The 47,575-nt window shown below is 32.1% G+C and carries 49 protein-coding genes (1 of these 49 running past the window's edge); 47 read left to right on the top strand and 2 right to left on the bottom strand.

The annotated features are described in order from the left end of the window. Positions 1 to 616 precede the first annotated feature (616 nt). Positions 617 to 766, top strand: coding sequence for an SAS049 family protein (locus tag ACZ267_RS09255; RefSeq protein WP_002451815.1), 150 nt, complete (start codon positions 617 to 619; stop codon positions 764 to 766). 109 nt (positions 767 to 875) lie between these two features. Here the strand turns inward: ACZ267_RS09255 and ACZ267_RS09250 are convergent, their stop codons facing one another. Beyond that, positions 876 to 1,874: an LLM class flavin-dependent oxidoreductase gene (locus ACZ267_RS09250; protein ID WP_015364940.1), complete on the bottom strand. Its 999-nt coding sequence runs from the start codon at positions 1,872 to 1,874 to the stop codon at positions 876 to 878. 278 nt (positions 1,875 to 2,152) lie between these two features. Here ACZ267_RS09250 and ACZ267_RS09245 point away from each other — a divergent pair, with 278 nt between their 5' ends. From ACZ267_RS09245 to holA, 32 genes are all read left to right on the top strand, one after another. Then, the gene (locus ACZ267_RS09245; protein WP_015364941.1) at positions 2,153 to 3,292 is read left to right on the top strand and encodes a cysteine desulfurase family protein; all 1,140 of its coding nucleotides are present in this window, start codon (positions 2,153 to 2,155) and stop codon (positions 3,290 to 3,292) included. Between the two features lie 2 nt (positions 3,293 to 3,294). Next, complete coding sequence (gene mnmA, locus ACZ267_RS09240) at positions 3,295 to 4,413, top strand: tRNA 2-thiouridine(34) synthase MnmA (protein ID WP_015364942.1); 1,119 nt, start codon at positions 3,295 to 3,297, stop codon at positions 4,411 to 4,413. 216 nt (positions 4,414 to 4,629) lie between these two features. Next, positions 4,630 to 5,298 carry a tetratricopeptide repeat protein gene (locus ACZ267_RS09235; protein WP_019235936.1) on the top strand — a complete coding sequence of 223 codons (669 nt, stop codon included), beginning with the start codon at positions 4,630 to 4,632 and terminating at the stop codon, positions 5,296 to 5,298. A 4-nt stretch (positions 5,299 to 5,302) separates the two neighbouring features. Next, complete coding sequence (recD2, locus tag ACZ267_RS09230; RefSeq protein WP_002466734.1) at positions 5,303 to 7,774, top strand: SF1B family DNA helicase RecD2; 2,472 nt, start codon at positions 5,303 to 5,305, stop codon at positions 7,772 to 7,774. A gap of 374 nt (positions 7,775 to 8,148) precedes the next feature. Next, on the top strand, positions 8,149 to 10,779 hold the full coding sequence (alaS, locus tag ACZ267_RS09225; RefSeq protein WP_002466736.1) for an alanine--tRNA ligase: 2,631 nt from the start codon (positions 8,149 to 8,151) through the stop codon (positions 10,777 to 10,779). 61 nt (positions 10,780 to 10,840) lie between these two features. Further along, on the top strand, positions 10,841 to 11,101 hold the full coding sequence (locus ACZ267_RS09220; RefSeq protein WP_002451822.1) for an IreB family regulatory phosphoprotein: 261 nt from the start codon (positions 10,841 to 10,843) through the stop codon (positions 11,099 to 11,101). 6 nt (positions 11,102 to 11,107) lie between these two features. After that, positions 11,108 to 11,536, top strand: coding sequence for a Holliday junction resolvase RuvX (gene ruvX, locus ACZ267_RS09215; RefSeq protein WP_002466731.1), 429 nt, complete (start codon positions 11,108 to 11,110; stop codon positions 11,534 to 11,536). A 12-nt stretch (positions 11,537 to 11,548) separates the two neighbouring features. After that, positions 11,549 to 11,857 (top strand): DUF1292 domain-containing protein, encoded by a 309-nt coding sequence (locus ACZ267_RS09210; protein ID WP_002466733.1) that lies wholly within the window; start codon positions 11,549 to 11,551, stop codon positions 11,855 to 11,857. 328 nt (positions 11,858 to 12,185) lie between these two features. Then, entirely contained in the window at positions 12,186 to 12,821 is a 636-nt protein-coding gene (locus tag ACZ267_RS09205; RefSeq protein WP_015364944.1) for an O-methyltransferase, read from the top strand. Positions 12,822 to 12,823: 2 nt separating this feature from the next. Further along, positions 12,824 to 13,747: a peptidase U32 family protein gene (locus tag ACZ267_RS09200; RefSeq protein WP_019235934.1), complete on the top strand. Its 924-nt coding sequence runs from the start codon at positions 12,824 to 12,826 to the stop codon at positions 13,745 to 13,747. Between the two features lie 11 nt (positions 13,748 to 13,758). Continuing rightward, positions 13,759 to 15,027 (top strand): peptidase U32 family protein, encoded by a 1,269-nt coding sequence (locus ACZ267_RS09195; RefSeq protein WP_079449027.1) that lies wholly within the window; start codon positions 13,759 to 13,761, stop codon positions 15,025 to 15,027. Next, positions 15,027 to 15,650 (top strand): uridine kinase, encoded by a 624-nt coding sequence (udk, locus tag ACZ267_RS09190; protein ID WP_079449026.1) that lies wholly within the window; start codon positions 15,027 to 15,029, stop codon positions 15,648 to 15,650. The genes ACZ267_RS09195 and udk overlap by 1 nt, the downstream gene beginning before the upstream one ends. A gap of 26 nt (positions 15,651 to 15,676) precedes the next feature. After that, positions 15,677 to 16,153, top strand: a complete 477-nt coding sequence (gene greA, locus ACZ267_RS09185) for a transcription elongation factor GreA (RefSeq protein WP_002451829.1) — start codon at positions 15,677 to 15,679, stop codon at positions 16,151 to 16,153. Positions 16,154 to 16,480: 327 nt separating this feature from the next. Then, the gene (pxpB, locus tag ACZ267_RS09180; protein WP_002466221.1) at positions 16,481 to 17,212 is read left to right on the top strand and encodes a 5-oxoprolinase subunit PxpB; all 732 of its coding nucleotides are present in this window, start codon (positions 16,481 to 16,483) and stop codon (positions 17,210 to 17,212) included. Continuing rightward, positions 17,202 to 18,206, top strand: a complete 1,005-nt coding sequence (locus tag ACZ267_RS09175; RefSeq protein ID WP_015364947.1) for a 5-oxoprolinase subunit C family protein — start codon at positions 17,202 to 17,204, stop codon at positions 18,204 to 18,206. The genes pxpB and ACZ267_RS09175 overlap by 11 nt, the downstream gene beginning before the upstream one ends. 3 nt (positions 18,207 to 18,209) lie before the next feature. After that, positions 18,210 to 18,656 carry an acetyl-CoA carboxylase biotin carboxyl carrier protein gene (locus tag ACZ267_RS09170; protein WP_015364948.1) on the top strand — a complete coding sequence of 149 codons (447 nt, stop codon included), beginning with the start codon at positions 18,210 to 18,212 and terminating at the stop codon, positions 18,654 to 18,656. A 13-nt stretch (positions 18,657 to 18,669) separates the two neighbouring features. After that, entirely contained in the window at positions 18,670 to 20,031 is a 1,362-nt protein-coding gene (locus tag ACZ267_RS09165) for an acetyl-CoA carboxylase biotin carboxylase subunit (RefSeq protein ID WP_026088916.1), read from the top strand. Continuing rightward, positions 20,031 to 20,783 (top strand): 5-oxoprolinase subunit PxpA, encoded by a 753-nt coding sequence (gene pxpA / locus ACZ267_RS09160; RefSeq protein ID WP_002466216.1) that lies wholly within the window; start codon positions 20,031 to 20,033, stop codon positions 20,781 to 20,783. The genes ACZ267_RS09165 and pxpA overlap by 1 nt, the downstream gene beginning before the upstream one ends. A gap of 11 nt (positions 20,784 to 20,794) precedes the next feature. Beyond that, positions 20,795 to 22,030: an NRAMP family divalent metal transporter gene (locus ACZ267_RS09155; RefSeq protein ID WP_002466218.1), complete on the top strand. Its 1,236-nt coding sequence runs from the start codon at positions 20,795 to 20,797 to the stop codon at positions 22,028 to 22,030. A 324-nt stretch (positions 22,031 to 22,354) separates the two neighbouring features. After that, entirely contained in the window at positions 22,355 to 23,041 is a 687-nt protein-coding gene (gene mtnN, locus ACZ267_RS09150) for a 5'-methylthioadenosine/S-adenosylhomocysteine nucleosidase (RefSeq protein ID WP_002466220.1), read from the top strand. 24 nt (positions 23,042 to 23,065) lie between these two features. Continuing rightward, on the top strand, positions 23,066 to 23,593 hold the full coding sequence (locus tag ACZ267_RS09145; RefSeq protein ID WP_002466212.1) for a YqeG family HAD IIIA-type phosphatase: 528 nt from the start codon (positions 23,066 to 23,068) through the stop codon (positions 23,591 to 23,593). After that, positions 23,594 to 24,694 (top strand): ribosome biogenesis GTPase YqeH, encoded by a 1,101-nt coding sequence (gene yqeH / locus ACZ267_RS09140; RefSeq protein ID WP_002466210.1) that lies wholly within the window; start codon positions 23,594 to 23,596, stop codon positions 24,692 to 24,694. A gap of 11 nt (positions 24,695 to 24,705) precedes the next feature. Then, positions 24,706 to 25,515 carry a shikimate dehydrogenase gene (gene aroE, locus ACZ267_RS09135; RefSeq protein WP_015364950.1) on the top strand — a complete coding sequence of 270 codons (810 nt, stop codon included), beginning with the start codon at positions 24,706 to 24,708 and terminating at the stop codon, positions 25,513 to 25,515. Continuing rightward, positions 25,515 to 25,805, top strand: coding sequence for a ribosome assembly RNA-binding protein YhbY (yhbY, locus tag ACZ267_RS09130; protein WP_015364951.1), 291 nt, complete (start codon positions 25,515 to 25,517; stop codon positions 25,803 to 25,805). The genes aroE and yhbY overlap by 1 nt, the downstream gene beginning before the upstream one ends. Then, positions 25,802 to 26,377, top strand: coding sequence for a nicotinate-nucleotide adenylyltransferase (locus tag ACZ267_RS09125; RefSeq protein ID WP_171991400.1), 576 nt, complete (start codon positions 25,802 to 25,804; stop codon positions 26,375 to 26,377). The genes yhbY and ACZ267_RS09125 overlap by 4 nt, the downstream gene beginning before the upstream one ends. Beyond that, on the top strand, positions 26,367 to 26,951 hold the full coding sequence (yqeK, locus tag ACZ267_RS09120; protein ID WP_002465675.1) for a bis(5'-nucleosyl)-tetraphosphatase (symmetrical) YqeK: 585 nt from the start codon (positions 26,367 to 26,369) through the stop codon (positions 26,949 to 26,951). The genes ACZ267_RS09125 and yqeK overlap by 11 nt, the downstream gene beginning before the upstream one ends. Further along, the gene (gene rsfS / locus ACZ267_RS09115; RefSeq protein WP_002465663.1) at positions 26,952 to 27,305 is read left to right on the top strand and encodes a ribosome silencing factor; all 354 of its coding nucleotides are present in this window, start codon (positions 26,952 to 26,954) and stop codon (positions 27,303 to 27,305) included. It abuts the gene before it with no gap. Between the two features lie 2 nt (positions 27,306 to 27,307). Next, positions 27,308 to 28,024: a class I SAM-dependent DNA methyltransferase gene (locus ACZ267_RS09110; RefSeq protein ID WP_002465681.1), complete on the top strand. Its 717-nt coding sequence runs from the start codon at positions 27,308 to 27,310 to the stop codon at positions 28,022 to 28,024. Positions 28,025 to 28,081: 57 nt separating this feature from the next. Further along, positions 28,082 to 28,753, top strand: a complete 672-nt coding sequence (locus ACZ267_RS09105) for a helix-hairpin-helix domain-containing protein (RefSeq protein ID WP_002465682.1) — start codon at positions 28,082 to 28,084, stop codon at positions 28,751 to 28,753. An 84-nt stretch (positions 28,754 to 28,837) separates the two neighbouring features. Beyond that, positions 28,838 to 29,299 carry a ComE operon protein 2 gene (locus tag ACZ267_RS09100; protein ID WP_002465657.1) on the top strand — a complete coding sequence of 154 codons (462 nt, stop codon included), beginning with the start codon at positions 28,838 to 28,840 and terminating at the stop codon, positions 29,297 to 29,299. Between the two features lie 4 nt (positions 29,300 to 29,303). Next, on the top strand, positions 29,304 to 31,490 hold the full coding sequence (locus ACZ267_RS09095; protein WP_002465673.1) for a DNA internalization-related competence protein ComEC/Rec2: 2,187 nt from the start codon (positions 29,304 to 29,306) through the stop codon (positions 31,488 to 31,490). 70 nt (positions 31,491 to 31,560) lie between these two features. Then, a complete protein-coding gene (holA, locus tag ACZ267_RS09090) occupies positions 31,561 to 32,535 on the top strand; it encodes a DNA polymerase III subunit delta (RefSeq protein WP_002465668.1) in 975 nt (324 codons plus the stop codon). A gap of 72 nt (positions 32,536 to 32,607) precedes the next feature. Here the strand turns inward: holA and rpsT are convergent, their stop codons facing one another. Continuing rightward, the gene (rpsT, locus tag ACZ267_RS09085) at positions 32,608 to 32,859 is read right to left on the bottom strand and encodes a 30S ribosomal protein S20 (RefSeq protein ID WP_002451849.1); all 252 of its coding nucleotides are present in this window, start codon (positions 32,857 to 32,859) and stop codon (positions 32,608 to 32,610) included. A gap of 332 nt (positions 32,860 to 33,191) precedes the next feature. On the opposite strand from rpsT, the gene lepA reads away from it, so the two are divergent. The 14 genes from lepA to ACZ267_RS09015 all read left to right on the top strand — a co-directional run. Beyond that, positions 33,192 to 35,015: a translation elongation factor 4 gene (lepA, locus tag ACZ267_RS09080; protein ID WP_079449023.1), complete on the top strand. Its 1,824-nt coding sequence runs from the start codon at positions 33,192 to 33,194 to the stop codon at positions 35,013 to 35,015. A 151-nt stretch (positions 35,016 to 35,166) separates the two neighbouring features. After that, the gene (hemW, locus tag ACZ267_RS09075) at positions 35,167 to 36,300 is read left to right on the top strand and encodes a radical SAM family heme chaperone HemW (RefSeq protein ID WP_002465684.1); all 1,134 of its coding nucleotides are present in this window, start codon (positions 35,167 to 35,169) and stop codon (positions 36,298 to 36,300) included. Positions 36,301 to 36,401: 101 nt separating this feature from the next. Beyond that, positions 36,402 to 37,379, top strand: coding sequence for a heat-inducible transcriptional repressor HrcA (gene hrcA / locus ACZ267_RS09070; protein WP_002465661.1), 978 nt, complete (start codon positions 36,402 to 36,404; stop codon positions 37,377 to 37,379). 30 nt (positions 37,380 to 37,409) lie between these two features. Further along, a complete protein-coding gene (gene grpE / locus ACZ267_RS09065) occupies positions 37,410 to 38,051 on the top strand; it encodes a nucleotide exchange factor GrpE (protein ID WP_015364954.1) in 642 nt (213 codons plus the stop codon). A gap of 55 nt (positions 38,052 to 38,106) precedes the next feature. Further along, positions 38,107 to 39,942, top strand: a complete 1,836-nt coding sequence (gene dnaK, locus ACZ267_RS09060; protein WP_079449022.1) for a molecular chaperone DnaK — start codon at positions 38,107 to 38,109, stop codon at positions 39,940 to 39,942. Positions 39,943 to 40,082: 140 nt separating this feature from the next. Next, complete coding sequence (gene dnaJ / locus ACZ267_RS09055) at positions 40,083 to 41,219, top strand: molecular chaperone DnaJ (RefSeq protein ID WP_079449021.1); 1,137 nt, start codon at positions 40,083 to 40,085, stop codon at positions 41,217 to 41,219. 5 nt (positions 41,220 to 41,224) lie between these two features. Next, entirely contained in the window at positions 41,225 to 42,163 is a 939-nt protein-coding gene (prmA, locus tag ACZ267_RS09050; RefSeq protein ID WP_047210847.1) for a 50S ribosomal protein L11 methyltransferase, read from the top strand. Between the two features lies 1 nt (position 42,164). Next, positions 42,165 to 42,917 carry a 16S rRNA (uracil(1498)-N(3))-methyltransferase gene (locus ACZ267_RS09045; protein WP_002465678.1) on the top strand — a complete coding sequence of 251 codons (753 nt, stop codon included), beginning with the start codon at positions 42,165 to 42,167 and terminating at the stop codon, positions 42,915 to 42,917. A 5-nt stretch (positions 42,918 to 42,922) separates the two neighbouring features. Beyond that, on the top strand, positions 42,923 to 44,269 hold the full coding sequence (mtaB, locus tag ACZ267_RS09040) for a tRNA (N(6)-L-threonylcarbamoyladenosine(37)-C(2))-methylthiotransferase MtaB (RefSeq protein WP_002465658.1): 1,347 nt from the start codon (positions 42,923 to 42,925) through the stop codon (positions 44,267 to 44,269). 129 nt (positions 44,270 to 44,398) lie between these two features. Continuing rightward, positions 44,399 to 44,575: a 30S ribosomal protein S21 gene (rpsU, locus tag ACZ267_RS09035; protein ID WP_000048060.1), complete on the top strand. Its 177-nt coding sequence runs from the start codon at positions 44,399 to 44,401 to the stop codon at positions 44,573 to 44,575. Between the two features lie 233 nt (positions 44,576 to 44,808). Further along, positions 44,809 to 45,516, top strand: coding sequence for an NfeD family protein (locus ACZ267_RS09030; RefSeq protein WP_002465671.1), 708 nt, complete (start codon positions 44,809 to 44,811; stop codon positions 45,514 to 45,516). 18 nt (positions 45,517 to 45,534) lie between these two features. Continuing rightward, the gene (gene floA / locus ACZ267_RS09025; protein WP_002465685.1) at positions 45,535 to 46,524 is read left to right on the top strand and encodes a flotillin-like protein FloA; all 990 of its coding nucleotides are present in this window, start codon (positions 45,535 to 45,537) and stop codon (positions 46,522 to 46,524) included. Positions 46,525 to 46,539: 15 nt separating this feature from the next. Further along, positions 46,540 to 47,235: a hypothetical protein gene (locus ACZ267_RS09020; RefSeq protein WP_002465664.1), complete on the top strand. Its 696-nt coding sequence runs from the start codon at positions 46,540 to 46,542 to the stop codon at positions 47,233 to 47,235. A gap of 279 nt (positions 47,236 to 47,514) precedes the next feature. Continuing rightward, positions 47,515 to 47,575 carry the start of a PhoH family protein gene (locus tag ACZ267_RS09015; protein WP_015364957.1) on the top strand. Its footprint extends 887 nt past the window's final position, so 61 of the gene's 948 nt are visible here — the first part of the coding sequence; the start codon lies at positions 47,515 to 47,517; the stop codon falls past the right edge of the window.

Genomic DNA, 47,575 nt, shown 5'->3' with positions numbered 1-47,575 from the left:
AGAGAAATTGGGAATCCAATTTCAACAAGCAATGCAAGTTGGGCAAGGGCCCCAACATTGAAAAATTGGTTCCCCAATTTTTACGGACCATGCAAGTTGGGCGGCCCCTTCATAGAGGTTTTCGAAAAGAAAACCTACAAACAATGTAGGAAGGGCAAGGGACCCAGCAAAGAGAAATTGGGAATCCAATTTCAACAAGCAATGCAAGTTGGGCAAGGGCCCCAACATTGAAAAATTGGTTCCCCAACTTTTACGGACCATGCAAGTTGGGCGGCCCCTTTATAGAGGTTTTATACAAAAGGATTATAAATTTATGAAAAAGTATGGATTAATTTCCATATTTTTTTAATTTAATAGATTGATTAGTTTACCTACTCAAATCCTACAATCAAGCGTTTGATACGTGCGATACGTAAATTCTAAATTGCTTTTAGTACAAAGTTTCTAAATTTTATTTGATACATATGTTTAGTTCCTTGACCAAGTGGTATGAATAGAATATACATCATAACAATTGTTGAATTAATCTTATTCATAAAGTGATTGATGTAATAAAGTTAAAATTAAAGTTTTAACAAATACAAATTAGTTTTAAATCTGAAAGGAGCTTATATTTATGGGATTCATGGATAAAGCAAAAGACGCAGCAGAAAAATTCAAAAACAGTGATAATGAGCAAGTAAACAAAGCTAAAGATACAATTAACGAGTATACTGATACTGGTAAAGGCGACAAAGATAAAAAAGAAGATAAAGACGATAAATAATCGTTTTCTTATAAGTAAAGGGGTAGTGCAATAGCGCTACCTCTTTTTTTTATATATTAAAAATACTGAAACGCCAATATCACGTTTCAGTATAATTGAATTAAATAAATTATAGTGTATCGATAATATGTTTGAATTTTTGATATGACTCATGTTGCTTTTGTTGATCAAAAATATAGCTTACACCCATGATTTCATCGATATCTCCATAATAATCAATAAAATCTTTAATTTTTTGTTTAACTGTACTTTCAGAACCAATCATTGATGAGTTGATTCGTTGCTTCGCCATCTCCAATTCCCTAGGCGTTAACACTTGATCTAATTTATCTGTTGGTGGTTGTACTGGTTGCATTTTGCCTCTTGTAATACTTACCATTACTTGAGCCATTGAACTAGCTAAATATTCTGCTTCTTCATCAGTGTCTGCAACGATAACATTTAAGCCTATAATAACATAAGGTTCACTTAATACCTCTGAAGGTTCAAATAACTCTTTATATATTTGTATGGCTTCTTTCATTTGTTGTGGTGCAAAATGTCCAGCAAAAACATATGGTAAACCTCTTCTAGCAGCCACATGTGCCGAATCAGTTGAAGAACCTAATATATATAACGGAACTTGTTTATTCACAGCTGGATAGGCACGTACATAACTTTGTTGATTTGCAGGTCCAAAATATTGTTGTAATTGATCTACTTCATCTGGAAATTGATAAACACCATTATGTTGGTCTCTACGCAATGCACTTGCAGTCATCATATCTGTACCTGGTGCTCTTCCTAAACCTAAATCTACTCGATTAGGAAATAAAGTAGCCATTGTACCAAATTGTTCTGCTACTATAAGAGGTGCGTGATTTGGCAACATTATTCCACCAGAACCAACTTTAATCGTTTTTGTATGTTCTAGAGTATGTTGAACTAATAATGCAGTCGCAGAACTTACTAAATTAGGTGCATTATGGTGCTCGGCAATCCAATATCTTTCATAACCTACTTGTTCTAAATGTTGTGCTAAATCAATCATGTCATTTAAAGCGTCGCTATCATCTTGTCCTTCTCTAATAGGTACTAAATTTAATGCTGATACTTTAAGTTTATTCATAGCAAAATTTCCTCCATAGTAAAAATAGTATATGAAGTATAACAATGATTACTACAATAAAATATTAAATTGCTCATTACACATAACAAAACTACTATTCAATTTATGACAAAATGCTAGTTAAGTATATAATTCAAGATTTAGACTAATACATATTATCAACTATAGCAATAAAATGTTAAAATTATACTAACTATATTTGTCAAACAGATAGGTAGAAAAATACGTTTCTAGGTGCTATTATAGGAACATTGATAATTTTGTGAGGAGTGTCAAACATGGAAGTTTATGCAGATTATGCTGCAACAACACCAGTTAAATCTGAAGTTGTAGAGGTGATGATGGATATATACCAATCACATTATGGTAACCCATCTTCAATACATTCAATTGGAAGAGACGCACGTAAATATTTAGATGAATCTCGTAGAACTGTGGCTAAATGTTTAGGAGCTAAACCATCAGAAGTCATCTTTACTAGTGGTGCTACTGAATCTAACAATACAGCGATAAAAGGTTTAGTTAAAGCTAATGAACATATTGGAAATCATTTAATCACTACTAAAATAGAACATCATTCTGTATTGCATGTGTTTGAGCAATTAGAACGTGAAGGTTATGATGTAACATACCTAGATGTAGATGATACGGGTGCTATTGATTTAGATCAATTAGAAGAAGTTATTACAGATAAAACGATTCTTGTTTCTATCATGTTTGTGAACAATGAGGTCGGAACGGTTCAACAAATGTATGATATTGAAGATATTGTTACCTCAACGAATGCATTATTCCATGTTGATGCAGTGCAAGCCATTGGTCATTTAGATATAGATTTTGATGATTTTAAATTTGACACAATGAGCGTCACTGGTCATAAATTTGGCGGTCCTAAGGGCGTTGGTGCCTTACTGGTAAGAGAAAATACACCAATCCAATTTACTCAACTTGGTGGTGAACAAGAAACAAAACGTCGTGCAGGAACAGAAAACTTAGCCCAGATTGTTGGCTTTGCTAAGGCGATTGAATTAGCTCAACAACATAGGGATGAAAATAATATACATTTAATGAATTTAAAAGAATTATTTTTAGTGAGTTTGCAAGAACGTGCTATTCCATTTGAGCTTAATGGTTCAATGGTCGATACAACAGGTCATATCATTAATTTATATTTTCCATTTATTGATGTGGAAACAATGTTAACACTGCTCGATTTAAGTCAAATCTATGTATCTTCTGGTTCTGCTTGTACAGCGGGATCAACGACACCTTCACATGTGTTAGCAGCTATGTATGAAGATGAAGAAAGAGCTAAACATTCAGTGAGATTTAGTTTTAATGAAATGACTACAGAACAAGAAGTTAAATATATAGTTGCAGAAATTCATAAAATATATCATAAATTTAAGGAGGAATAGTCGTGACAAATCAAGATACGCGTGTAGTCGTAGGTATGTCAGGTGGTGTCGATAGTTCAGTAACAGCCCATCTATTAAAAGAGCAAGGCTATGATGTGATTGGCATTTTTATGAAAAATTGGGATGATACTGATGAAAACGGCGTTTGTACAGCTACAGAAGATTATAATGATGTTATAGCTGTTTGTAACCAAATTGGTATTCCATATTACGCAGTTAACTTCGAACAAGAATATTGGGATAAGGTATTTACTTACTTTCTAGACGAATATAAAAAAGGTCGTACACCAAATCCAGACGTCATGTGTAATAAAGAAATTAAATTTAAAGCATTTTTAGAACATGCTTTAAAATTAGGTGCTGATTACGTAGCAACAGGACATTATGCACGTATCAGAAGACATGAAGACGGTCATGTTGAAATGTTGAGAGGCATTGATAACAATAAAGACCAAACGTATTTTTTAAATCAACTTTCACAACAGCAACTTTCTAAAGTCATGTTCCCAATTGGTGATATTGACAAAAAACGTGTTCGTCAAATTGCTGAAGAACAGGATCTAGCTACAGCTAAGAAAAAAGATTCAACAGGTATTTGCTTTATTGGAGAAAGAAACTTTAAGACGTTTTTATCACAATATCTCCCAGCACAATCAGGTGATATGGTCACACTTGATGGTAAAAAAATGGGTGTGCATAGTGGCTTAATGTATTACACAATCGGCCAAAGACATGGTTTAGGTATTGGTGGAGATGGAGATCCATGGTTTGTAGTAGGTAAAAATTTAGAAGATAATGTGTTATATGTTGAACAAGGATTCCATCATGACGCATTATATAGTGACTATTTAATTGCCTCAGATGTATCATTTGTAAATGAACAAGATGTTGATTTAGAGAAAGGCTTTTATTGTACTGCTAAATTTAGATATCGCCAAAAAGATACTAAAGTTTTTGTTCAAAGAGAGAATAATGAAGCAATCAGAGTCACATTTGATGAACCAGTTAGAGCGATTACACCTGGTCAAGCAGTTGTGTTTTATAATGATGAGGTATGTCTTGGAGGCGCAACTATTGATGACGTTTATAAAAATTCTGGTCAATTAAGCTATGTAGTATAAAGTTTTGCCGTTAATTCATGGACGTGGTTTTAGGATTAACGGCAATTTTTTTAATTATATATACAAATAGTATGTACGTTACTTAGTATACTTTTAAAAATTCATACATATCATGATAAAATATATTTAAACTAATTTTGAACGGTAATTATCAGTTTTAACTAAGAAAGAACCAATAGTTATTTAACGATGATATAAGGAGTTGTCTCATTAAATATGATTGATCAAAAAACGATATATCAATTTATCAAAGAGGGTCAGTTAGAAGAAGCGTTAAAGGCTTTATTTGATAATATTGAAGAAGACCCAACAGTCACAGAAAATTATATTAATGCTGGAATAGTATTAGCAGATGCAGGCGAAATTGAAAAATCTGAACGCTTTTTCCAAAAAGCGATAACAATTGACCCTGAAAATGGCGCCATTTATTATAATTTAGGAAATGTCTATTATAATCAAGATCGATTTAAAGAAGCGATTAAATTATATCAACAAGCCATGAAGTACAATATAGAACCAGTTGATTGCAATTACATGATAGGAATGTCTTTTAACCAATTAAATGCGCATAAAGAAGCATTACCATTTTTAATGACTGCAGCAGAAAAAGATCACCAACAAGATACAGAAGTACAGTTTCAATATGGGTTGGTATTATGTCAATTAGAAATGTTTGATCAAGCTATTAAACAATTAAAAAAAGTACTATCAATCGATTCAAATCATGTTGACGCAATATATAACTTAGGACTTGCTACATATATGAAAAATGAGGACGTAGATGAAGCAATCGAATATTTCAACCAAGCGATTAAGATTGATTCTGGTCACTTATTGAGTCAACACGCATTAAAAACGTTTACAGCAATTAAAGAAGAGGAGTAATACAATGACTGACCCTACACTATTTGATTATTCAATGATTAAAGGTACTGTCGAAACTATTTTATTTCAAAATAGTGATAATTTTTATACTGTTTTAAAAGTGGATACAATTGAGACTAATGAATCATTTGATACGATGCCAACAGTAGTAGGGTTTCTTCCCAATGTTGTCGAAGGGGACGTTTATACGTTTAAGGGTCAAACAGTAGAACATCCTCGTTATGGGAAACAACTAAAAGCAGAAACATTTGAAAAAGAATTACCACAGACTAAAGATGCGATCATCAGTTATTTATCCAGTGATTTATTCAAAGGTATCGGTAAAAAAACTGCGCAAAATATAGTGAATACTTTAGGAGAAAATGCAATAAACGATATTTTGAATGATGCAAGTGTGCTTGAAAAAGTTCCAAGTTTACCTAAGAAGAAACAAAAACAAATTGCTGAACAAATCGCTTCTAATCAAGAATCAGAGAAAGTAATGATTCGATTACATGATTTAGGTTTCGGCCCTAAATTAGCAAGTTCAATTTATCAATATTATGGTGCAGAAACATTAAATGTTCTAGATAAAAACCCTTACCAACTTGTGTATGACATCAAGGGAATTGGCTTTAGTAAAGCAGACCAACTAGCACAAAAAATAGGTATTCAATTTGATGCACCTGAACGAATAAAGGCAGGTTTGTTATTTACATTAGAAGAAGAATGTATTAAACAAGGTCATACATATATGCCTCATGATCAAATCATTGAAGCAACATACAACGTCTTAACGCAAAATAGTAATCATGATGATAATCAAATAAAACAAGAACACATTCATCGAATGTTATTAGAGCTAAATGAAGAGAAAAGAATCATAGTTGATAATGAAAAAGTATCTATACCAAGTTTATATTATTCAGAATTGAAAAGTGTTCAAAATTTATACCGAATCAAAACGCATACTAGCAAGTTGAAAGAGATAGAACAATCTGATTTACAAATTCATATTGGTGAAATAGAAACGAGCAATGAAGTAAGCTATGCAGAATCACAAAAGGAAGCTTTACAGACAGCTATCAATTCTAAAGTAATGTTATTGACAGGTGGTCCTGGTACAGGTAAAACTACTGTGATCAAAGGGATTGTTGAATTGTATGCAGAAGTTCATGGAATTTCTTTAGATTATGATGATTATCAGGAAGACGATTATCCTGTAGTTTTAGCAGCACCAACCGGTCGTGCATCGAAAAGATTACAAGAGTCAACTGGATTAGAGGCTATGACGATACATCGATTGATTGGTTGGAATCAAGACACACAACCAGAAGATATACTGGATAATGAAATTAATGCACGTCTCATCATTATTGATGAGATGTCTATGGTAGATACTTGGCTATTTCACCAATTTCTGAGTGCCGTACCTTTAGATGCTCAAATTATTCTAGTGGGTGATGAAGATCAATTACCTTCTGTAGGCCCTGGTCAGGTGTTTAAAGATTTAATTGATTCTAAAACCATACCAAGAGTCAATTTAACAGAAGTTTATCGCCAACAAGATGGATCTAGTATTATTGAACTAGCTCATCGAATGAAACTGGGACAACCTATTGATATTACACAACGATTTCATGATCGAAGTTTTATCAATTGTGGTACAGATCAAATTCCAACAGTTGTCGAGAAAGTAGTTAATAGTGCTGTTAATAAAGGCTATGATATGAGCGATATCCAAGTGCTTGCCCCAATGTATAAAGGGAATGCAGGTATTAAACGATTAAACCAAATATTACAAACCATCTTAAATCCAAAAGAAAAAGATACTAGAGAAATTGAGTTTGGTGATGTCGTATTTAGAAAAGGCGATAAAGTATTACAATTAGTTAACCGTCCGAATGATAATATATTTAACGGCGATATTGGTGTGATTGTCGGTATATTTTGGGCTAAGGAAAATGCTTTAAATAAAGATGTCTTAGTCGTTGATTTTGAAGGAAATGAAATAACATTTACGCGCCAAGATTTACTCGAATTAACACATGCATATTGTACTTCTATTCATAAATCACAAGGTTCAGAGTTTCCGATTGTGATTATGCCTATAGTTAAACAATATTTTAGAATGTTGCAGCGTCCAATATTATATACAGGATTAACACGTGCGAAACAATCTTTAGTTCTATTAGGTGATCCACAGGCATTTGATATTGGTTTAAATACAAATGGACAGAAAAGATTAACACAATTATACGATATACTGAGCCAATACTTTAAAGAAAGTAAAATAGAAGACCATGAGAATGCAAATCTTCAAGACCAACATCAAGATATTCAAGTTGTAAACTTTGAGGATAAGCAAAGTAATGTAAAAGATCAAACTACATCCGATACATCAATGAGTATTGAATTATCTGAAGACACAATTTATCAAATTGATCCTATGATAAATATGGGAGAAATGTCCCCATATGACTTTGCTAAACGTTGACAATTGAAACCAATAAAATTAAAATAAACTTAAGTTCGCATAAAGATGAGTAGACAATTTTTAATATTAAGAGATGTACTGGTTGGTGAAAAGTACAATTAAAATTGTTGAACGCTACTTTGTGTCAATTTAATCATGAGACTAAAGTGATAAGAAACGGTTAGCATAATATAATCCTTTATTCTGGATTATCAAATTGCTATTTTCTATAAATGCAGTATTGATACTAACCCAACATCTTATAACTAGGGTGGTACCGCGACAACGTTCGTCCCTTTTTGAGGATGAGCGTTTTTTGTTTACATTTAAACAATAGAAACAGTTATACATTATTTGCTATTAGCTCATAAATTAAATTCAGGGAGTGTAAGTGGATGAAAAATTTAAAAGCAAGTGAAATTAGACAAAAGTATTTAGATTTCTTCGTTGAAAAAGGGCATATGGTTGAACCATCAGCACCATTAGTACCTATCGATGATGATAGTTTACTATGGATAAACTCAGGTGTTGCTACGTTAAAAAAATATTTTGATGGTAGAGAAACACCAAAAAAACCAAGAATTGTTAACTCACAAAAAGCGATTCGTACAAATGATATCGAAAATGTTGGTTTTACAGCAAGACACCATACTTTCTTTGAAATGTTAGGTAATTTCTCAATTGGTGACTATTTTAAAAACGAAGCGATAGAATTTGCATGGGAATTCTTAACTAGTGAAAAATGGATGGGTATGGAACCAGAAAAGTTATATGTAACGATTCATCCAGAAGATGTAGAAGCATATAAAATTTGGAATGAGAAAATTGGCTTAGAAGAAAGTCGTATTATAAGAATAGAAGGTAACTTCTGGGATATCGGTGAAGGACCTTCAGGACCCAATACTGAAATATTCTATGATCGTGGTGCAGACTTCGGTAAAGATGATCCAGAGGAAGAAATGTATCCTGGCGGTGAGAATGAACGTTACTTAGAAGTTTGGAATTTAGTATTCAGTGAATTTAATCATAATAAAGACCACTCATATACACCATTACCTAATAAAAATATTGATACTGGCATGGGATTAGAACGTATGACGTCTATCTCACAAAATGTACGTACTAACTATGAAACAGATTTATTTATGCCAATTATTAATGAGGTTGAACAAGTTTCTGGTAAAACATATCTGCAAAATATTGATCAAGATGTAGCGTTTAAAGTTATTGCTGATCACATTAGAACAATTTCATTTGCGATAGCGGATGGCGCATTACCTGCAAATGAAGGACGCGGATATGTATTACGTCGATTATTAAGAAGAGCTGTTCGTTTCAGTCAAACATTGGGAATTAATGAACCATTTATGTATAAATTAGTTGATATTGTTGCTGAAATTATGGAACCATATTATCCAAATGTGAAAGAGAAAAGTGAATTCATTAAACGTGTAATCAAATCTGAAGAGGAAAGATTCCATGAAACACTTGAAGAAGGTTTAGCAATTTTAAATGGCTTCATTAGTCAAGCTAAAGAAGGAAATCAAGAAATCAATGGTAAAGATGCGTTTAAACTTTATGATACTTATGGTTTCCCAATCGAACTTACTGAAGAATTAGCAACTCAAGAAGGTTTAACAGTTGATATGACAACTTTTGAAGCGGAGATGCAACAACAACGAGATAGAGCACGTCAAGCACGTCAAAATTCACAATCAATGCAAGTTCAAAGTGAAGTATTAAAGAACATTACTACTGAAAGTCATTTTGTTGGTTATAATACAACAGATTATCAAACAGAATTGATTCATTTAATTCAAAATGGTGAAGAAGTTGATAAAGCGGATACTGGAGAAACGATTTACTTTATGCTAAAAGATACACCATTTTATGCAGTAAGTGGTGGACAAGTTGCTGATAAAGGTACCGTAAGCAATGATCATTTTGAAATTGCTGTAACTGAGGTAACTAAAGCACCAAATGGTCAAAACTTGCACAAAGGTACAATACAATTTGGACAAGTTACTAAAGGAGCTGAAGTAGATGCTAGTGTCAATAAAGACGAGCGTCGTTCTATTCAAAAAAATCATAGCGCGACACATTTATTACATGCAGCATTAAAAGAAGTTTTAGGCGATCATGTTAATCAAGCAGGCTCATTAGTCGAACCTAATCGTTTGAGATTTGACTTCTCACATTTTGGTCAAATGACTCAAGATGAAATCAACCAAGTTGAAAGACGTGTTAATGAAGAGATTTGGAGAGGTATTGACGTTCGAATTCAAGAAATGAATATTGATGAAGCAAAAGCAATGGGTGCGATGGCTTTATTCGGTGAAAAATACGGCGATGTTGTAAGAGTAGTAAATATGGCTCCATTTTCTATTGAATTATGTGGTGGTATTCACGTAGAGAATACAGCGGAAATAGGATTATTCAAAATAGTAAGTGAATCTGGTACTGGTGCTGGAGTAAGACGTATAGAAGCCTTAACTGGTAAAGCAGCATTCTTATACCTAGAACATATTCAAGAACAATTTAACTTAGTTAAAGATTTAGTTAAAGTCAAAACTGATGATCAAGTTGTAGATAAGATCACACAAATTCAAGATGAAGAAAAATCATTAATTAAACAATTAGAGCAAAGAGATAAAGAAATTACATCACTTAAAATGGGCAATATTGAAGAACAAGTTGAAACAATTAATGGGTTAAAAGTATTAGCAACAGAAGTAGATGTGCCAAATGCTAAGGCAATTCGCTCAACAATGGATGACTTTAAGTCTAAATTACAAGATACTGTGATTATTCTTGCAAGTAACGTAGATGGTAAAGTATCTATCATTGCTACTGTGCCGAAAGACCAAACTGACAAAATTAAAGCTGGTGACATTATTAAAAATATGGCACCAATTGTAGGTGGTAAAGGTGGTGGCCGTCCAGATATGGCACAAGGTGGCGGAACACAACCAGAGAACATCACAGAATCATTACGCTTTATTAAAGATTACATTAAAAATATATAATTTAATCATAACTTCGTGTAGAATAAAATAGAATCAATTTATGAATTGAAGGAGTGACGATATGGAAAACTTTGATAAAACAATGAAATTCAAATATGAAGATATTCCAGAAGAAGATGTCAAATCAGTATTAGAAAATGTCCACCGAACTTTAGAAGAAAGAGGCTATAATGCCGTCAATCAAATCGTAGGATATCTACTATCAGGCGATCCGGCCTATATTCCACGTCAAAATGAAGCTAGAAATCAAATACGTCACATTGACAGAGATGTGATTATGGAAGAACTTGTTTCAAATTATTTATCTGAGTCTAAAGAATAACTATATATGTTAAAACATAAAATACTCGGATTAGACGTAGGTAGCAAAACTGTAGGTATAGCGATTAGTGATTTAATGGGTTGGACTGCTCAAGGTTTAGACACACTCCGTATCGATGAAAATAATAATGAATTAGGTATCGATCAACTCGTAGACATCATTAAGAAACATGGCGTTGGTACAGTAGTTATCGGATTACCTAAAAACATGAACAATTCTATTGGATTTCGTGGAGAAGCTTCGTTACAATACAAAGAGAAACTACAAGAAGCGTTACCATCTATAGAAATTATTATGTGGGACGAGCGATTAAGTACAATGGCTGCTGAAAAGTCATTACTTGAAGCAGATGTTTCAAGGCAAAAAAGAAAAAAAGTAATAGATAAAATGGCCGCAGTATTTATATTACAAGGCTATTTAGATTCTATTTCATAAAGGAGAAATAAAATGACTGAACATAATCACGATACAGAATTAAATATTAATAATGAAGAGGAACTTTTAACATTATATGATGAAGAAGGAAATGAAGTACTTTATCGTAAAATGTTAGAATTCTATCACCCTGAATTTAAAAAAGAATATGTTGTGTTAGCCGAAGAAGGTGCACAAACAGATGAAGATGATATGATTGAACTAGTACCAATGATTAATGAACCTGATGAATCAGGTGATGGTGGTAAATTAGTTCCAATCGAAACAGACGAAGAATGGGACATGATTGAAGAAGTAGTTAATACTGAAATTGATGAATAAGTACTAGAATAATAAAGTTAAAATACGCCTTATGTGAAGACATCAACATGTCAAAGCATAAGGCGTTTTTATCATTAATAAACTTATTCTAAAATTTTAACTTTGAGTCGTACCATTAAGATTTATACTTATAATCACGCTGAAATTATGGTAAAATATTTAGAGTTAAATATTATATGCATCGTTTTAATATACAACGGTTATATATTTGTGCGTTGTTGTAATCAGTCAAATTCATTGATTTATACTTTAAATCAATACATAGGCTGATTTATTTTTATTGCCTTATAAATTTGTAGTTATTTTACACAAAGGAAGTCGTTTTATAATGAATACAAATCATTCATATATTCTTAATCTGCATAAAATTAATGACAATCATATAGAAGCCTTAAGAGAATATGCAGTTAATCATCAAGTACCTATCGTCGATCGAAATACATTAGAAATGATTAAACAAATCATTCGTATAAATCATACAACTCGTATTCTTGAAATTGGTACAGCAATTGGATATAGCGCCATGCAATTCGCTTCAGTATCGGACGATATTCAAGTAACTACAATCGAAAGAAATTCAGAAATGATACATCAAGCTAAATCAAATATTTCAAATAATCATTATTCTCATCGAATACGTCTTATTGAGGGAGATGCTTTAGAGCAATTCGATAAAATTAAAGATCAAACATTCGATATGTTATTTATCGATGCAGCAAAAGCACAATCAAAGAAATTTTTTGAGTTATACACTCCCTTACTTAGAGAAGGTGGCATTGTCATTACTGATAATGTACTTTACCATGGCTTTGTTTCAGACATAGATATTGTAAGATCAAGAAACGTACGACAAATGGTAAAAAAAGTTCAACAATTTAATGAGTGGTTAATGCAACAAGATGGCTATACAACAAACTTTTTAAATATGGATGATGGATTAGCAATTTCAATAAAAGGAGAATGACTATGCCAGAATTACTAGTTACTCCTAAGTCACTAACACATATGGAAACACTAATAGACATAGGTGCGGATGCATTTGTTATTGGTGAACAAAAATTTGGTTTACGACTTCCAGGAGAATTTAATCGTGAAGATATGACAAAAGCTGTAACAATAGCACACAACAATAATAAAAAAGTGTACGCCGCAGTTAATGGTTTATTCCATAATTATCATTTAGCTGCATTAGAAGATTATATTCAATTTTTACATGAAATACGGGTGGATAGAATTATTTTTGGTGATCCAGCAGTTGTGATGTATGTAAAACAACAGTCCAATCCAATTCCATTACATTGGGATGCTGAGACATTAGTCACTAATTATTTCCAATGTAATTATTGGGGGAAAAAGGGAGCAACTAGAGCCGTCTTAGCAAGAGAATTAAGTCTTGAAGAAATTCTCAATATAAAAGCGCATGCCGACGTTGAAATCGAAGTCCAAGTGCACGGTATGACTTGCATGTTCCAATCAAAAAGAATGTTATTAGGTAATTATTACACATTCCAAGACAGACAAATGAAAATTCAACGTAGTGATAATCAAAATGATTTATTACTATATGATGAAGAACGTGAAAATAAATACCCGGTATTTGAAGATTACAATGGCACGCATATTATGTCTCCAAATGATATATGCCTTATAGAGGAATTAGAACCATTTTTTGAAGCAGGCATTGATGCATTTAAAATAGATGGTATTTTACAAACTGAAGAATATATAAACGTTGTCACACAACAATATCGTGAAGCAATTGATCTTTATAATGAAGACCCTGAGACATATGAAGATGAAAAATTTATGCTTGTAGACCCAATCGAAGAGATTCAACCAGAACATCGTCCATTTGATGAAGGTTTCTTATTTAAGCATACAGTATATTAGGAGGCTGAATCATGAAAACATTAGAAGACATTAAAGGTGATTCAAAAACTAAAATGAAGATGCCAGAATTACTTGCTCCAGCTGGTAACTTAGAAAAATTAAAAATTGCAGTACATTACGGTGCAGATGCAGTATTTTTAGGCGGACAAGAATATGGCTTAAGATCAAATGCTGATAATTTTACTATGGATGAAATCGCTGAAGGCGTAGAATTTGCAAATCGATATGGCGCAAAAATATATGTTACAACGAATATTATTGCACATGATGATAATATGGAAGGCTTAGATGACTATTTAATGAACCTTGAAGCTACAGGAGCTACAGGGATAATTGTTGCTGATCCACTAATTATTGAAACATGCAAAAAAGTAGCGCCAAAGTTAGAAATACACTTATCTACTCAACAATCATTATCTAATTACAAAGCAGTTGAATTTTGGAAAGAAGAAGGTCTTGACCGAGTTGTTTTAGCACGTGAGACTGGTGCGATGGAAATGAAAGAGATGAAAGAGAAAGTTGATATTGAAATTGAAGCCTTTATTCATGGAGCGATGTGTATTGCGTATTCAGGAAGATGTACATTAAGTAATCATATGACTGCACGTGATTCTAACAGAGGTGGTTGTTGTCAAAGTTGCCGTTGGGACTATGATTTATTACAAGTAGACGATGATGGAGAATTAGATCTATTTTATGAAGATGGTGAAGTAGTTCCATTTGCAATGAGTCCTAAAGATTTAAAATTAATCGAATCTATTCCACAAATGATGGATTTAGGTGTCGATTCATTAAAAATAGAAGGACGAATGAAATCAATTCATTATATAGCAACTGTTGTCTCTGTTTATCGTAAAGTCATTGATGCTTATGCTGAAGACCCAGAACATTTCACAATTAATCCAGAATGGTTAATCGAATTAGATAAATGTGCTAATAGAGATACAGCACCTGCCTTTTTTGAAGGTACACCAGGTTATGAAGAGCAAATGTTTGGAGAACAACAATCTAAAAAATCACCATATGATTTTTGTGGCTTAGTATTAGACTACGATGAAGCAACGCAAATCGCTACTATCCAACAAAGAAATAACTTTAAACCAGGACAAGAAATTGAATTCTTTGGGCCTGAAATAGAAAGCTTTAAACAAATTGTAGATACAATTTATGATGAAGAAGGCAATCAACTTGATGCTGCACGTCATCCATTGCAAATTGTACAAATTAAAGTCGATCGTCCAATCTTTGCGAACAACATGATGAGAAAGGAAATCGGGTAATGACACAAACGACGATTATAGGGATTGCTGGAGGCTCTGGTTCTGGTAAAACAACTGTCACAAATGAAATTATGAAAAATCTAGAAGGTCATAGTATTGCATTATTAGCGCAAGACTATTATTATAAAGACCAATCACATTTAACTTTTGAAGAGCGTTTGGAGACAAACTATGATCATCCATTTGCATTTGATAACGATTTGTTAATTCAAAATCTTAAAGATTTAAGAAATGGTAAAGCTGTTGAAGTACCAACTTATGATTATGCAAGTCATACTAGAAGCGAACAAATAATTGCATTTGAACCTAAAGATGTTATCATCGTAGAAGGTATCTTCGCTTTAGAAAACAAGACGTTACGTGATATGATGGATGTTAAAATATATGTCGATACGGATGCAGATTTAAGAATATTACGTCGCCTAAAAAGAGACACTCATGAGCGTGGACGATCTATGGATTCAGTTATCAATCAATACTTAAATGTGGTGCGCCCTATGCACGAACAATTTATTGAACCAACTAAGAAACATGCTGACATCATTATTCCAGAAGGTGGCAGTAACAAGGTAGCCATTGATATCATGACTACTAAGATTCAATCTTTAGTTAGTAAACAATAGTATTAAAAGTAAAGGAAGATGACATAATGGAAAATCAAAAACAGTATCCAATGACACAAGAAGGATTTGAAAAGCTAGAACAAGAATTAGAAGAATTAAAAACGGTTAAAAGACCAGAAGTAGTAGAAAAAATTAAAGTTGCACGTTCATTTGGTGACTTATCTGAGAACTCCGAATATGATGCAGCAAAAGATGAACAAGGTTTTATTGAACAAGATATTCAACGTATTGAACATATGATTAGAAATGCTTTAATCATCGAAGATACTGGCGACAATAATACTGTTCAAATTGGTAAAACTGTGACTTTTGTTGAATTACCAGGTGATGAAGAAGAAAGTTACCAGATTGTGGGTTCTGCCGAAGCAGATGCTTTCAAAGGTAAAATTTCAAATGAATCTCCAATGGCATCAGCATTAATCGGTAAATCATTAGATGATGAAGTCCGCGTACCATTACCAAATGGTGGAGAAATGAACGTTAAAATTGTTGATATTAAATAATTAAAATAGCTATAAACATTGCAAGCATTGTTATTTTACAATGCTTGCTTTTTTATGTGGAAAAATACTTAATCTATACTTCGATTTTAGTTTGAGCAATAGAAAATGACATAATTAATAGCGACAAAAACAAAAGATTATGATTAAATAGAATATAGAAAATTTTGTATAATTAGTTTTATTGTTGAAATGAGCAATTTTTTGTTTATAGGGACAAATTGGTTATTAACAATAATTCGAATTACTTATTAAACATATATACAATGAAAATGATACAATAGAATGGTACAACAACTAAGTCCTATATAAAGGGGAGGAATTGGTAAGTTGGAAACAAGATTGATTAATGAACAATCACTAATGATTTATTTCGAAAATGAAATTAGTGAAAATACATATGAAAAAGTAAATAAGACAGTACAATATATTCAGAATCAAAAGCACAAGGATATTATTGATATTGTCCCATCTTACAGAGCTATTTTAATTACATTCGATAATATGAGTATCGATGGCACTAAATTGATTGAAAATTTAGAACTTAGTCAAATTTCGGACACAAATCTAAATAATCAGAATCAACGCAAGATTATTACCGTACCCGTTGTATATGGTGGAGAATTTGGTCCAGATTTAGATGAGGTTGCGTCTTATAATAATTTGACAAATGAAGAAGTGATAGATATACACACACAACAAGCTTATTTGATCTATATGCTAGGCTTTATGCCAGGGTTCCCATATTTAGGTGGATTAGATAAGCGCATTCATACACCACGTCGTTCTGAACCAAGAGTTAAGATTGACGCTGGTTCAGTAGGTATTGCAAATAACCAAACGGGGTTATATCCACTAGATTCACCGGGAGGTTGGCAAATTATTGGACGTACACCATTAAAAGTTTTTGATTTAAATAGAGATCCAATGACGATTTATGAGGCTGGCGATTATATTCAATTTAAGGCCATTACACAAAGTGAATACGACCAAATTGTATCAGATATTAATGATGAACATTTTGAAATAGATAAGTGGGTGACGTACGAAAATGAGTATTAAAATTTTGAAACCAGGTTTATTTACTACTGTTCAAGATATTGGTCGTAAAGGTTATATGAACGTTGGGTTTTCAGAAGCAGGTGCACTTGATCAGCATCATTATCAAATTGCATCTCATCTCATTGGCAATAATGGCCCAGCATTGGAGTTTACAATTATTGGTCCAACGATACAGTTTTTACAAGAGAATTCATTTACAATAGCAGGTGGTCGCTTCAATGCAACGCTCAATGGTGACGCAATCGAATCTCAGATTATATATGGTGTGAAACCAGGTGATATATTAGAGATTGGTAATGCGATCACAGGTGCTAGAGGGTATATTACGTTTGGACAACCACTTGATATACCACTAATTGCTGACAGTTATTCGACACACACAAGAAGTAAGATGGGTGGATACAAAGGACGATCTTTAAAGAAAGACGATGTTATTCAAACAATTGAGCACCCTTCTTATAAGAAAAATATTGGACGTGCTTCTCAAATTAATCTTGCAAATAAAGATAATGTAATACACATCATTGAAGGACCACAAATTGCATCATTTTCTGAGGAAGCAAAATCAAAATTAACTGAAAATGAATATGTAATTTCAGAGATGTCAGATCGTATGGGTTTCCGTCTTAAAGGAGAAAATATTGCACCTGAAGAAAGTGCCGATATTATTTCTGAGCCTGTAGCATTAGGTAGTATTCAAGTGCCTAATGATGGTAATCCTATCATTTTACTTAATGATAAACAGACTGTTGGTGGTTATACAAAAATTGCTACAGTTACACAATTAGGGTTAAATCTATTAGTTCAATTTCAACCAGGTGAGTCGATTCGCTTTAAATGGATATCAGTAGAAGAGGCTATAAATGAAACAAATCAATTTAATAAACAGTTTAAAGAAGAATTAATGAAAATAAATAGTCAGCCGCTATACGACATGAAAAGTATGAGAAGAACATCTAGAAAATTAGCGAATCTGATGAAAGGAGAATTTTAACAAATGAATACCAAAAAAATAGAAGAGATTATTAAATTAGTAAAAGCAAATGATGTTAAAAAATTTAAATATAAGGATTTTGAAAATGAAATAGAGTTAGATTTCACAGAAGGTCAAGTTATATCTCAAGCGCCTTCCGTTTCACAAGGCCCAAGCAGTAATTCAAATCAAAATGCTCAACAAGATACACAAAGTACAGATATTCAAACTGAAGAAAATGCTATTAAATCACCTATGGTCGGAACATTCTTTTTACAAGATAGTAAAGAATTAACTGAACCACAAATTAAAGTTGGAGACAAAATTGAAAAAGGTGACGTGATAGGTTTTATAGAGGCCATGAAAGTAATGAATGAAGTGACGAGTGATATTGCTGGAGAAGTGGCTAATATTGCTGTAGAACATGGTACAAATGTTGAATATGACCAAATATTAGTGACTTTGAAGTAAGGAGGCTTACATGATGTATCGATGTTTAATTGCAAACAGAGGGGAAATTGCTGTAAGGATTATTCGTGCCTGTAGAGAAATGGGTATCGAAACCGTAGCAATTTATGCTAAAGGAGATGAAGATAGTCTTCATGTAGGGTTAGCAGATCAAGCTATATGTATTGGTGAAGCAAACCCTCTTGATAGCTATTTAAATATTCCAAGAATAATTGGAGCCGCTGAGGTAAGTGGTGCAAATGCAATACACCCAGGTTATGGCTTTTTATCAGAATCAACTTCATTTGCTGAAGCAGTTGAAGATAATAATATTCATTTTATAGGACCCAATAAAACTACTATGGAAATGATGGGAGATAAGATAACCGCTAGACAAACAGTAGATGGCGCTGGCGTACCAGTGATACCTGGATCTACTGACGAAGTAAAATCAGTAGAAGAAATTGAAGAACTTGCTAAAGATATTGGTTATCCTGTTGTTTTAAAAGCTGCTAGTGGCGGTGGTGGTAAAGGTATACGAATTGTTAAAGAACGTGAACAATTAGCTAAGGCATTCAAAGAAGCCAAAAGTGAAGGGGAAAAATATTTCAACGATAATCGTGTATATGTCGAAGCATTTATACCAGTTGCTAAACATGTTGAAGTACAAATTATTGGTGATGGTAAAGATAACTTTGTGCATTTAGGTGAACGTGACTGCTCAGTACAAAGAAAAAATCAAAAATTAATAGAAGAATCTCCATGTGCTGCACTTACAGAAGAAAGACGAGAACGAATTTGTGAAGATGCGGTTAAAGTAGCAAAAGCATCAAAATATAGAAGTGCAGGAACAATTGAATTCTTAGTTACTGAAGATGCACATTATTTCATTGAAATGAATGCGAGAATTCAAGTAGAACATACAGTAACTGAAATGCGTGCGGATAGAGATTTATTAGTCGCACAACTTTATTTATTACAACATGATGAGTTACCGTTTAAACAAGAAGATATCAGATTTAACGGTCACGTCATTGAAGCTAGAATAAATGCTGAAAATCCGGAAAAACAATTCCAACCTACACCGGGTAAAGTTAATGCTTTGCATTTACCACAAGGTTTTAACGTCAGAGTAGACTCTCTGCTTTATCCAGGTTACAAGGTTTCTCCTTACTATGATTCATTAGTAGCCAAAGTAATTGTTAAAGGTGCGGATAGAAGTAGTGCAATCCAAAAATTAAAAGTGACGTTAGATGAAATGGTCATTGACGGCTTTACAACGACTGCTGATTTCTTATATGCAGTACTCAATTATCCTGCATATGCAGATGGTGATGCTAGGAATGTAGATATAAAATTCCTAGAAAAACATCAAATTATTAAAGGGGTGACTTTATAATGCAAATAGACTTAAATTGTGACTTAGGAGAAGCATTTGGTAACTATTCTTTTGGTGGAGATAAAGACATACTTCCACTAATCACTTCAGCCAATATCGCGTGTGGATTCCATGCTGGAGATGCCAATGTGATGAATGAAACGATTCAATTAGCAAAAAGACATAACATTGGCATTGGAGCACATCCAGGTTTACCTGATTTACAAGGCTTTGGTCGTCGTAAATTAGATATGTCACCTGAAGAAGTATATAACATTGTAGTTTATCAACTAGGGGCGCTAAATGGCTTTTGTCAGATTCATGATGTGAAAATGAATCATGTAAAACCACATGGTGCATTGTACCAAATGGGTGCTAAAGATAAGTCAATTGCAAGTGCGATTGCACAAGCAGTGTATGACTTTGATAAAACGTTGGTATTTGTTGGTTTGGCTAATACATTACTCATATCAGAGGCTAAAAAATTAGGCTTAAAAACTGCATCTGAGGTTTTTGCAGACCGTCGTTATGAAGATGACGGCCAACTTGTTAGTCGTAAAGAACCTGATGCTGTGATATCTGACTCTGACGAAGCATTAAATCAAGTCGTTAAAATGGTAACAGAAAATAAAGTTATATCTAAAAATAATAAAGAAATCACACTTCAAGCAGATACGATATGCGTTCACGGCGATGGTGCGCATGCTTTAGAATTTGTAACTAAAATTAGGGAAAAATTAACGAAAGAAGGCATTGATATTCAGTCCTTATAGGGGGTTCTAATATGGGAGAAAAATTATCATCAAACAATAATGGGAAAGCAACATTCACTAGAAATCATAAAAGATTATTGCTAGGATCAGTTTTCTTAATGGCAACGTCAGCTATTGGACCTGCCTTTTTAACTCAAACGGCAGTATTTACAGCACAATTTTATGCTAGTTTCGCGTTTGCGATTTTAATTTCTATATTAATAGATATAGGTGCACAAATTAATATCTGGCGAGTTCTTGTTGTTACTGGCTTAAGAGGACAAGAGGTATCCAATAAAATTGTTCCTGGTCTTGGAACAGTTATCTCTGTTTTAATTGCATTCGGTGGATTAGCCTTTAATATTGGTAATATCGCCGGTGCAGGTCTAGGACTAAACGCTATGTTTGGTATAGATGTAAAATGGGGTGCAGCGATTACTGCTATCTTTTCAATTTTGATTTTTGTTAGTAAAAGTGGTCAAAAAATTATGGATGTCGTATCTATGATTTTAGGTGTCGTTATGATATTAATCGTAGCATATGTCATGGTTGTATCTAATCCACCATATGGAGATGCCTTGGTACATACTTTCGCACCTGAACATCCAATCAAATTAATTTTACCTATAATTACATTAGTGGGTGGAACAGTAGGTGGTTATATTACATTTGCTGGAGCACACAGAATTTTGGACTCTGGTATCAAAGGTAAAGAATTTTTACCATTTGTTAACCATTCAGCTATTGCAGGTATTTTAACTACGGGTGTGATGCGTACATTATTATTCCTAGCAGTATTAGGTGTTGTTGTAACTGGTGTTACTCTTAGTTCTGAAAACCCACCAGCGTCAGTGTTTGAACATGCTATAGGACCTATTGGGAAAAATATATTTGGTGTTGTTATTTTTGCAGCAGCAATGTCTTCAGTAATCGGTTCAGCTTATACTAGTGCTACGTTCTTAAAAACAATGCACAAATCACTTTTCAACAAGAATAATTTAATTGTTATTACATTTATAGTTATTTCAACAATCATTTTCTTATTCATTGGTAAACCTGTAAGTTTACTTATAATCGCAGGTGTGATTAACGGTTGGATTTTACCAATTACACTATCTGTCATTTTAATTGCAAGTAGAAAGAAATCGATTGTTGGCGATTATAAACACCCTACATGGATGTTAGTATTCGGTATTGTAGCTGTTATCGTTACAATTTTAACTGGTATCTTTTCATTACAAGATTTAGCAAGTTTATGGAAAGGTTAAATAATAGTTTTTGTTTAATAACTAAATAATTAATGGGCGTTAATACAATGAGGTCCTGATAAAAGTAAATAGGATTATAGATGATTAAAAAGTCAAATGTTAAAACTTTGACTTGGTATAGTTAACCTATTAAACAATCCTATTTTCGGAGAACTGTTTTGTCTCAGTTCGAGCGATGAATTACTTTGTCATGTCTCCTCATAGTATTAGCGCTTTATTTTTGTAATATATAGGTAGCGTTTTTAATGCGAGTAGTATCGTTGAAATTATGAAAATGTGATAGAATAACAAATGCTAGTATAATATAAGTAAGGTGGGACAATAATGATTGGTATTATTGGTGCAATGGAAGAAGAAGTTGCCATTTTAAAAGATAAATTAGTGAATTTAAGTGAAATTACAGTTGCACATGTTAAATTTTATACAGGTGAACTTAATCATAAAGAAGTTGTCATTACTCAAAGTGGTATAGGTAAAGTCAATGCTGCAATTTCAACAACACTACTCATCGAAAAATTTAATCCTAAATACATTATCAACACTGGTTCTGCCGGTGCATTAGATGAAAGTCTAGAAATTGGTGATGTATTGATCAGCAATGATGTGACGTATCATGATGCTGACGCTACTGCATTTGGATATGCATTAGGACAAATTCCGCAAATGCCTGAAAAATATGAAGCTAATGAACAATTATTAAGTGAAACTGTTGAAGTGGTTCAACAACAACATTTAAATGCTAAAACAGGTTTGATAGTGAGTGGCGACAGTTTTATAGGTAGTGCAGAACAACGTAAATTAATAAAATCACGATTTACAGACGCTATGGCAGTTGAAATGGAAGCAACAGCAATTGCACAAGTATGTTATCAATTTAAAGTTCCTTTTATAATCACAAGAGCAGTATCTGATTTAGCAAATGGTGAAGCGGATATGACGTTTGAGGAATTTTTAGGTAAGGCTGCAGTTTCTTCAAGTGAAATGGTAGAATTATTAGTAAAAAAATTATAATAAATGAGTAAAGGTGACAGATTAATGGGTATTATTAAAAATTATTTTATGCCTAATGCATATGTTAAATCAGTATTCGAAATAAATATAGATAAATTAGCAGACACAGGTGTAAAAGGTATTATTACAGATTTAGATAACACGTTAGTAGGTTGGGATGTTGTGGCACCTACTGAACAAATAAAGCAATGGTTCAAAGAAGCAAGAGAAAAAGGGATTCAAATTACAATCGTTTCAAATAATAATGAACAACGTGTAGGCGAATTTTCAAAAGATTTAAATGTGGATTTTATTTGTAAAGCCAGAAAACCGATGGGAAAAGCATTTAAAAAAGCAATTAGTCAAATGAATATAAAACCTAATGAAACAGTTGTCATTGGCGATCAAATGTTAACCGACGTTTTTGGTGGTAATCGTAATGGTTTATATACAATTATGGTAGTACCTGTTAAAAGAACAGATGGATTTATCACTAAATTTAATCGACTCATTGAAAGAAGATTATTAAATCACTTTAGAAAAAAAGGTTATATCAAGTGGGAGGAAAATTGATTGAGTGAAGAATTAAAATGTATAGGTTGTGGAGCACCTTTGCAATCAGAGGATAAGAATGCTCCTGGTTATGTTCCAGAACACAATTTATTTAGAGAAGATGTTATTTGTAAAAGATGTTTTCGTCTAAAAAACTATAATGAAGTTCAAGATGTGGGCATGGACAGCGATGATTTCCTTAATTTACTAACAGGTTTATCTGATAAAAAGGGTATTGTAGTAAATGTTGTAGACGTTTTTGATTTTGAAGGTTCATTTATCAATGCGATTAAGCGAATTGTAGGTAATAAAAAAATTATCTTAGTCGCTAATAAAATGGATTTACTTCCAAAACAAATTAATCATCGTCGCGTAAAAGAATGGTTGAAACGTGCCGCTAAAAAATATGGACTTGAAGCCGAAGATGTTGTACTTATTTCTGCCGAAAAAGGGCAAGGCATCGAAGACTTATTATATTCAATCAATAAGTATCGTGACCAAGAGGATGTTTATATTGTCGGTACGACTAATGTAGGCAAATCAACATTAATTAATAAACTTATCGAATTAAGTGTAGGTGAAAAAGATGTTGTTACAACATCAAGATTCCCAGGTACAACTTTGGATATGATTGATATACCATTAGATGAAAAGTCCTTTATGTTTGATACGCCAGGAATAATACAATCTCACCAAATGACTCATTTTGTAACTGAAAAAGAATTAAAATTAATTATGCCTAAAAAAGAAATAAAACAACGTGTATATCAATTAAATGAAGGCCAAACACTGTTTTTTGGTGGTTTAGCGCGAATTGATTATGTTTCAGGCGGTAAAAGACCTTTAATATGCTTCTTCTCTAATGAGCTAAACATACACCGAACAAAAACTGAAAAAGCAAATGAATTATGGAAGAATCATATTGGCGATTTATTAACACCCCCTCATGATCCTAGCCAATTTAATATGAGTGAAATGAAAGCAGTTCGTTTAGAAACTGGTAAAGAGAAAAGAGATGTAATGATTTCTGGTTTAGGCTTTATAACGATTGATGCTGGTGCAAAAGTGATTGTTAGAGTCCCTAAAAATGTAGATGTCATCTTAAGAAATTCAATTTTATAGGAGGGATAAACGTGAAATTTGCAGTAATTGGAGATCCAATTTCACATTCCTTATCACCACTAATGCATAACAAAAATTTTGAGTCGTTAGATTTAAAATTTACTTATGAAGCTGTTAATGTTCCAATTGAAAATTTTAAACATATCAGAGAGATTATTGAAGAAAAACATTTAGATGGTTTCAATATCACTATTCCACATAAAGAAAGAATTATACCTTATTTAGATGAAATTGATGCGCAGTCATCTTCTGTTGGTGCAGTTAATACTGTATTAATTCGTGACGGAAAATGGATAGGTTATAATACAGACGGGATAGGTTATGTTACAGGCTTAAAACAAGTATATAATGATTTAGAAAATGCTTATATTTTAATATTAGGTGCTGGCGGTGCTAGTAAGGGAATAGCGAATGAACTCATTAAGTTTGTTAATACCAAATTAACCGTTGCTAACCGTACGATGAAACGCTTTGAGACATGGGATTTAGAGGTCAATCAAATTTCACTCGAACAAGCGGAATCACATTTAGATGAATTTGATATTATCATCAATACTACACCTGCAGGTATGGATGATAATCAAGATATACCTATTGATTTAAAATACTTAAACCCAGAGACATTAGTAAGTGATATTGTATATATACCATATAAAACGCCTATTTTAATAGCAGCAGAGAACAAAGGTAACCCAATATATAATGGTTTAGATATGTTTGTATATCAAGGAGCTGAAAGTTTTAAAATTTGGACTGGATTACAAGCAGATATAAAGACAATGAAAAAATCAGTTTTAAACAAACTAAAAGGAGTTAAATAATGTTAACAGGAAAACAAAAAAGATATTTACGTAGTTTAGCACACAATACTGATCCCACTTTCCAAATTGGTAAAGGTGGTATTAATGAAAATATGGTAAATCAAATTGATGAAACACTAGAAAAACGTGAGCTAATTAAAATCCATGTTTTACAAAATAATTTTGATGATAAAAATGAACTTGCAACTACATTAAGTGAAGCTACTAATTGTGAAATTGTTCAAGTAATCGGGTCTATGATTGTCTTGTATAGAGAATCCCAAGAAAATAAAGAAATCACTTTACCATAATGCCCAAAAAAGTAATTCTGTATGGTGGACAATTCAACCCGATTCATACTGCACATATGATGGTAGCAAGTGAAGTATTTCATAAAATTCAACCGGATGAATTTTATTTTTTACTTAGTTATATGGCACCTTTAAAAGATCACAAAGATTTCTTGGACGCACCCCAACGAATTAAAATGATTGAATTAGCCATTGATACACTAGGATTTGGTAAAATTAGCTATGAAGAGATAGAAAGAAAAGGACAAAGTTATACGTATGACACGCTTTTATCTCTAATACATTCACAACCCAATTCAGATTTTTATTTCATAATAGGAACCGACCAATATAATCAATTGGATCGGTGGTATAACATCGACGAATTAAAACAATTGATTACCTTTATTGTTGTTAATAGAGAAAAAGAAGTACAACAGGTTGAGGATAATATGATATCTATTACAATTCCACGTATGGATATTAGTTCCTCTATGATACGAGAACGTATTAAAGCTAAACAATCTATTCAAATATTAGTTCCTCAAAGTGTTGAACATTATATTCGAGAGGAAGGATTATATGAAAATTGAAAATGCTAAAGAATTAGTAAAAGCAAAATTACCTGAAAAACGATATAAACATTCATTAAGAGTAGCAGAGACAGCAGTAAAATTAGCAGAGATTTATGATGGAGATAAAGATAAGGCTGAGTTAGCTGGTGTCTTACATGACTACTGTAAATACGATGATTTAAGTACAATGTATCAAGTGGTTAGACAATATGAATTAGAATCTGATTTATTAAGCTATGGTGGCGAAATACTACACGGACCTGTTTGTTCTGCAATAATGGAAAATGATTTTGATGTTAAAGATGAAGAAGTTCTTTTAGCAATCAAATATCATACAACTGGTCGTCAACAAATGACTAAAACTGAGAAATTAGTGTTTATAGCCGACTATATAGAACCTGGTAGAAAGACCCCAGGAGTTGAAGAAATAAGAGATATGGCATACAATCAAGGTAGCTTAGATAAAACAATTTATGAAATTTCTAAGCGTACAGTGTTGTTTTTAATTCAAAAAGATATTACGGTTTATGGCGCTACGATTGCTTGTTTAAATTATTATAATTATAGTGATGAAAGAATAAAGGATGATTAAATGAACTCAGACAAATTGTTAAATATTGCTGTAGATGCAGCAGAAAACAAAAAAGCAGAAGATATTATTTCTCTTAATATGCAAGGAATTAGTGATATGACAGATTACTTTGTAGTTTGTCACGGAAATAATGAACGTCAAGTACAATCCATTGCTAGGGCTGTAAAAGAAGCAGTTCATGAACAAGATATTGATGTGAAACGTATGGAAGGCTATCAAGATGCAAGATGGATACTTATTGACTTAGCCAATGTGGTTGTTCATATTTTCCATAAAGATGAAAGACCTTATTATAATATCGAGAAATTATATCAAGATGCACCAATTGAATCATATGGACAGGTTGTTCACTAATTATGTCTCAATATGAAGAAATGAGCTTGGTATATGATCAGCTTACTCGAGATCAACCTTACCATTTATGGTTCGATATAGTTCAATATTATGCACACAATCATCCCGATATACTTGATATTGGATGTGGGACGGGTACACTTACATGCATGCTAAATGAATTAGGTAACATTCACGGTATGGATATTAGTTCTGATATGTTGGCAATTGCTTCTCAAAAGTCTAATCAAATAAATTGGTTAGAAGGCGATATGACACGCTTTGAGTTAGATCATCAATTTGATATCATAACTATATTTTGCGACTCATTAAACTATTTGCCTACTTTTGAAGATGTAGAAAACACATTTATACATGTCTATTCCCATTTAAAAGAGGGAGGATTATTAATCTTTGATGTTCATACTGTAGAAAAAATGAACACGCTATTTAATAATCAAAGTTATATCGATGAAACTGATGATTTGTATTTAGGTTGGGATGCAATTAGAGGTGAAGAACCTTTAAGCGTATATCATCAAATGTCCTTCTTTATTGAACATGAGAACGGTTTATATCAACGATTTGATGAAGAACACTACCAAAGAACATTTGAAAAATCGGTTTATTTAAAATTATTGGACCAATGTGGTTTCAAAATTATTAAAACATTTACCGATTTTGATATGAATTCTGATAATGAACAAGCAGATCGCTTATTTTTTATAGCCCAAAAATAAATTTAAATAAAGTAAAATCACTCTGGCATGCGTTAGTTAGTATGAAAGGGTGATTTTTTGTTATCTAAATTAAATCAATTTAAAACTTACATAGGCAACAACAAAATGTATATTATTATTGGTGCACTGATAATATTTTTGTTGTTACTTTATATTATGAATTCAAATCAATCGGACGATAAATCAGCTTATATAGAATCTACAACTCACAGTTATGTCGATAAAGACAAGCAAAATTTAAAAAAATCAAATATGGCAAAATCGACTAATAAAGAGGAAGGAAAGAAAGATAATCAAGTTATATATGTAGATATTAAAGGTGCAGTGAGGCATCCTAATGTATATAAAATGAATAGTTCGGATAGAATGATTGATATTTTGAATAAAGCTCAATTATTAAAAAATGCCGATACTAAGCAACTCAATTTTTCAGAAAAACTTATAGATCAAAAGTTAATATACGTACCTGAAAAAGGGGAAACAATTGCTAAACAAGTGCAAAGTCAAACTCAACAGACAAGTGGAGATGGAGCTAAGACACCTATTAATTTAAATTCAGCCACAGAAGAACAATTAATGAAAGTACCAGGTATTGGCCCATCTAAAGCAAAAGAAATCATTGAATTTAAAAATCAAAAAGGATCATTTAATAGTATAGATGACTTGAAAAACATCAAAGGTTTTGGTCCAAAAACATTCGAAAAACTCAAAGAATATTTTACTGTTTAATCATAATTGCATTTGCAATATCGTTTTAAAATGATTAAGCTATAATTATTATTTTAATTATGTACGATGGAGGCACAGAACATCATGGAGAGAATCAAATGGGAAGAATACTTTATGGCACAAAGCCACTTGTTAGCATTAAGATCAACTTGTCAAAGATTATCAGTAGGTGCCACGATTGTGAAAGATAATCGTATTATCGCGGGTGGTTACAATGGTTCAGTTGCTGGTGAAGTTCATTGTATAGATGAAGGGTGTTTAATTGAGGATGGACATTGTATTCGCACTATTCATGCTGAAATGAATGCATTGTTACAATGTGCAAAACAAGGTGTTTCTACAGAAGGTGCAACAATTTATGTTACACATTTCCCTTGTTTGAATTGCACTAAATCTATTATTCAAGCTGGTATTAAAACTATATACTATGCTGAAGATTATCATAATCATGAATATGCTATGCAGTTATTAGATCAGTCTGGTATAGAGTACAAAAAAATACCTTTCTCACCTGAATATGTAGCTCAATATTTAACACAAGGCTAAGTCATTGTTTTATATTGCATTATCTTTTTTAGTAGGGATTCTATGGTTATCTAACCGTGTATTCTCTACTTTTATATTATGTTGTCTTTTATTTATACTAATGCGTAAGAAATTATTGAAAAGATATGTTTTAGCCGTATTTATCTTCATTTTAATAAGTTTGGTCACATTAAACACTTCTAATGATAAAAAGTATCAAGAAGAACAATATCTATATAAAAATAGAATCATAATCGATAATGTGTCTATTATTAAGTGGAATAAAAAATTGGTGTCATATAGGGGGATTCTTAGCTGGAAGGGAAACAAATATAAGTATATATATAAAACCAAAGATATAAATAAACCCATAAATATCGAAAATCAAACCTGTTTGATAAAAGGTGAATTCTCTTTAAACAATACTTCTCAACCATTTATATTTATTAGCCAAGTCGATTTAAGCAGTTGTCAATCCAACAAGACTCTTTCTTTTATAACTAATTATCAAAGTTATATTCATAATCAAATGCAAAAGTCTCATAATATTTATTATGATCGAATATTAGCCTTAATATCCGGAGATACTAGTGTATTAAATCCAATGTTTATAGAAGATGTAAAAGAAATAGGTATTTATCATTTACTTGCAGTAAGTGGTTCACATGTAGCTGCAATAATATATTTGATATATCAGATATTTGTTAGATTCAATACGCCCATTATTATCATTAAGTCAGTACTTCTTATACTTTTACCTCTTTATGCTTTATATACCGATTTTGCCCCTAGTGCGGTTAGAGCTATTTTAGCTGCTATCATTTTACTTTTACTTCCTAAATCTTTAAAAATAAATCCACTTGAATTGTTGTCTATCGTTTTTATTTTAATGTTTTTTATTAATCCACAAATAGTCTATGATATTGGTTTTCAATTTTCATTCCTCATTTCACTATTTCTAGTGATATCCTCACCTTTATTAAAACAATTATCCGGATTAAAACTAATAATTGAAGTTACATTTATTGCACAACTTGGTGCCTTACTCATTAGCATCTATCATTTTAATCAAATACAATGGATTGGTTTAATTTCTAATTTAGTTTTTGTACCTTTTTATAGTTTCTTTATATTTCCATTAGCTATTCTGTTTTATATTCTTTCTCATTTTACTATTCATTTAAGTATTTTAAATGCTATTATTAGCGTTATTTTTAAATTACATGATTGTTTAGTATCTATATTTTTAAAGTTAAAGTATCTAAGAATTTTTGTACCAGACCTTAGTACAATTAGCTTAATTTTTATTATGATATTCACATTTCTATCTTTGTTTTTATTTGTTAAAAAGCATTTTATTAAAGCTACGCTTATTATATGTATGGGTATTTTTCTTATCATATATTACTCTAGTAGTACTGAAGGGCAATTAACTATGTTAGATGTCGGACAAGGAGACAGTATATTATTTCAAACTGATAGTAAACAAAATATTATGATTGATACTGGAGGGAAACGATCGGAAAATCATAAGCAACCTAACTTTAATATTTCGAAGTACAAAACAATTCCGAGTTTAAAATCAAAAGGTATTTCTAAAATAGATTATCTTATTATTTCTCATCCTCATCTCGACCATATGGGGGAATTACCCTATTTAGCATCTCATATTAATATTAAGAACATCATTTTATTTAAAGATAGTTTTTCTAGATCAGAATTATATAATATAGAGAAAATCAGTAATACCAATCATATAAATGTATTAGACGCTAATCGATTACATACACTAAATTTAAAAGATACAACACTTCGATTTTTGGATACATATATAAAAGATAGTGATGATAAAAATGAGCAGTCCATTGTTATCCTTTTATCATATAAACATAAAAATATATTGTTAACAGGTGATATGACTATTCAAAACGAAACGTTACTTCTACAACGTTATCAATTACCTAAAATTGATATTTTAAAAGTAGCACACCATGGTAGTAAAACGAGTAGTTCTTCGAATTTAATTGAGTTGATCAAGCCAGAAATCAGTCTCATATCGAGCGGTAGAGGTAATAAATATCAATTACCTAATCAAGAAGTGATTCAAAGACTATACGAAAATGGTAGTAAAGTATATGATACTCAAATAAATGGAGAGATAACCGTTAAGCTAAATTCAGATTTAAATATTACTACGAATCAAACTAATTAAATGACTAGTGATTGATGCTTGTATCATGATATAATTTTATAATGTGAACTAATTTGAAAGGGTGTAATATATGTCTGATAATATCATTACGGTATATGGAGAAGTGCCAGACCTAGTAGAGAAAAAAAGTTCTGAAATGATCAATAAATACTTACAGACAGAGAAAGACGACTTTAATTTTATAAAGTTTAATTTATACGAAACAGAAATTACACCAATCATTGAAGAAACTTTGACTATGCCGTTTTTTTCAGACAAAAAGGCTATTTTAGTTAAGAATGCATACGTATTTACTGGAGAAAAAGTAACTAAGGAATTAAATCAAAATACTGACCAATTAATAGAATTCCTAGAGAAATATGATGGTGATAACCTTATAATATTTGAAGTTTACCAAAATAAATTAGATGAGCGAAAGAAACTAACTAAAGCACTTAAAAAAAATGGTCAACTTAAAAAAGTAGAGCAAATGTCTGAAGAAGAAATAAAAAAATGGATACAGTCTAAACTGAATGAGAATTATAAAGATATTAAACAAGATGCACTTAATTTGTTTATAGAATTAACAGGAGTTAATTTTAATATTGTTTCTCAAGAACTAGATAAACTCATGCTATTTTTAGGTGATAGACCTACAATCAATAAAGATGATGTTCATCAAATTATTAATCGAAGTTTGGAACAAAATGTGTTTTTATTAACTGAATATATTCAAAAGCGTCAAAAAAACAAAGCGATTCAATTAGTTAAAGATTTAATAAATATGAAGGAAGAACCAATTAAATTACTTGCTCTTATTACAAGTAATTATAGGTTGTATTATCAATGCAAGATTTTAAATCAAAAAGGTTATAGCGGGCAACAAATTGCTAAAACAGTCAATGTTCATCCTTATAGGGTTAAATTGGCATTAGGTCAGGTCCGTCATTATCAATTGGAAGACTTATTGAATATCATTAATTCTTGTGCTGAAACCGATTATAAATTGAAATCTTCATATATGGATAAACACCTTATATTAGAATTGTTTATTTTATCATTATAACTATGAGTTTAAATACCTATACACAAATAAAAGCTAGTTCAACCAAATAGGTGAACTAGCTTTTATTGATTATTATTTGTTAGCGCTCATCAATTGTGATTTTACGCGGTCAGCTTTGTTTGAGTGGATTAAGTTGCTTTGAGCAGCTTTATCTAATTGCTTAATTGCAAAGCTTACTAATTCATTTTTGTTATCGGCATTTGTCTCAATAGCTGATTTCGCACGTTTAACTGCTGTACGCATAGTATTTTTCTTAGAAATATTACGCTCTTCAGCTGTTTGAGTTGTTTTAACACGTTTAACTGCAGATTTAATGTTTGGCATTACTGTCACCTCCTAAAAGTGAACTAACTTATCAAATTTAATTATATTTGATTACAACAAGAAATATTTTATCAAATGTACTACCTTTGTGCAATCATTTATTTAATGCGTATCTTAATGAATGAATATCACATTATAGTATTGGAATTAAGTTCGTAACACTTTATAATAAAGTATGCATTAATAATACTTAAACCAATATAAGTATTAGTTTATCAAAGTAATTGATTTATTTAAACGTTTAATTAGAAGTTTGCAATTGCAATTTAAAAACGTTATCATATCAAAGATATACAAATACGGGTTACTAATATGAAAGTGAGAAGGATACAATGGATAAGCAAGAACATTTTAATAGAAGAGAGAAAATTAGAAATTTCTCCATTATTGCTCATATAGACCACGGTAAATCTACTCTAGCAGATAGAATCCTTGAAAATACAAAATCAGTTGAAACAAGAGATATGCAAGATCAATTGTTAGATTCAATGGATTTAGAAAGAGAACGTGGTATTACAATTAAATTAAATGCTGTACGTTTAAAATACGAAGCTAAAGATGGAGAAACATACACATTCCACTTAATTGATACACCAGGGCACGTCGATTTTACATATGAAGTATCTCGTTCATTAGCAGCATGTGAAGGAGCTATTTTAGTTGTAGATGCCGCTCAAGGTATAGAAGCACAAACTTTAGCTAACGTTTATTTAGCTTTAGATAATAATTTAGAACTATTACCTGTAGTTAATAAAATTGACCTACCAGCAGCTGAACCTGATAGAGTTAAACAAGAGTTAGAAGATGTGATTGGTTTAGATCAAGACGATGTCGTTCTAGCTAGTGCCAAATCTAATATCGGTATAGAAGAAATTCTAGAAAAGATTGTTGAGGTTGTACCAGCACCCGATGGTGATCCAGATGCACCATTGAAAGCTTTAATTTTTGACTCTGAATATGATCCTTATAGAGGTGTAATTTCATCTATTCGTGTTATAGATGGGGTAGTCAAAGCAGGGGACAAGATTAAAATGATGGCTACCGGTAAAGAATTCGAAGTTACTGAGGTTGGAATTAATACACCTAAGCAATTACCAGTCGACGAATTAACTGTTGGTGATGTTGGCTATATTATTGCTAGTATTAAAAATGTTGATGATTCGCGTGTTGGTGATACGATTACACTTGCAAACCGACCTGCTGAACAACCATTACAAGGGTATAAGAAAATGAATCCAATGGTTTATTGTGGACTCTTCCCAATTGATAATAAAAATTATAATGATTTGCGTGAAGCACTTGAAAAACTACAATTAAACGATGCTTCATTAGAATTCGAACCTGAGTCATCTCAAGCACTTGGATTTGGCTATAGAACTGGATTTTTAGGTATGTTACACATGGAAATCATTCAAGAAAGAATCGAACGAGAATTTGGAATTGAATTGATTGCGACAGCACCATCTGTAATTTACCAATGTATCTTAAAAGATGGTTCAGAAGTTACAGTTGATAACCCTGCGCAAATGCCTGAACGTGATAGAATTGAAAAGATATACGAACCATACGTTCGTGCAACTATGATGGTGCCGAATGATTATGTTGGTGCAGTTATGGAACTATGTCAACGTAAGCGTGGACAATTCGTTAATATGGATTATTTAGATGACATTCGAGTTAACATTGTTTATGAAATTCCATTATCTGAAGTAGTATTTGATTTCTTTGATCAACTTAAATCCAATACAAAAGGATATGCTTCGTTTGACTATGAATTCATTGAAAATAAAGAAAGTGACCTAGTTAAAATGGACATATTGCTTAATGGTGAAAAAGTTGATGCATTAAGCTTTATCGTGCATAAAGAATTTGCTTACGATAGAGGAAAAGCATTAGTTGAAAAACTAAAAACATTAATTCCAAGACAGCAATTTGAAGTTCCAGTACAAGCAGCGATTGGTCAAAAAATTGTTGCACGAACAAACATTAAATCCATGGGTAAAAATGTACTTTCTAAATGTTACGGCGGAGACATTAGCCGTAAACGTAAATTATTAGAAAAACAAAAAGCCGGTAAAGCTAAAATGAAAGCTGTTGGTAACGTGGAAATTCCGCAAGATGCATTCCTTGCAGTACTAAAAATGGACGAAGAATAATCTTGAAATTGTAAACACTTATTTAAATTTGTGTTAGATATAAAAAGCTAAGTATTTGAACTGAGGTGGGAAAAGAATGATGTTTCTGAAACTAATTCTATCCCGCCTCTAATTTTTTATAATTTTAAACCATAATTTTGGAGGAGTTAAAGTGACAATACAAAGCGCATATATTCATATACCTTTTTGCGTTCGCATATGTACTTACTGTGACTTCAACAAGTATTTTATCGATAAGCAACCAGTTGATGAATATTTAGATGCATTAATTTTAGAGATGGAACGACGTACCCAAAATGCTAATACGAAATTAAAAACAATGTATGTAGGTGGAGGTACTCCAACAGCTCTCAATATAGACCAATTAAATAAATTCTTATCAGCAATTAATAGAATTTTCACTATTGAAGGTGAATTTAGTTTTGAAGCGAACCCTGATGAATTAACATTCGAAAAAGTAAAATTACTTAAAGCATTTGGTGTGAATCGAGTATCTATGGGAGTACAAACATTTAAACCTGAATTGTTAGAAATTCTTGGAAGAACACACAAAACAGAAGATATCTATGATGCTGTAAGAAATGCTAGAGATGCCGGGATCGAATCTATTAGTTTGGACTTAATGTATCATTTACCTCAACAAACCTTAGAGGATTTTGAAAAAAGTTTGAATTTAGCTATGAAAATGGATATTGATCATATCTCAAGTTATGGATTAATTCTAGAGCCCAAAACTCAATTTTATAACATGTATAGAAAAGGTCATTTAAAATTGCCTAATGAAGATTTAGGCGCAGAAATGTATCAGACTTTAATGCATAAAATTGAAGACTCAAAATTCCATCAATACGAAATTTCAAATTTTGCTATAGAAGGTCATGAGTCAGAGCATAATAAGGTATATTGGTTAAATGAAGAATACTATGGTTTCGGAGCAGGAGCGAGTGGTTATACAAATGGCGTACGTTATACAAATGTAAATCCTGTCAATCACTATATAAAAGCTATTGCTAATCAAGAAGAACCCATATTAACAGAGACACGTCCAACTACAAACGAACAAATGGAAGAAGAAATGTTTCTAGGATTAAGGTTAAATTGCGGTGTTAACAAAAATAAATTCAATGAAAAATTTAATACAACGATCGACCGAATATTTGGTCAAACTATTATTGAGTTAAAAAATAGAAAGTTAATTGAAGAAACTCAAGATTATATTTATCTAACCGAAAGAGGAAAAGTCATTGGTAATGAGGTTTTTGAAGCATTTTTATTAAATAGTTAAAATAAATTTAAAATTCTAGAGCTTTAACATTGACTTACTTTGACCAATTTGATAAATTATAATTAGCACTTGAGAGAAAAGAGTGCTAATGAGGTGAAAACATGATAACAGATAGACAATTAAGCATTTTAAATGCAATTGTTGAAGATTATGTTGATTATGGACAACCCATTGGTTCTAAAACACTGATCGATCGTCACAATTTAAATGTAAGTCCTGCGACGATACGTAACGAAATGAAACAACTTGAGGATATGAATTTCATTGAGAAAGTCCATACTTCCTCGGGACGTTCACCATCTGAATTAGGTTTTAGATATTATGTTAATCAATTATTAGAACAAACATCTCATCAAAATTCAAACAAAATTCAACGTTTAAATCAATTAATGGTTGAGAATCATTATGATACATCATCTGCTTTGTCTTACTTCGCAAATGAATTATCAATGATGTCTCAATATGCAACGTTGGTTGTTCGTCCTAATCATAATCAAGATATTATAAATAATATTCATTTGATTCGTGCTAATACACATTTAGTGATTATGGTTATCGTATTTTCATCAGGTCATGTTGAAAATGTGCATCTAACATCCGAACTACCTTTAACCAATGATGAATTAAATAAAATATCAAACTTCTTGTCACAACAATATGATGAGTTAGTTAAAGGTCAGATTGAAGAGATAGATAGATTTGCACAAGATCAAAATGAAGCTCATTTTATTAAACAACTAATTAAAATGATGAATTTACACATTTCCAATCAAAGTAATAGCATTTACATGGGTGGAAAGGTTAAACTGATTGATGCATTGAATGAATCAAATGTATCTTCAATTCAACCCATCCTGCAATATATCGAATCAAATCGAATTGTAGAGCTATTAGATGATATATCTACATCTCATATCAATGTAAAAATTGGTAAAGAGATAGATGAAAATTTAAGCGATATATCCATCGTAACAACTCAGTATCACTTTGATGAGAAACTCAAAGGTCAAATTGCGGTTATTGGACCAACTGCGATGCATTATCAAAATGTGATTCAATTACTCAACCAAATTTGGTAATGTAATTAGAATTGTATTGGAGGGCACAAAATGACAGAAAAAGACGAATCAGTGAAACAAAATGCTGAATCACAAACAGAAGAAACAACAGAAAACAACTCTGAAGAAGCATCTAATTCAGTAGAAAACACTGAATCTAATAATTCGCAAGATGTTGAAACAAATGAAGAAGCGACAAATAAGGATGCTTCAAATGAAGATGATGAAAATGTAGATCCAAAAGATCAAGAAATTGAACGTTTGCAACAATTAGCAAATGATAATGAAGAAAAATATTTAAGATTATATGCAGAATTCGAAAATTATAAACGTCGAATTCAAAATGAAAACAAAATCAATAAAACCTATCAAGCTCAAGGCGTCTTAACTGACATATTACCAACAATTGATAATATTGAACGCGCACTTCAAATTGAAGGAGATAATGATTCATTTAAATCACTTCAAAAAGGTGTTCAAATGGTACATGAAAGCCTATTAAGAGCTCTGAAAGATAATGGTCTTGAAGAAATTGAATCTGAAGGTCAATCTTTTGATCCAAATGTACATCAAGCTGTAGTTCAAGATGATAATCCTGAATATGAATCAGGTGTTATCACACAAGAATTACAAAAAGGGTACAAATTAAAAGATAGAGTATTAAGACCATCAATGGTTAAAGTAAACCAATAAAAATTGGCGAAAAAACATTGAACAAAATGATTAATCAAAATGGAGGAATTTTATTATGAGTAAAGTAATCGGTATAGACTTAGGAACAACAAACTCTTGTGTATCAGTATTAGAAGGAGACGAACCAAAAGTAATTCAAAACCCTGAGGGTGCACGTACTACTCCATCAGTAGTTGCATTTAAAAATGGCGAAACTCAAGTTGGTGAAGTAGCTAAAAGACAAGCAATCACTAACCCAAATACTGTACAGTCAATCAAACGTCATATGGGTACAGATTATAAAGTAGATATTGAAGGTAAATCATATACACCTCAAGAAATTTCAGCAATGATTTTACAAAACTTAAAAAATACTGCTGAAAGTTATTTAGGCGATAAAGTTGAAAAAGCTGTAATTACAGTTCCAGCTTACTTCAATGATGCTGAACGTCAAGCAACTAAAGATGCTGGTAAAATTGCTGGATTAGAAGTAGAACGTATCATTAACGAACCTACTGCAGCAGCATTAGCATATGGTTTAGATAAAACTGAACAAGATCAAAAAGTATTAGTATTTGACTTAGGTGGCGGTACTTTCGACGTTTCAATCCTAGAATTAGGTGACGGTGTATTCGAAGTACTTTCTACAGCAGGTGATAATAAACTAGGTGGGGATGACTTTGACCAAGTTATTATCGACTACTTAGTTTCTGAATTCAAAAAAGAAAACGGTGTAGATTTATCACAAGATAAAATGGCATTACAACGTCTTAAAGATGCAGCAGAAAAAGCTAAAAAAGACTTATCAGGCGTATCTCAAACACAAATTTCATTACCATTCATCTCTGCAGGAGAAAGTGGTCCATTACACTTAGAAATCAACTTAACTCGTTCAAAATTTGAAGAATTAGCAGATTCATTAATTAAACGTACAATGGAACCAACTCGTCAAGCTATGAAAGATGCTGGATTATCAAATTCTGATATCGATGAAGTAATCTTAGTTGGTGGTTCAACACGTATTCCAGCAGTTCAAGATGCAGTTAAAAAAGAAATTGGTAAAGATCCACATAAAGGTGTTAACCCAGACGAAGTTGTTGCAATGGGTGCAGCAATTCAAGGTGGCGTAATCACTGGCGATGTTAAAGACGTAGTATTATTAGACGTAACGCCATTATCATTAGGTATTGAAATTATGGGTGGTCGTATGAATACGTTAATTGAACGTAATACAACAATCCCAACTTCAAAATCACAAGTATATTCTACAGCGGCTGATAATCAACCAGCAGTAGATATCCACGTATTACAAGGTGAACGTCCAATGGCGTCAGACAATAAAACACTTGGTAGATTCCAATTAACTGATATTCCACCAGCACCACGTGGTGTACCTCAAATCGAAGTGACTTTCGATATCGATAAAAACGGTATTGTTAACGTAACTGCTAAAGACTTAGGTACTAATAAAGAACAAAATATTACAATCCAATCAAGTTCTTCATTATCAGATGATGAAATCGATCGTATGGTTAAAGACGCAGAAGAAAATGCTGAAACAGATAAAAAACGTCGTGAAGAAGTAGACTTAAGAAACGAAGCAGATAGCTTAGTATTCCAAGTAGAAAAAACAATCAATGATTTAGGTGAAAATATCGGTGAAGATGATAAGAAAAATGCTGAAGATAAAAAAGATGCATTAAAATCAGCACTTGAAGGTGAAGATATCGACGATATTAAAGCTAAAAAAGAAGAGCTTGAAAAAGTTGTTCAAGATTTATCAGCTAAAGTATATCAACAGGCTCAACAAGCACAACAACAAGCTCAAGGTGCAGCTGGTGAACAAAACCAAGATAGCACTGTTGAAGATGCAGAATTTAAAGAAGTTAAAGATGACGAAGATAAAAAATAATATCTAATTCAATTGAATTAACTTCTTGCAAAGCTATTAAAAAAGTCAAAGTCAATTGCACATTGGCTTTGGCTTTTTATTTGGATAGTTAATATGAATTAGTTAAACTAATCTTGTTAGTATAAAAAGGAGAGGTTACTGTGGCCAAAAGAGATTATTATGAGGTCTTAGGAGTAAGTAAAGGTGCTTCTAAAGACGAAATTAAAAAAGCTTACAGAAAATTATCGAAAAAATATCATCCCGACATCAATAAAGAAGAAGGCGCAGATGAAAAATTTAAAGAAATATCTGAAGCATATGAAGTGTTAAGTGATGATAATAAAAGAGCAAATTATGATCAATTCGGACATGCTGGCGCTCAAGGTGGTTTCGGTAGTCAAGGCTTTGGCGGAGGCGACTTTGGCGGATTTAGTGGAGGTGGCTTCGAAGATATTTTCAGTTCATTCTTCGGCGGTGCCTCAAGACAACGTGATCCTAATGCACCACGTAAAGGTGATGACCTACAATATACGATGACTATCACATTTGACGAAGCAGTATTCGGTGGTAAAAAAGAAATTTCAATTCGCAAAGATGTCACTTGTCATACATGTGATGGTGAAGGTGCAAAACCTGGAACTAATAAGAAAACATGTAGTTATTGTAACGGAGCAGGATCAGTTTCAGTAGAACAAAATACGATTCTAGGTAGAGTTAGAACAGAACAAGTTTGTCCTAAATGTGAAGGTAGCGGTCAAGAGTTTGAAGAACCATGTCCAACATGTCATGGTAAAGGAACTGAAAATAAAACAGTCAAATTAGAAGTCACTATCCCTGAAGGTGTTGATAATGAACAACAAATACGTCTTGCTGGAGAAGGTTCTCCAGGTGTTAACGGTGGTCCTAGTGGCGACTTATATGTTGTTTTCAGAGTTAAACCTTCTGAAGTATTCAAACGTGATGGCGATGATATTTATTATGATTTAAATATTAGTTTCCCTCAAGCCGCATTAGGTGATGAAGTTAAAATCCCTACTTTAAATAGTAATGTCGTATTAACAATTCCTGCAGGTACACAAACTAGAAAACAATTCCGCCTAAAAGATAAAGGTATTAAAAATGTACACGGATATGGACATGGTGACTTATTTGTTAATATTAAGGTGCTAACACCAACTAAAATGACGGAACGTCAAAAAGAATTAATGAAAGAATTTGCAGATATAAATGGTGAAGAATTAACTGAGCAACCATCTAATTTTAAAGATAAAGCAAAAAGATTCTTTAAAGGAGAATAAAAATAATGAATTGGACGGAACTATCAATCGTAGTAAACCATGATGTTGAATATTTGGTTACAGATATACTAGAAAATTATGGATCAAATGGAGTAGTTATAGAAGATTCCAATGACTTAATCAATCCACCAGAAGATAAATTTGGCGAGATTTACGAATTAAATAGCGAAGATTATCCATCAGAAGGTGTTAGATTAAAAGCTTACTTTAATGAAATGACCTTTGATGATACAATGCTATCTAATATAGAGAAGGACATTTTATCGCTACAAGATATCGATCAGAACATTTTAAATATTTCACATCAAACAATTGCAGAAGCAGATTGGGAAAATGAATGGAAAAATTATTTTCATCCTTTCAGAGCATCTGAAACATTTACGATTGTTCCTAGTTGGGAAACCTATACTAAAGAATCAGCAAATGAACTTTGTATAGAATTAGACCCTGGAATGGCTTTTGGTACTGGAGATCATCCCACAACAAGTATGTGTTTAAAAGCAATTGAGCACTTTGTAGAGCCTCAACATTCTGTAATCGATGTAGGTACTGGGTCAGGTATTTTAAGTATTGCAAGTCACTTGATTAGTGTTAAAAGAATTAAAGCTTTAGATATCGATGAGATGGCAGTCAATGTAGCCAAAGAGAATTTCGAAAAGAATCATTGTTTAAACGCGATCGAAGCAGTTCCTGGCAATTTGTTAAAAGATGAAAAAGAACATTTTGATATAGTTATTGCAAATATTTTAGCTCATATTATTGATGAAATGATAGAAGACGCTTATAATACAGTCAATGAAGATGGTTATTTTATAACTTCCGGTATTATTGAAGAAAAATACGAAGATATTGAATCACATATGAAGCGTGTAGGTTTTAAAATTATTTCAGTTCAACATGACAACGGTTGGGTTTGTATCGTTGGTCAGAAAGTGAGTGACTAATTTGCAAAGATATTTTATCAATCAAAACGCTGATGAAAGTCAGCGTTTTTTTATTACAAATAAAGAAGATATACATCATATTAAGAATGTGATGAGACATAGTGAAGGCCAACTGATAGTCATCACATTTAATGATCAAAATGTCTATACATGTAAAATCATCCATTTAGCAGATCAAGAAGTAGAAGTTGAATTAATAGAAAAGCAAGATATTGATACTGAGTTACCGCAGCATATTACGATATGCAGTGGGTTAATTAAAGCAGATAAATACGAATGGATGATTCAAAAGGCAACTGAACTAGGTGCTAGTGGATTTATAGCTGTTGAAATGCAACGTTCTATAGTTAAATTAAATCATACAAAGGTGTCAAAAAAGCTTGAAAGATGGCAAAAAATTATAAAAGAAGCGGCTGAACAAAGTTATCGATTAACTATTCCACATATCAGTTATCTATCGAATTCAAAGTCAATTTGTGATATTATAAATCAGTATGATTATGTCCTTGTTGCTTATGAAGAAGAAGCTAAACATGGTGAAATCAGTCATTTTAAGCATATGTTAAAGCAATTTAAGCCACAAGATCGTGTATTACTTATATTTGGTCCTGAAGGCGGACTATCTGATGAAGAAGTGTCAATGTTAAAATCTCATTCACAGTTAGTTGGTTTAGGACCAAGAATTTTACGGGCAGAAACAGCGCCATTATATACATTAGGCGCATTAAGTTATGAAAAAGAATTAATGGGGTGAACAATATGTCCACAGTTGCGTTTCACACTTTAGGTTGTAAAGTTAACCACTATGAAACAGAAGCAATTTGGCAATTATTTAAGGAAGCAGATTACGAGCGAGTTGATTTTGAAACAAATGCAGATGTATTTGTTATCAATACTTGTACTGTAACTAATACTGGTGATAAAAAAAGTAGACAAATCATTAGAAGAGCAATCAGAAAAAATCCAGACGCTGTCGTTTGTGTTACTGGTTGCTATGCGCAAACATCTTCAGCAGAAATTATGGAGATTCCTGGCGTAGATGTCGTAGTAGGAACACAAGATAGACATAAATTACTAGATTATATAGATGAGTTCCAAAAAGAACGTCAACCAATTAATGGTGTAGGTAACATCATGAAAAACCGTAAATATGAAGAATTAGATGTACCATACTTCACAGATAGAACAAGAGCATCCTTAAAAATACAAGAAGGTTGTAATAATTTCTGTACATTCTGTATTATTCCATGGGCACGTGGTTTAATGAGATCAAGAGATCCTGAAAAAGTTGTAGAACAAGCTACAACATTAGTTAACGCGGGTTATAAAGAAATTGTTTTAACTGGTATCCATACAGGTGGATATGGTCAAGATCTTAAGAATTACAACTTAGCACAATTATTAAGAGATTTAGATCAAGTGGATGGTTTAGAACGTATTCGTATTTCTTCTATTGAAGCAAGTCAACTGACTGATGAAGTCATTGATGTCTTAGAACGTTCAAACAAAATCGTAAGACATTTACATGTACCGTTGCAATCTGGTTCTGATACGGTTCTTAAACGTATGAGACGTAAATACACTATGGAACATTTCTCTGAAAGAATTACTAAACTACATGAAGCATTACCAGATGTTGCAATAACGAGTGATGTTATCGTAGGTTTCCCTGGTGAAACTGAAGAAGAATTTCAAGAAACGTATGACTTTATTGTTAAACATAAATTTTCTGAATTACACGTTTTCCCATATTCATCTAGAATTGGAACACCAGCAGCAAGAATGGACGATCAAATTGATGAAGAAATCAAAAATGAACGTGTTCACAAATTAATTGCATTAAGTGATCAACTTGCAAAAGAGTATGCTTCAAAATTTGAAGACGAAGTACTAGAAGTTATTCCTGAAGAAAAAGGCGAAAAACCAAATACATTAGTAGGATATGCTGATAATTACATGAAAGTAGAATTTGAAGGTTCTGAAGATTTAATTGGTCAAATTATTAAAGTAAAAATTCAAAAAGCTGATTATCCTTTAAACTACGGGAAAGCTATCCGTATCGTAGAACATGCAACAAATAAATCAGAACATGAAGTACTAGTTTAATTATTTTAAAAATATAAATTTTAGTAATTGACCGGATATTGGAGATATATTATACTAATTAAAGCATAGTTTTACCTATGCACTTGAATATATAAATTTCCGTTGATATTTGGAGGGAGGGAAATACAGATGTCTAAAACAGTAGTACGTAAAAATGAATCACTTGAAGATGCTTTACGTCGATTTAAGCGTTCAGTTTCAAAAAGTGGTACTATCCAAGAAGTACGTAAACGTGAATTTTACGAAAAACCTAGTGTTAAACGTAAAAAGAAATCAGAAGCTGCACGTAAACGTAAATTCAAATAATTAATAACTCTGTTGACTCCCTCAACAAGAATGTTAATTATAAATATGAAACACCTCAGTTTGTAATCTGAGGTGTTTTTTGTTTGCTTTTTACAGTAAATTAAATTCATTGTTTATAACAAATCCCTCTGTAATTACTATTAATTTATACAAATTATTTTTTTATATATTAGTGAATCACTATAATATGACTGCGTTTTCATGTATAATTATTTTGAGAGCGAGGTGAAAGAATGGGATATCTAAATGAAATACATACGTTACTCTTAACTCATTTTTCATCAGAGAATAATTGGGTTAATGACATTGCTAATATTATTGTTCATCCATTGGTATCACTTATTCTTACATGTATTATATTTTTAGGCTTTTTATATCAATTGTATTCTAAAAGGATTAATTTTATTGGTATTATCGCTTCGTTAGCCTTATTAATCATGTTTTTAGGCTTTCTAATGCAAGGTGATGTCAATATTTTATCAGTCATATTATTTGCAGTGGGTGTTATTTTCGTCATTATTGAATTATTTGTCGTGGGAGCAGTCATTGGTATGATTGGCATGATTTTAATAACAATAAGCATAGTCATGTTAGGTAATAACTTATTACTCATGCTAGGTAATGTCATCGTAGCCTTAATATTATCAATCATTGAATGGGTGATTTTAGTTAAATTATTCAAAAGAAAGATTCCATTTTTGGAAAAGGTCATTTTAAAAGATTCAACAAATACTGAATCTGGATATACGTCTCATGATGATCGCTCTCATTTAGTTGGTAAAACAGCTCGAACTATTACTGATTTAAGACCAGCTGGTATCATAACTTGCGATGATGATCGTATCGATGCAGTTTCTGATGGTACGTTTATATTAAGAAATAGACAAGTCAAAATACTAGAGGTTGAAGGTACACGAGTTGTTGTAAGAGAAATAGAATAATATAAAAGGAGAGATACAATGTTTAGTATAGGATTTATTATAATTGCAGTTGTAATTATTGTAGCCTTATTAATACTTTTCTCATTTGTACCGGTAGGTCTTTGGATTTCTGCTTTAGCTGCTGGTGTACATGTTGGTATTGGTACATTAGTAGGTATGCGTTTAAGAAGAGTATCACCTAGAAAAGTAATTGGACCATTAATTAAAGCGCACAAAGCTGGATTGAATTTAAAAACAAATCAACTTGAATCACATTATCTTGCTGGAGGTAATGTAGATAGAGTTGTAGACGCTAATATCGCCGCGCAACGTGCTGATATAGATTTGCCATTTGAACGAGGTGCAGCAATAGATTTAGCAGGTAGAGATGTATTAGAAGCAGTTCAAATGTCAGTTAACCCTAAAGTTATTGAAACACCATTTATTGCCGGTGTAGCTATGAACGGTATCGAAGTTAAAGCGAAAGCCCGCATTACTGTTCGCGCTAATATTGCTCGTTTAGTAGGTGGTGCTGGTGAAGAAACTATCATCGCTCGTGTAGGTGAAGGTATTGTTTCAACAATTGGTTCTAGTAAACATCATACAGAAGTACTTGAAAATCCTGACAATATTTCTAAAACAGTTTTAAGTAAAGGATTAGACTCAGGGACTGCTTTTGAAATACTTTCAATTGATATTGCCGATGTAGATATTAGTAAAAATATTGGTGCAGATTTACAAACTGAACAAGCACTTGCCGATAAAAATATTGCGCAAGCTAAAGCTGAAGAACGTCGTGCTATGGCTGTAGCTTCTGAACAAGAAATGAAAGCACGAGTACAAGAAATGCGTGCTAAAGTTGTAGAAGCTGAATCAGAAGTACCTCTAGCAATGGCAGAAGCTCTAAGATCAGGAAATATTGGCGTTAAAGATTACTATAATCTTAAAAATATAGAAGCCGATACTGGTATGAGAAATGCTATTAATAAGCGTACTGATCAAAATGATGATGAATCACCAGAACAATAACTGTGGGGTGATTAAATGAGTATTGGGGTAATTATTTTTGTCATATCTGTGATAGCGACAATCATTAGTACCATACGTGATAATAGTCATAAAGAAAGACAGAATCAAAAGCCACCACAATCACCTAAAGATAATCAACAACCCAAGACAGGTGGTTTCTTTGAAGAAATTGAAAAAACATTCAAAGAAATAAATGATGAGATTAATGGAGATACAACTACTGAAAAGAAAAAGAAATACGAAGATACATTGCCACCCATTAATCAAGAATTAGATAAAACCGAACAGACAACAGAAGAGAAGCATAGAAGGCCAACAGATTATGATGATTCAATTCCTAAACCAGATCCGACACCATATCATAATGAAAAAGATATACGTGAGCCAGTTAAACAATCATCAACAAGAGATGAAAATTCTGAGAACTTACGTAAAGCATTAGAGAAAAATCTTCATCAAGATCTTAAAAATGTTAGAAGTGAAATTGATAGAGAGAAAGAAAAACAACTTGCTCTTATCGAACAAAAAGCGCAGGATATTATCAATGATAAATATTTATCTGAACGCACTAAACGAATAAGATTAAAACAATTACTTAATTCTCAAAATATAGAACGTAATATGTCTAAATCAGCATTTCAATTCGACAATGATGAAGTCGTTAATGGTATCATCTGGTCGGAAATTTTGGCCAAACCTAAACAACTTTAATGATCTACCTATTGGATTCTATCCAATAGGTTTTTTTATTTTTTAATTTCGAATGTAATACTGATTAAAATATAATTTGAGTCACTTTAAAGAATTTAGTAATATTTAATTAAGAATGATTGAATCAATTAAATCTACCGAATTAACCGACTTGATTGAATTATTTAAAATAAAACGAAATAGAATCAATGTAAGTCTAACAATGGTATAATATAAGTATATTAACCCATATATGGGTATAGTGAATTATAAATATGTTTTTTGAAAAGGAGCGCGTTTATGCCTGGTATAATTCAAATCGACGACATTAATCAATCCCAAGCTTTAATAGGTAACAATG

Source organism: Staphylococcus sp. AC872 (genome assembly GCF_979255425.1).
The sequence above is the reverse complement of the archived record's forward strand: the minus strand, read 5'-3'. Positions and strand labels throughout refer to the sequence as shown.

Excerpts from the sequence above, each read along its gene's own strand:
- ACZ267_RS09205 (WP_015364944.1), top strand. The coding sequence starts at position 12,186 with ATGAATACAAATCATTCATATATTCTTAATCTGCATAAAATTAATGAC.
- recD2 (WP_002466734.1), top strand. The coding sequence starts at position 5,303 with ATGACTGACCCTACACTATTTGATTATTCAATGATTAAAGGTACTGTC.
- ACZ267_RS09030 (WP_002465671.1), top strand. The coding sequence starts at position 44,809 with ATGGGATATCTAAATGAAATACATACGTTACTCTTAACTCATTTTTCA.
- ACZ267_RS09235 (WP_019235936.1), top strand. The coding sequence starts at position 4,630 with ATGATTGATCAAAAAACGATATATCAATTTATCAAAGAGGGTCAGTTA.
- ruvX (WP_002466731.1), top strand. The coding sequence starts at position 11,108 with ATGTTAAAACATAAAATACTCGGATTAGACGTAGGTAGCAAAACTGTA.
- ACZ267_RS09220 (WP_002451822.1), top strand. The coding sequence starts at position 10,841 with ATGGAAAACTTTGATAAAACAATGAAATTCAAATATGAAGATATTCCA.
- mtaB (WP_002465658.1), top strand. The coding sequence starts at position 42,923 with ATGTCCACAGTTGCGTTTCACACTTTAGGTTGTAAAGTTAACCACTAT.
- ACZ267_RS09210 (WP_002466733.1), top strand. The coding sequence starts at position 11,549 with ATGACTGAACATAATCACGATACAGAATTAAATATTAATAATGAAGAG.
- ACZ267_RS09145 (WP_002466212.1), top strand. The coding sequence starts at position 23,066 with ATGGGTATTATTAAAAATTATTTTATGCCTAATGCATATGTTAAATCA.
- ACZ267_RS09110 (WP_002465681.1), top strand. The coding sequence starts at position 27,308 with ATGTCTCAATATGAAGAAATGAGCTTGGTATATGATCAGCTTACTCGA.
- yhbY (WP_015364951.1), top strand. The coding sequence starts at position 25,515 with ATGTTAACAGGAAAACAAAAAAGATATTTACGTAGTTTAGCACACAAT.
- mtnN (WP_002466220.1), top strand. The coding sequence starts at position 22,355 with ATGATTGGTATTATTGGTGCAATGGAAGAAGAAGTTGCCATTTTAAAA.
- alaS (WP_002466736.1), top strand. The coding sequence starts at position 8,149 with ATGAAAAATTTAAAAGCAAGTGAAATTAGACAAAAGTATTTAGATTTC.
- ACZ267_RS09250 (WP_015364940.1), bottom strand. The coding sequence starts at position 1,874 with ATGAATAAACTTAAAGTATCAGCATTAAATTTAGTACCTATTAGAGAA.
- yqeK (WP_002465675.1), top strand. The coding sequence starts at position 26,367 with ATGAAAATTGAAAATGCTAAAGAATTAGTAAAAGCAAAATTACCTGAA.
- floA (WP_002465685.1), top strand. The coding sequence starts at position 45,535 with ATGTTTAGTATAGGATTTATTATAATTGCAGTTGTAATTATTGTAGCC.
- rpsT (WP_002451849.1), bottom strand. The coding sequence starts at position 32,859 with ATGCCAAACATTAAATCTGCAGTTAAACGTGTTAAAACAACTCAAACA.
- rsfS (WP_002465663.1), top strand. The coding sequence starts at position 26,952 with ATGAACTCAGACAAATTGTTAAATATTGCTGTAGATGCAGCAGAAAAC.
- greA (WP_002451829.1), top strand. The coding sequence starts at position 15,677 with ATGGAAAATCAAAAACAGTATCCAATGACACAAGAAGGATTTGAAAAG.
- ACZ267_RS09195 (WP_079449027.1), top strand. The coding sequence starts at position 13,759 with ATGAAAACATTAGAAGACATTAAAGGTGATTCAAAAACTAAAATGAAG.
- udk (WP_079449026.1), top strand. The coding sequence starts at position 15,027 with ATGACACAAACGACGATTATAGGGATTGCTGGAGGCTCTGGTTCTGGT.
- ACZ267_RS09165 (WP_026088916.1), top strand. The coding sequence starts at position 18,670 with ATGTATCGATGTTTAATTGCAAACAGAGGGGAAATTGCTGTAAGGATT.
- prmA (WP_047210847.1), top strand. The coding sequence starts at position 41,225 with ATGAATTGGACGGAACTATCAATCGTAGTAAACCATGATGTTGAATAT.
- pxpA (WP_002466216.1), top strand. The coding sequence starts at position 20,031 with ATGCAAATAGACTTAAATTGTGACTTAGGAGAAGCATTTGGTAACTAT.
- ACZ267_RS09100 (WP_002465657.1), top strand. The coding sequence starts at position 28,838 with ATGGAGAGAATCAAATGGGAAGAATACTTTATGGCACAAAGCCACTTG.
- hrcA (WP_002465661.1), top strand. The coding sequence starts at position 36,402 with ATGATAACAGATAGACAATTAAGCATTTTAAATGCAATTGTTGAAGAT.
- ACZ267_RS09175 (WP_015364947.1), top strand. The coding sequence starts at position 17,202 with ATGAGTATTAAAATTTTGAAACCAGGTTTATTTACTACTGTTCAAGAT.
- ACZ267_RS09170 (WP_015364948.1), top strand. The coding sequence starts at position 18,210 with ATGAATACCAAAAAAATAGAAGAGATTATTAAATTAGTAAAAGCAAAT.
- ACZ267_RS09200 (WP_019235934.1), top strand. The coding sequence starts at position 12,824 with ATGCCAGAATTACTAGTTACTCCTAAGTCACTAACACATATGGAAACA.
- grpE (WP_015364954.1), top strand. The coding sequence starts at position 37,410 with ATGACAGAAAAAGACGAATCAGTGAAACAAAATGCTGAATCACAAACA.
- ACZ267_RS09245 (WP_015364941.1), top strand. The coding sequence starts at position 2,153 with ATGGAAGTTTATGCAGATTATGCTGCAACAACACCAGTTAAATCTGAA.
- ACZ267_RS09020 (WP_002465664.1), top strand. The coding sequence starts at position 46,540 with ATGAGTATTGGGGTAATTATTTTTGTCATATCTGTGATAGCGACAATC.
- holA (WP_002465668.1), top strand. The coding sequence starts at position 31,561 with ATGTCTGATAATATCATTACGGTATATGGAGAAGTGCCAGACCTAGTA.
- lepA (WP_079449023.1), top strand. The coding sequence starts at position 33,192 with ATGGATAAGCAAGAACATTTTAATAGAAGAGAGAAAATTAGAAATTTC.
- rpsU (WP_000048060.1), top strand. The coding sequence starts at position 44,399 with ATGTCTAAAACAGTAGTACGTAAAAATGAATCACTTGAAGATGCTTTA.
- ACZ267_RS09255 (WP_002451815.1), top strand. The coding sequence starts at position 617 with ATGGGATTCATGGATAAAGCAAAAGACGCAGCAGAAAAATTCAAAAAC.
- ACZ267_RS09155 (WP_002466218.1), top strand. The coding sequence starts at position 20,795 with ATGGGAGAAAAATTATCATCAAACAATAATGGGAAAGCAACATTCACT.
- dnaK (WP_079449022.1), top strand. The coding sequence starts at position 38,107 with ATGAGTAAAGTAATCGGTATAGACTTAGGAACAACAAACTCTTGTGTA.